Consider the following 55,788-nt stretch of genomic DNA (forward strand, 5'->3'; position numbering starts at 1 on the left):
CGGATCACCACGGAGGATCCGGCCAACGATTTCCGTCCTGATGTCGGGCGGATCTCTGCCTACCGCTCCGTCGGCGGCGCCGGTGTCCGACTCGACGGCGGCACCATCTACGCCGGCGCCGAGATCTCCCCGCACTTCGACTCCATGCTGGTCAAGCTCATCTGCCGCGGTCGGGACTATCCGACGGCGGTGCGCCGCACCCGGCGTGCCCTGGCGGAATTCCGCATCCGCGGCGTGGCGACCAACCTCCAGTTCCTCCAGGCTGTCGTGGCCGACCCGGAGTTTCTGGCGGGTAACGTCACCACCGATTTCATCGAGTCCCGTCCCGAGCTGCTGGAAGGTCAGGCGTCAGCCGACCGCGGCTCCAAGGCACTGACCTGGCTGGCTGAAGTGACCGTCAACAAACCCTACGGTCCAGCGGTGGAGGGCATCGATCCCCGCACCAAGTTGCCCCACTACCCCGGGGACAAGCGGGATGAACCGTTACGCTCTCCGTTCGACGGCCCCTCCGAGCACACCCCGCCGTCCGGGTGGCGGCAGGTGCTGATCGAGGAAGGACCGGACGGTTTCGCCACCAGGCTGCGCCAACAGCAGGCGGTGGCGGTGACCTCAACGACTTTCCGCGATGCACACCAGTCGCTTCTGGCCACCCGCGTACGCACCCGCGATCTGCTCGCCGCAGCGCCGGCCTATGCCCACAACCTCCCTCAGCTGCTGTCCATCGAGGCCTGGGGCGGGGCGACCTACGACGTCGCCCTGCGCTTCCTCGGTGAGGATCCGTGGGAGCGGCTGCGCCTGCTGCGCGAGGCCATGCCCAACATCCCCATCCAGATGCTGCTGCGCGGACGCAACACCGTCGGCTACACCCCTTACCCGGTGGAGGTGACTGAGGCCTTCGTCCGGGAGGCCGCGGCCACCGGCGTGGATATCTTCCGCATCTTCGACGCCTTGAATGACGTCGAGCAGATGCGTCCGGCCATCAAGGCGGTGCGCGACACCGGCACGGCAGTCGCGGAGGTCGCCCTGTGCTACACCGGTAACCTCACCGATCCGGACGAGGACCTCTACACCCTCGACTACTACCTTGACCTGGCACAGGAATGCGTCGACGCCGGCGCCCACATCCTGGCGATCAAGGACATGGCCGGTCTGCTGCGCCCCGCTGCCGCGAAGAAGCTGGTCACCGCGCTGCGGGAGCGCTTCGACCTGCCGGTGCACCTGCACACCCACGACACCGCCGGCGGCCAGCTGGCCACCCTGATGGCCGCCGTCGACGCCGGTGTGGACGCCGTCGACGTCGCTGACGCCTCCATGGCCGGAACCACCTCCCAGGTATCCGCCTCCGCGCTCGTCGCCGCCCTCGAAGACTCCGAACGCGACACCGGCCTTGACCTGGATGCCGTCTCCGCAATGGAGCCGTACTGGGAGGTCATCCGCACCATGTACAGACCCTTCGAGTCCGGACTCAGCGCCCCGACCGGACGTGTCTACCGTCACGAGATCCCCGGCGGACAGCTGTCGAACCTGCGGCAGCAGGCCATCGCACTCGGATTGGGGGAGCGCTTCGAAGCCATCGAGGACATGTACACCGCCGCCAACACCATCCTCGGACGGTTGATCAAGGTCACCCCCTCCTCCAAGGTCGTCGGTGACCTCGCCCTGGCAATGGTGGGCATGGGCGTGGACCCGGCCGACCTGGCGGCTGACCCCGGGAATTTCGACATCCCCGACTCCGTGGTCAACTTCCTGGCAGGGGAGCTGGGCACACCCCCCGGTGGCTGGCCGGAGCCCTTCCGCTCCCAGGCGCTCAAGGGACGCAATGTCCCCCTCACGCCCGCCGACATCAGTCCCGAGGACTCCGCAGCGCTGACAGCGGATTCCGCCACCCGACGAGCCACCCTGAACCGTCTTCTCTTTCCCGGCCCCACCAGGGATTACCTGGCCAGCCGAGCGAAATACGGCGATCTGTCCCTCCTGCACACCCGCGACTTCCTCTACGGACTCACCCAGGAACGCGAACACGTCATCTCGCTGGGCAAAGGTGTGCGTCTGCTGGTCACCCTGGAAGCCATTTCCGAGCCCGACGAGAAGGGAATGCGCACAGTGATGGTCGCCCTCAACGGCCAGCTGCGTTTGCTCGATGTCCGTGACAAGTCAGTCACCTCCGACATCCCCGAAATGACAAAAGCTGATCCTGCTGATCCCGGCCATATCGCCGCCCCGTTCGCCGGCGCTGTCACCGTCACCGTAGCTGAAGGCGATACCGTGGCACCGGGCGCCCAGGTAGCCACCATTGAGGCCATGAAGATGGAAGCCTCCATCACCACCCCGACCGGAGGCACGGTCACCCACATCCCGCTGACCAGCGTCACTCAAGTCACCGGAGGAGATCTCCTGCTGGTGGTCGATCCTGCCGCCGGGGAAGACAACTGAGAGGTGGTCGGTTGGGCGATGCCGGGACCACGTGGCTCCGGGGGGGGGAACCGTGACCCCGGTGACCACCTCGGGGGCCACCCACGGGTCCTGACGCTCCCGGGACGGGACCGCTGTCAGTCCTTCGTGGCCGGGTGCTCCGCCCGTGGGAACGGTGCTGCCCGCCAGGCGTCGAGAAGCTCGTGGCCGTCCGCGCCGAAGATGGTCGGGACCTCGTGGCGCGGACTGGGCTCCGAGCCCTCGAGGGGGGCGGCGGTGCCGTGGGAGAGGACGTGCTCGCCGGGGGAGAGCTGGCGGATGGCCACGCCGGCGATGCGGTCGGGATGCTCGAACACCGCTTCGCCGTAGATGAGCGGGTCATGCTGGCCGTCGTCGCCGACGAGGATCCAGTTGATCTCCGGGTACTCGATGATGAGGTTGCGCAGCTGGACCTTCTTGTGTTCCGCTCCGGAGCGGAACATGCCGGTGGGGGTGGGGCCCCAGTCGGTGAGCAGGAGCGGGCCGGTGGGCAGGTTGTGCTGCTTCAGGAAGGTGACCAGGGTGTCGTAGGTGTTCCAGGCCCCGGTGGACAGGTAGAACACGGGGGCGTCGGGATGCTCGCGCAGCATCTCGCGGTAGAACTCGGCCATGCCGGGCACCGGCCGGCGCTTGTCGGTGTGGCGGACCCAGGAGTTCCAGGCGGCGATGAGCGCGCGGGGCAGCCAGGTAACCAGGACAGTGTCGTCGATGTCGGAGATCAGACCGACCCGGGTGGCGGGTTCGACGATGAGCACGGAGGACTGGACCGGTTCCGCGCCGTCCGCCTCGATGGTCACCTCGTGCCAGCCCGGCGCCAGGCCGTGGTCCTCCACAAGCACGTCGATGTAGCCGTTGGCGTTCGTCCGGGAGTGTGCGACCTTCTCACCGATGCGCACCGCGACGGGCAGGTCCTTCACCTGGATGGTCAGGAACTGCCGCCAACCGCGCTCCGCCTGCTCCCGGAGGTTCTCCGGCCCCTCTTCCCGGTCCGCCGGGTCCTGCATGAGCACCCGCCCGAGCACGTGGACGCGACGCTCTGATCCGTAACCGGCGAAGCCGGTGATGGTGGGGCGCCAGCCGGCCGCAGCTTTCCGACGCGTGCCGACCCGGTTGATGGTCCGTTCCACCCTGCGTGCGATATCTGCAAGTGCCATGGAAGCGACAGTACTGGCGCAATCCCCGCCCTGCAGGGGAACCTCCGCTTACACTCGCGCACATGAGCACAGAGTTTGACGCGATCCCCGGCGTCCCGGCCCCCGCCCGAAGGGCTCTCACCGAGGCCGGTTACCCGGACCTCGAGGCGTTGGACGGCGCCGACTTCACTGCGCTGTTGGGGCTGCACGGCGTCGGAAAGCGGGGCCTGGAGCGGATGCAGGCCGCGCTGCTCGAGCGGGGGCTCTCGCTCGCCGATGCGCCTGCCGCGGAGGACCGCACAGCGACCTTCACCCTCGGTCACACCGGGGAGAACGCCGCCGACCTCCGGACACAGGCTACCGGGCAGTCCCCGGCGGAGTACGTCGAACAGCTGGACACCCCGCGCCGGGTGGAGCACGGGCGGCTGTTGCTGGAGATCTTCGGCCGCGCGACCGGCGCAGAGCCGGTGATGTGGGGGCCGTCCATGATCGGCTACGGGCAGATGCACTACCGCTACGCCACCGGCCGGGAGGGAGACACCTTCCGGGTGGGATTCAGCCCGCGCAAGACAAAGCTCACCCTCTACGGCCTGCCGCACGAGGAGCGGTTCCTCGACCGGCTGGGCAAGCACACCACGAGCGTGGCCTGCCTCTACGTGAACAAGCCGGAGGACATCGACCTGGCGGTGCTGGAGGAGATGATCCGCGAGGCGTGGAACTCCGGGACCTAGGGGGAGGGTTTCTGCAGAGATTGCAGGCCCGGAGCTCATGCCGGCGAGGATGGTGTCCACAACATTCTTCCAACACCGTGGAAAGAATGGGTCGTCTCTTAAACGTTCCCCGGTTCGACCGGAACGTACGGATCCCGGGGGTTTTCCGGCAGGGCGAAGGGAGGATTCCGGATCGCAGTAAATCGGTCGGAAGATTACTCCGAACAACTCCCATTTTCCCCTCTGAACTGGGCTTAAAGCTACTATTCGGAACATTCTCGCGGCGGAGTAATTTAGGAGTTGTTTGAAACAACTGACGTATCACACGCACGGAAAGTGTGCCGTTCCTGTCCGTGCCCGTCCGCGTGGGCCTGCTCTTCCCGGCCACGCACCGGGCCACCCGTAGGCTGGCAGGAAAAACTGACGCCCCGGAGGAGACCCCATGACAACCGAAACCTTCCTGTCGCCCGAGAGCCTCGAGGTCCTCCGGGGACTCACGGGCGCGCAGTTGCGCGCATACGGCACCGACCTGGAGCTGGACGACGGCGTCGGCGCCTTCGGCGCCTGGCTGGACACCGACCGGGGGGCGGTCGAGCTGGAGTTCGTGGAGCAGGTCCTCGACTTCCCGGAGGGGGAGCGGGTCGAGTCCGTGCTGGAGGCCCGCCCCGGTGGGGCGGAGGGCGACTCTTATGAGCTCACCGGCACCATCACACAGATCACGCGGATCCAGGACCGGATCGCGGAGATCAACAAGCTCGCGGAGGCCGTCGCATGGGAGTGGTGGCGGGACTCGGGCCTGCGGCTGAGCCTCGACTCGGGGCAGGAACTGCTCATCCACTGCGCATCGCCGGTGGTCATCGAGGTGAAGATGCAGGCCGGCCCGGCGGGTACCCTCCGGCCCGGCGTCCCCGGGCGCGTCTACCAGGAGGGTGAGCGGCGCCGGTACGAGTACACGAACCGGGAGGTCGCCCTCTGAACTCAGGCCCGGAAGCCGAGGGGGAAGCGGACCTCGCCGGTGGGGACGGCGTCGTCGGCGAGGGGGAGAGCCATGAAGTACTGCGGGTCATACTCCGGGTAGACCAGGTCCGGCACGTTGGCCAGGCCGAAACGTCCGTAGTAGTTCGGATCGCCGAGAGCGACGGCGCCGCCGGCACCGAGTTCACGCAGCTCCGCCAGGGCGCGCTCCATGAGCAGGGACCCGACTCCCTCGCCCTGGTGCTCCGGGGCCACGCTGATGGGGCCCACGAAGTACCAGTTCGGCGTTCCGTCGCTGATCTCCACGGGGGCGGCCCCGACGTGGCCGGCCACGTCGGGGCCCTTCACCACGATGAAGGAGAGGGTGAGGGCGTCGGCGTCGCGGAGCGACTCCACAATCTGCGCCTCACGCTGCTTCGAGTAGGGCTTGCCGACGAATGCGCGGGAGGTCAGCTCGCGGATCGCGGGGATGTCGGCCTCGGCCTCGCGGCGAATTGTCAGGGAATACATGACTGCATACTACGTTGCACCACGCTTCCGCACAGGGGCAGGCGGTGGGCGGGTGCGGGCCCCACCCGCCCACGGGGTGGGGATCAGACCGAGAGGAAACCGCCGTCGGCCACGATCTGGGAGCCGCTGACGAAGGAGGCCTTGTCGGAGAGCAGGAAGGCCACGACCTCGGCGATCTCCTCGGGCTGGCCGAGTCGCCCGATCGGGTGGAGCGCCTCCAGGGGTGCCAGTGCCACATCCGTCCACTGTGCGATAAGCGGGGTCATGATGTAGCCCGGGTGCACGGAGTTGATGCGGATGCCCTGCTTGCCGTACTCCCGGGCTGCGGTCTTGGTCAGACCGGCCACCGCGTGCTTGGACGCGGTGTAGTGGGACAGGTTCTCCACGGCGATGAATCCGGCGATGGAGGAGGTGTTGACGATCGCGCCGCCGCCCGAGGCCAGGATCTCGGGGATCTGGTATTTCAGGCCGTAGAAGACGCCGTTGAGGTTGATGTCGATGACCTTCTGCCAGTCGGCGATCTCCAGGTCCGCGACGTGCTTCTCCGCGCCGACGACGCCGGCGTTGTTGAAGGCCAGGTGCAGTCCGCCGTAGGTCTCCTTGGCGAAGGCGACGGACGCCTCTGCGTCCTCGGGGTCGGCGACATTCGCCTTGAAGGGAGTGGCCGTGCCGCCGGCCTGGGTGATCTCCTCGGCGATCTGCTGCGCGGCCTCGAGGTTGATGTCGGTCAGGACGACCGAGGCGCCGCCGCCGGCCAGGATCTTGGCGGTCGCGGCGCCGATGCCGGAACCCGCTCCGGATACGAGCGCGACCTTGTCCTTGAACTCCGTTGACATAATTGTTTCCTGTTCTCGTGCGGGGACGGTGGGCGCGCCGTGCGGACCGGGCCGCGGACAGGCTTTTCCGCGTGTTGTGGGTCACATCCTGGCGCTCACCTCATCCTGCCCGCACGGTGGAGACCGGAGGTGTCCCGCATCGGCACATCTCCGGCGGGCCCCACCCGCCGTCAGCCCGCCGTCCGCTCAGCGCCGCCGTGCCGCCGGCCCCCGCCGCGCCGACACCGTCCGGTCGCCGGGGATCCAGAAGCGCAGCGGGGCGTCCATGTTCTTCGAGATCCCCACCCGAGGTCCGCGGACGTGCTCCGGCACGATGTCGGGCAGGTCCAGGGGCACCGGCGTGCCGTTGTCCGCCAGGGACAGACCCAGGGTCTTGCCCAGGTTGCCGGGGCCGGAGGCCAGCTTCTCGAAGGGTACGTCCCCGCGCCGCTCCCTGGCCAGGTCGACGCCGGCCACCACCTCGCCGGCCCGCATGAGGCAGCCGTGGCCGGTGCCCTCCGGCGCGCAGACGATGTTGCCGGCCAGGTGGATGCCGTAGGACAGGTACACGTAGAGCCGCCCGGGCGGCCCGAACATTGCGGCGTTGCGCGGCGTCCGCCCGCGGAAGGTGTGGGCGGCCTCGTCCTCCGTGCCGAGATAGGCCTCCACCTCGGTGAGACGGACGGAGACGCCGCCCATGGTCACCACTGCGCCCAGGAGCAGGGGGGCCACGTGATCTGCGGGGGCGTTGAAGTCGATCATGCCGCCCCATTGTATTTACGTAGAGTGGTCGTATGAGTGCTCTGTTGTTCGATCTCTACGGGGTGTTGCTGAAGGAGCGGACCGACGCCGGGCGGCGTCGCGTTGAGCTGGCGGTCGGGGGCGACGCAGGCATCTGGCCGGTGTACGAGGATCTGCGGCCCGCCTACGATTCCGGCGACGTCGGAGACGAACGTTTCTGGCGGCAGCTGCAGGTCCGCGCGGGCGTGGCGCCCTTCGACATCGTGGAGGCGGTGGAGGCGGACTGGGCCACGTTGATGGCGGAGGATCCGGAGATGGTCGCCCTCGTGCTCTCGCTCATCGATGCCGGAGTATGCTGCGGCATCCTCTCCAACGTCCCGGCCGGCCTGGCCGGACGCGCCCGCAAGCAGCACGGGTGGTTCCAGCGCTTCGACGCGGTGACGATGTCCTGCGACATCGGCCTGATCAAACCCGACCCCCGCGCCTTCGCCGTCGCCCTGGACGCCATGGGTGCCACGGCCAAGGAGACGGTGTTCTTCGACGCCGATCCGGTGAACGTGAAAGCGGCGGAGGAGTTCGGCCTGCGGGCTGTCCTGTTCACCGGTCCCGCATCAGTCAGAGAGGCACTGAAATGATCATCGAGTTCGAGGGCAAGAAGCCGAAGATCCATCCCACCGCCTGGGTCGCGCCCACGGCGGTCATCATCGGCGACGTGGAGATCGGCCCCGACGCGTCCGTCTTCTACGGCTGTGTCCTCCGCGGGGACGTCAACGCCATCCGTATCGGCGCCCGCACCAACATCCAGGACAACTCCGTGCTGCACGTCGACGGGGACGCGCCCTGCATCCTCGGCGAGGACGTCACCATCGGGCACATGGCGCTGGTCCACGGCACGACGGTGGGCGACGGCACGCTGGTGGGGATGAAGTCGACGCTGCTCTCCCGCAGCGTCATTGGCGCAGGTGCGCTCATCGCAGCCGGCGCCGTGGTGCTCGAGGGCATGGAGATCCCGGACCGCGCCCTGGCCGCCGGCGTTCCCGCCAAGATCCGGCGGGAACTCAGCGAGGAGCAGTCCGCCGGTTTCATCCCGCACGCCGGGCGCTACGTCGAGTTGTCGAAGCGCCACAACGCTGCGCTGGGGGAGTAGCCGGGGTTAGGCTGAAGGCACCAGGAGCGCATCCCGAAGAAGGCAGGATCGGCATGTCCGGTACCCCGCAGCCATCAGCTACCCGGCGGTTCGGTTTCATCGCCGCCGTCACCACCACCGTCCTGACCGTGGTCACCTTCGCCCTCGCGTTGACGGCCCTGCCCGACGACGAGCCCTACCCTTTCGCCAACGCGACCATCGTCGCCCAGTGGCCGGGGGACTATCTCTGGATGGTCCCGGCGATGCTGTTGATGCTGTCGTTCGTGGCGCTGGTCGCCGCTGTGCACGAGCACGCGCCGCCGCACCGCCGAATCTTCAGCCTGGCCGGGCTGTGCGCCGCGGTCATGGCCGCCACGGTGCAGCTGGCCAACTACTTCCTCCAGTTCAGCGTCATGCAGCTGAACCTGGAGAAGAACCAGCTCGACGGCTGGGCCCTGCTCACCCAGTACAACCCCAACGGCGTCTTCATCGCCCTGGAGGAGCTCGCCTACCTGCTGATGAGCCTCGCGCTGCTGGCCCTCGCGCCCGTGTTCGGGGGAGGCGGCAGGGTGGAGAAGGCGCTGCGCTGGTTGCTGACGCTGAGTTTCGCCGGCGTCCTGGCGGCGCTGGTGCTGGTGTCGGCTCTGCTCGGGATGGACCGGGGGGACACCTTCGAGATCGCTGTGATCACCACCGTCTGGCTGACGCTCATGGCCGCGGGCCCGCTCATGGCCGCCGTTTTTCGTCGAGAAGCATAAGGAGAAGAAACCATGAAGGCACTCATCGTCTACGAATCAGCCTGGGGCAACACGAAGTCCGTAGCCGAGGCAATCCACGCAGGGCTGTCGGCGCAGGTGGAGGCGGAGATCGTCGCCGTGGACACGGCGCCGCCGCTGGCGCAGGTGGAGGCGGACCTGCTCGTGGTGGGTGCGCCCACGCACGCCTTCGGCCTCAGCCGGGCGGGGACGAGGGAGGACGCCCGCCGGCGCGGCGGCGACCTGATCGAATCCGGGGTGCGCGAATGGCTGGCGGAGGGGCCGGCGGACCTGGCGGCCGCCACCTTCGACACCCATGTCCGCCACCCGGATCTGCCCGGCCACGCGGGCAAGGCGGCGGCCAAGAAACTGCGGAAGCTGGGCTGCCGCCTGGTGGCCGATCCGGAGAGCTTCTACGTCGACGGCTACGAGGGGCCGGTGCTCCCCGGCGAGCTGGAGCGTGCCCGGGAATGGGGGGCTGAGCTGGCGCGACGGCTGCAATCCGGTCTTTGATCCAGGTCAAGGACGGGTCTGCCGGGTGGTCCTAGGCTGAGGGGCATCCCCAGAGATAAGGAGCTCGTCCCATGATCAACCAGAACCTCTCCCAGGCCGCCAGGCTCGCCCCGATCGTCGAGCGCGTGCACGGCGCCCACCACCCCGAGATGACCCGCGTCCGGGAGATCACGCAGGAGCTCGCGGACTCCGATGCCGCGCGCGCCGAAGGGCTCTTCCGGGAGCTGCGGGCCGTGACCGGCGGATACGCCGTCCCCGGCGACGTGTGCGAGGCCTTCGAGGCGACCTACCGGGCCCTGGAGCGCGCGGACGCGGAGATCGCGCAGGCCGCCTGACTAGGGTGGAGGCATGCACGAAGTGATCATCGTCGGCGCCGGCCAGTCCGGCCTGGCCACCGCCTACTACCTCCGGCGCGTCGGCATCACGCCCCTGCTTCTCGACGCCCAGCCCACCCCCGGCGGCGCATGGCTGCATGTGTGGCCGTCGATGACGTTGTTCTCCACTTCCGAGTTCTCCAACCTGCCCGGCCGACCCATGCCGGCCTACGAGGGTTTCCCGCCGGCCAGCCACGTGGTCGACTACCTCGCCGACTACGAGAAGCGCTACGACCTGGAGGTTATCCGGCCCGTGACGGTGGAGGAGGTCACCCACGACGGCGAGGTCTTCCATCTGCGCGCCGGCGACCGCGAGTGGCGGGCCAGGCAGGTGGTGGCGGCGACGGGCACCTGGTCCGCGCCTTTCGTCCCCGTGTACCCGGGCACCTTCGCGGGCCGCCAGTGGCATTCGGCGAATTACCCCGGGCCGGAACCCTTCCGGGGGACGAAGGTGGCGGTGGTCGGGGCCGCGAACTCGGGCGCGCAGATCGCCGCCGAACTCACGGATGTCGCGGACGTCACCTGGTACACCCGGCATGAACCGCGCTGGATGCCCGACGACGTCGACGGCCGCGTCCTCTTCCGCCGTAACAGCCTCCGCGCCCTGGCGATCCTGCGCGGGGAGGAGGACCCGGGGGCGGATTCGGAGCTCGGCGACATCGTCGTGCTGCCGGCGGTGAAGAAGGCCCGCGACGAGGGTCGCCTCGTGGCCACCCCCCTGTTCGCCAGCCTCGACGACATCGACGCCGACCACCTCATCTGGTGCACCGGCTTCCGTCCGGCGATCCGGCCGTTCCGGAAGCTCCTGGACCGGGGGCTGCCGCTCCACCTGGTCGGTTACGGCGACTGGGTGGGCCCCGGTTCGGCGACGATCACCGGGGTCGGGCCCTACGCTAAGAAAGCGGCGGAAGCAGTCGCGCGTTATCGATGAGCCGGGTGCCGCCGACGTGGATCGCGGCCACGGCCAGGGCCCCCGCCCCGACCTCGTCGACGGGCAGCAGGGTGGCGGCGTCGACGATCTCGAGGTGGTCCAGCTCCACGCCCGGCGCCCCGCGCAGCTGCGCGCGCGCCGACTCCAGCTCCAGCGGCCGGCCTGCGGCGGCGCGTTCCCGCAGCGCCGCCAGGGTGTGCGGGAGCACCAGGGCCTGTTCACGGGCCTCCGGTGTCAGGTGCTGGTTGCGGGATGACTCTGCCAGCCCGTCCTTCCCGCGGATGATGGGCACCGGCCGGATGGCCAGGGGGAAATTGAGGTCGGCGACCATGCGCTGGATGATGGCCAGCTGCTGAGCGTCCTTTTCCCCGAAGTAGGCGCGGTCGGGCTGGATGAGCTGGAAGAGCTTGGCCACCACGGTGGTCACTCCGTCGAAGTGGCCGGGGCGGGCCGCGCCCTCCAGGCGTTCGCCCATCTCGCCGGCGCGGACCCACACCTGGGGCACGCCGCCGGGATACATCTCTTCCTCGGAGGGGGCGAAGACGACATCCACGCCGAGACGTTCCACGCGGTCCAGGTCGGCCCGCAGATCGCGCGGGTAGTCGCGGAAGTCCGCGCAGTCGCCGAGGTCGGTGAACTGCAACGGGTTGACGAAGATGCTCACCACGACGGAGGTGTTCTCCGCGGCGGCCTTCGAGATCAGTTGGCCGTGCCCGTCGTGGAGGGCGCCCATGGTGGGCACCAGCCCGACGGATCCCTCCAGGGAGGCGACGGCGGAGCGCAGCTGCGCGATCGAGCGTGCCAGGACCGTCATCTCTCGTCCCGGAAGGACTCGTCCTCGTTGGGGAAGTCGCCGGAGCGCACGTCGGTGAGGTAGGAACGGGCGGCGTCGAGAAGCACATCGCCGACCTCGGCGTAGCGGCGAGCGAAACGGGGGGTGCGGCCGCGGGTGAGGCCGAAGGCGTCGGTCCACACGAGAATCTGGCCGTCGGTGCTGTTCCCGGCGCCGATGCCGACCGTCGGGATCTCGAGCTCCCGGGTGATCTCCCCGGCGATGCCGGCGGGCACCATCTCCAGGACCACGGAGAAAGCCCCGGCCTCCTGCACGGCGAGCGCGTCCGAGCGGAGCTTGGCCGCGCCTTCGCCGCGGCCCTGGACGACGTAGCCGCCGAGGGCGTGCTCGGACTGCGGGGTGTAACCGATGTGGGCCATGACGGGGATGCCGGCGTCGACGAGCGTGCGGATCGTCGGGGCGATCTCCACGCCGCCCTCGATCTTCACGGCCGAGATGCCCGTCCGCTTCATGAAGCGCACGGCCGTCTCCAGCGCCTGGGCCGGAGAGGCCTCGTAGGAGCCGAAGGGGAGGTCCGAGACGACGAAGGCGCGCTCGGTGGCGCGGGCGACCGCGGTGGCCATCGTCATCATCTCCTCGACGGTGATCGACAGGGTCGAATCCTGGCCGAGCACCACGTTGGCGGCGGAGTCACCGACGAGGAGAAGGTCAATGCCCGCCTCGTCGAAGATGGCGGCGGTGGGGGCATCGTAGGCGGTCAGGCAGGAAATTTTCCGGCCCTCGGCCTTGGCCTGGGCGAAGTGTCGGGTACGCATCCGGGAAACCATGGATCATGAGTATAGGGCCAACGGTTCCCGCAGCGCCTGATCGAGTGCCACCGCACGGGCGATGGCGCGCACGACCTCGCGGTGGGTGGGAATCAGGCGCATCTGCACCTCGGGCAGCCGGGTGCGCACCTGCGACGCGAAGAGCTTGGGGGCGGCGGAGTCGTCGATGAAGGCGGAACCGGCGACGACGATGGTGCTCGGCTGATGGCGCTGCGCCACGTCGACGGTGAGGTCGGCGAGGCGGCGGGCGCGGTCGTCGAGAAGCCCGCGGGCGGCGGGGTCGGCGGCCGCGGCCCGCACGTTGGGCCAGCGTTCCCGCAGGACCGCGGCGGTGGTCAGGTCGCGGGCGCGGCCGGGCAGGTCGATCTGGGCCACGCCCTGCTCGTCGGCCACCGCCGCGCCGATGGAGTCGTCGGCGAACAGCGCCATGGTGCCGGTGGGCAGGTCGGCGGACTGGATCTCGGAGCCGAGAATGGCGGGCACCGCAGCAGAAACGACGACGGGCACGGAGAACTGGTAGCGCAGCCGGCCGGCGAAGTCGACGCCGTGCCAGCCGAGGTTCGGCGCGTCCACGATGCCGTCCTCGGACACCCGGCCCGAGGTGGTCACGCCGACGGAGGCCAGGGGGCGCTCCAGGCCGGCGGTGAGCCGGTTGAGACCGGCCATGACGTGCTCGATGAAGTCGGATTCGGTGAGCTCGGCCACCGGCGTGGGGACGTCGGCGTCGCGGATGGTGCGGCCGCGGGTGTCGAAGAGCCCGATGTAGGTCGTGGACGTACCCACGGCGACGCCGGCGTGCAGCGCCGGGTGGTTGCTCAGCTCGATGGGGATCGTGGGGCGTCCGCGGCCCTGCGAGCGGGTCAGGTCGGTGCGTTCGTGCACCAGTCCGGCGCCGATCAGGGAGCTGACGGCCCGGGTGATCGTGGGCTGGGACAGGCCGGTCGCCTCGACGAGTTCGCCGCGGGTGACTATCTGGTTCAGCCGCACCAGGTGGAGAGACTTCGCCGCTGGCGTGCGGGGACGGGAGAAGACGGTGGCCATGCGGGCATACTAATCTATTCAGACAACGCTGTCTAATTTTTACTTATCTAAATAGACAGGTCAGTTTGTCGGGTCCTCTTCGTCGACGTGCCGCGGGGCGGGCCGGACGTAGCGGGTGAAGCCCGGGACCAGCACGGCGCACACGAGCGTGCCCACGATCACCAGGACGCCGCCCAGCAGCGTCGCCAACCCCACCCCGAAAGGCGCGGCCGCCCACCCGTGCAGCACGTCCGCCAGACGCGGACCGCCCACCACCACCACGATGTAGACGCCCTGGATGCGCCCCTGCACGTGCTCGGCCGCCGACTGCTGCAGGATCGCGGTCCGCAGGGAGGCGGAGAACATGTCCGCCGCCCCGCCGACCACGAGCATGAGGATGACCAGCCACGCCCACACCGTCACCGCGCCGGGGCTGACCATGACGGCGGCGCCCGCCACGATCACCGCCGCGCCCCACACGAGGATGCACACGATCACCGCCAGGCCCTGCCTCACCACCCGGGAGATCCAGCCCGAGACCAACCCGCCGACCACCGCGCCGACGGCCATGGAGGAGTAGAGCAGGGCGAGCATCATGCCGCCTTCGCCGTGCTCGCCGAAGTTCACCGCCGCGATCTCCGGGTACAGGGCCCGCGGCATGCCGAAGGTCATGGCGATGAGGTCCAGCAGCATCGCCACCATGAGGACCGGCTGAGTGCGCAGATACGCCAGGCCGTCAACGACGGAGCGGAAGCCGGCGCGCGCGGCCTTCCCCGCCGGCGGCAGGGCGGGTAGCGCGAGCACCGCACCCAAGGTGGGGATGAGCAGCGCCGCATCGAGCGCGTACAGCCACGAGTAGCCGATGAAGGGGATCAGCGCCCCCGCGACCAGCGGGCCGACGATGGCGCCGGCCTGCATGAGCATCATGTTCAGACTGGCTCCCGCCGGAAGTTGCTCCAGGGGCAGGATCGACCGGAACACCGCCGTGCGCGTCGGCTGGTTCACGGCGAAGAAGGCCTGCTGCAGCGAGAACGTCAGCAGCAGCCACCACACGTTGGTGTTGCCGGCGGCCGTGAGCCCCCAGAAAGCCAGCGCCGTGAGGATCATGCCCAGCGTGGAGGCGACGAGCACCTTCCGCTTGTCGAAGCCGTCCGCGATGGAACCGCCGTACAGCCCGAAAACCACCAGCGGCACCAGCCCGAAGAGCCCCGAGAGACCGACGTAGGCCGAGGAGCCGGTGATGGCGTAGATCTGCGCGGGGACCGCCACCACCGTGAGTTGCGCGCCGATGGTGGTGGCGATGTTCGCCGTCCACAGCCGCCGGTAGGCGGGCACCTGCAGCGGTCGGGTGTCGGCGAAGAAGTCACGGATGCTCACGGAGGGGAATGGTAGTCCCTGCCGCGGGGAGCCCCGCCCCGGAGCCTCAGAGGGTGAGACCGAGCACCAGCTCGGGCAGACCCTGCGCGGCGGTGCTGCGCCACGAGACATCGGCGGCGCGGCTCAGCTCCGTCTCCTCCGGGGAGATCTCCAGCACCCTCGCCCCGAACTGTTTCGCCAGGGCGGGCAGGCCCGCCGCCGGCTGGACCACACCGGAGGTGCCGACGACGACCACCAGGTCGGCCGCCAGCATCCGCGCCTCCGCCCGGTCCCATTCGTCCTGGGGGAGCGGCTCCCCGAACCATACGACGCCGGGGCGGATGAGGTTGCCGCACAGCGGGCAGGCGGGCGGGGCCTGCCGCGCCACCGGTTCCGCCGGGTAGTCCACCCCGCCGCGCCAGGGGCGGGAGCAGATGGTGCACCGGTAGTCGAAGAGCGAGCCGTGGAGGTGCACGACGTCGCGGGCGCCGCCCCGTTCGTGCAGGTCGTCGATGTTCTGCGTGGTCACCCCGAGGTGCGCCCCGTCGCGGGCGGCCCACCCGGCCCACTCCGCGATGGCCCGGTGCCCGGCGTTGGGTTCGGCGCCCCGGCACACGCTCGCGCGCCACAGGTACCAGGCCCACATGGGTTCGGGGTCGCGGGCCCAGGAATCGAGGGAGGCGAAGGCGACCGGGTCCACCTTCGTCCACAGGCCGGTGCGGGCGTCGCGGAAGGTGTCGAGCCCGGATTCGGCGGACATCCCCGCCCCGGTGAAGATCTCCACGCGCCCGGCGCCACGGGCGAGAGAGAGCGCATCTGCGAACTGGTCGGAGCTCATACCTGCCACGCTACCTGCGCTCTGCCCGGTGAAAATGGGACTAGTGGCGGCACCCCCGCTACACTGACGAGCCATGAGTTCCGATACCGCCGTGAATTCGACTTCCCGCCACCCTGGAAACGTCGGGCGATCGCCGTCGCTGCTCGACGCTTCCTGCGAGGGATTCGTCCACGACCTGGCGGCCTTGTCCCCCACCGACGCCACCGCCTGGGGAATCCCGGGCTTCGACGGCGAGCTGCAGGATTTCTCCCCCGAGTACTGGGGGGCGCTCGCCGACCGCACCCGCGAGATGATCGCGGACGTCGACGCCTTCGACGACGGCACCGATGATTCCGACGACGAGGACGACTTCGACGAGGTCGACCACGTCACCGCCGCCGTCCTGCGCGACCGCCTCTGCCTGGCCCTCGATCTCCACCACCACGGCGAGGACCTGGCCCAGCTCAACAACATCGCCTCCCCGGTACAGACGATCCGGGACACCCTCCTGATCATGCCCACGGACACGCCGGAGCAGATCGACGCCATCCGCTCCCGCCTGTCCAAGGTGCCGGCCGCGCTGGCGGGCTACCGGGAATCCCTCGCCGAGGCTGCCGGCCACGGCCACGTCGCCCCGGCCCGCCAGATCGACGAGGTCTACTCGCAGTGCCAGGACCTGGTGGAGTCGCCCTCCCTGCTGGAGAACCTCGGCGTGGTCAAGGACGCCCCCGAGATCGGGGCGGCCAAGGCAGCCTTCGCCGACATGGCGGACTGGCTCTCCGAGCAGCTGGCCAACCACGCCCCCCGGGAGGATGGCGTGGGCCGGGAGCGCTACCAGCGTTTCTCGCACCTGTTCGTCGGTGACTCCGTCGACCTGGACGAGGCTTATTGCTGGGGTCTGGAGCGGCTCCGCGAGATCGACGCCCAGCAGCAGGCCATCGCCCGCGAGCTCTACGGCACCGGGGACGTGCGGCAGGCGTACCGGAAACTCAACGAGGAGCCCCGCTACACCCTGCACGGCCAGGAAGAGCTCCTGTCGTGGATGCAGAAGACCGCCGACGACGCCGTCGCCGGCCTCCACGGCAGCGCCTTCGACATCCCCGAGCAGGTCCGCACGATCGAGGCGAAGATCGACCCGGCCGGCACCGGCGGCATCTTCTACACCCCGCCGAGCGACGACTTCTCCCGCCCGGGCCGCATGTGGTGGTCCGTCCCCGCGGGCCAGGCGAAGTTCCACACGTGGCAGGAGTTGTCGACCGTCTTCCACGAGGGCGTCCCGGGCCACCACCTGCAGATCGGCCAGACCCTCGTCGAGCGCGGCAACCTCAACCTGTGGCGCCGCGTCGCGTGCTGGAACTCCGGCCACGGCGAAGGCTGGGCGCTCTACGCCGAGCAGCTCATGGAGGAGCTCGGCTACCACGAAGATCCCGGCACCCGGATGGGGCTTCTCGACGCCCAGCGGCTCCGCGCCGCCCGCGTCGTCCTGGACATCGGCGTCCACCTGGGCAAGAAGGTCCCGGAAGGCACCATGGTGTGGGACGCCACCTACGCCAAGGCCTTCCTGCGGGAGAACACCGCCATGGACGAGGCGAACCTGCGTTTCGAGCTCAACCGCTATCTCGGCTGGCCGGGGCAGGCTCCGTCCTACGCGCTGGGGCAGCGCCTGTGGCAGCAGACGCGCGACGACGCCGTCGCGCAGGGCATGTCCGTGGCCGATTTCCACCGGGAGGCACTCTCACTGGGTTCCATCCCGATGTCCATCCTGCGGGAGCAGATCCTCGACTAGAGTTCCCGGTCCATCACCCACACCAGGATCTCGCCCTCGCCGTCGACGGTGAGCTCTCCCGCGTCGGTGGCGCGCAGGGTATCGCCCTCCGCGAGGCGTTCACCCGCCGCCGCGATGTGTCCGCGGATCACGTAGAGGTGCACGAAGGCGCCCGTCGGGACGACCACCTCCGGGGCGGGCCGTGCCGCGTAGAGTGCGGCGCCCGCGGTGCCCAGCGGGAGCGGCGAACCCGGCCCCGCGATCTGCACCAGGCCGCCCCCGGCGAGCGCCCCGTGGTAGTCGTGGGAGGCGTGGAACGGGGCGGTGTCCCGGTTGTCCGCCGGCAGCCAGGACTGCACGACGCGGACGCTGCTGCGGCTGGTGTAGCCCGCGGCGTTGACCTCCGAGTGCCGCACCCCGGCACCCGCGCTGATGTGCTGGGCGCACCCCGCCCCGAGTTCGGTGGACCCGGTGGAGCCGCTGTCGCGGTGGCGCAGGCTCCCGTCGACCACCCAGGTGAGGATCTCCACGTTGTCGTGCTGGTGCATGTCGAAGCCCTCGCCGGGTGCGACGACGTCGTCGTTGTGCACCATGAGCAGGCCGAAGGCGTTGGCCTCGAGGTCGAAGTTCCCGGTCGCGGGGAAGGACTGCCGGGACAGGATGTCCGGGCCGCGCCAGATGTCGCGCCCGGCGGAACGGATCACACGGATAGAGGACATGGCGCCTACGCTACCGTCCCCGCTACCGTCCCCGGGTGAGCAGACGGATCACCTGCGGGAGCCACCCGGCGATCGCCAGCACCGCCATCAGCCGGATCATCTGGACCGCCACCACCGCCGGTCCGGCGCCGCCCTCGCTCGACAGGGCGAGCACCGTCTCCAGGGCGCCGGGGCTGGTGGCCAGGTACGCCTCGAAGTAGGTGATGCCGAGCCACCCGGCCAGCGGCACCGCCGTGAGTGCGCATGCCCCGATGACCACCAGGATGAACGCCACCGTGGCGGGCAGCTGGCGGGCGAAGGCACGGAGGGCGGGGAAGGAGAGCGCGCCGCCGCACATCCAGCCGATGGTCAGGAACGCCAGGATGCGGAAGAGCTCCGGCGGCAGGAGGGTCAGGCCGTCGGGGAGCAGGAGTGAGACGACGACCGTGAGGATCAGCGGGCCCAGGACGCTGGGCACCGGCAACCGGACGAGCCGGCCGAGCGCCTCGCCGGCAAAAGCGACGAGCACCACCGCGAGGACCATGAACCAGATGACGGGCGGGTCGTCGGCGGGGGCGCCCCCGCCGGGCGTCGGAAAGAAAGCGGTGACCAACGGCAGGGAGACAGAGACCGCGAGCAGGCGGAGGTACTGGCCCAGGGCGACGAAGCGGAAGTCGGCGCCGAGCTCCTTCGCCAGCACGGGCATGATGGACGCGCCTCCCGCCAGCATCGAGAGGATGCCGGTCTCGGGGCTGACGGCCTTCTCCTTCGCGGCCAGCAGCAGGCCGCCGCCGACTCCGATCGCCAGCGTCACCACCGCCACGAACAGGCCCGGCAGCAGGTACCCGCCCAGCACCCCGAGCGGAACCCCGACCAGGGGGAGACCGGCGAGCATCCCGATGATGCCGCGGCCGAAGCGGAAGACCCCGGGGTTGAGCGGCAGCTCCCGGCCGGTGGACAGCGCCATGGCGCCGGAGGCGAGGATCGCCGCCAGGATCCACGCCGCCGGGACGTGCCAGTAACTGAAGAGCAGCCCCAGGCCGACGGAAACCGGAGCGACGATGAGCCAGCGCATCAACGGCCCTTGCTCAGGAGACGGAGGATCTGGGGCAGGTAACCGGCGATGAGCAGGACACCCAGCAGGCGGATGAGCTGGATCGTCACCACCGACGGGCCCGCGCCCCCCTCCGCGGACAACGCCAGAGCCGTCTCGATCGCGCCGGGACTGGTGGCCAGGTAGGCCTCGAAGTAGGTGATGCCCACCCAGTGCATGATCGGGATCGCCAGCAGCGCGCACGCGACGCTGAGCAGGATGATGAACAGGATCGTCGCCGGGAGCTGACGGGCGAAGAACTTCAGGGCCCGCATCGACAGCCCACCACCGCACATCCAGCCGATGGCAAGAAAAGCGTAGATGCGGAAGAACTCCGGTGGCTGCAGACTCCACTCCGCCGGCAGCAGGAGGCCGCCGAGGAGGGTGAGCAGCAGCGGACCGAACACGCCGGGGGACGGCAGCCGCAGGAACTTGGCCACGTGGAAGCCGAAGAAAGCGAGCAGGGCGATCACCGGGAACATCCACGGGTTGACCTCCGGGCCGGCGGGGTCGGCGCCGGTTCCGGCGGGCGTCGCAAAGAATACGGTGACCAGCGGCAACGTCATCGAGACCGCGAGCAGGCGCAGGTACTGGCTGAGCGCCACATAGCGGAAGTCGGCGCCGAGGTCGCGGGCCAGGGCGGGCATGACCGAGGAACCACCGGCGAGCATGGACAGAATTCCGGTCTCGCGGCTGATGGCGCGTTCCGCGCGCGAGAGCAGCAGTCCGCCGCCGACGCCGAACGCCCCGATGAACAGGGCCACGACGATGCCCGGCAGCGCGTAGTCCCCGAGTTCCACCAGCGAGACCCCGACCAGCGGAATACCGGCCAGGATACCGATGGTGCCCCGGCCGCCGCGTTCCACGATCCGGTTGAGCGGGAGTTCCTCGCCCGTGGACAGTGCCATGGCGCCGGCGGCGAGGATGCCGGCGAGGATCCAGCCGGCGGGGACGTTCAGCCAGTCAAAAAGTGCACCGAGGAGAAGGGAGGCGGGAAGGACGACCGCCCATCGCGCCGCCACTGATCTCATGATGCAGCACGATACTCGCCCGGCGGGTCCGTACTACGTTTCCCCCGTCAGGGGTGGATAATTGTCGTGTGGAACCTGAACTGTGGGCGGTGCTCATCGCCGGCGCCGCCGCAGCCGGCTGGGTCGACGCCGTCATCGGCGGCGGTGGGCTGGTCCTCATCCCGCTGCTGCTGGCGGTCGTGCCCGGGCTCGCCCCGGCGACCGCACTGGGCACCAACAAGCTGGTGGGCCTCTCCGGCACGGCTTCGGCGGCGTGGACGTTGGTCCGCCGGGTCCGGCCCCGCATCACGCCCTGGCACGTGGTGCTCGCGCTGGCCTGTTCCGGCGCCGGCGCCCTGTCGGCCTCTCTCATCGACGCCGCCGTCATGCGCCCCGTCATCATCGTCCTCCTGCTGGCGGTGGGCACCTTCGTGGCGCTGCGGCCCTCCTTCGGCACCGCTCCGGCCGCCGGTGGAGGGGAGGTCGGCCGGTGGCGGCGCTGGCTCGTGCTGCTCGCGGTCGGGGTGATCGCCTTCTACGACGGCATCTTCGGCCCCGGCACCGGCATGTTCCTCATCATGGCGTTCACCGCGCTCCTGTCGCAGGATTTCCTCAGGTCGGCCGCCATGGCGAAGGTGGTGAACGCCTCCACCAACCTCGGCGCGCTGCTGGTGTTCGCGTGGGGAGGGCACGTGTGGTGGCAGCTGGGGCTCGTCCTCGCCGTGGCGAACATCCTCGGCGCCCAGCTCGGTGCCCGGACCGTCCTGGGCGGCGGGGCGAAGCTGGTGCGGTTCGCACTGTTATCGGTGGTGATTGTCATGAGTTCTCTGCTCACCTGGCAGGAAATTTCCAGTTGAGATCTTTATTGTCGGGTCCATGAGTACCACAACCGTCATCAATCCCCTGCAGGTCCCCGCCCCGGACAACATCGCCGGAGACGGGAACGCGGCCCTCGACTTCCTCGCCGGGGAGTTCTTCCTGGCCAAGGTCTACGGCAACGAGGACCTGGAGGTGCTCGCCTCCGCGGAGTCGCTGCCCACCCTGGCCACCGCCGCGGCGGCCTTCGACTCCGACGACATGCCCGCCAACTTCCGGCTCGTGGAGCACCCGGCGGACAGCTAGGACCGCCTCTTGGTCCGCGCTGTCGCCGGTGCCGTCCACGGGTCCTCCGGCCACGGGTGCCTGGGGTAGCGGCCGCGCATCTCCGCCCGGACCTGGGCATAGGGGCCGGACCAGAAGCTGGCCAGGTCGTCGGTCACCGCCAGGGGGCGGCCTGCGGGGGAGAGCAGGTGGAAGAGCACCGGCATGCCCGCCAGCTCCGGTGAGGAGGCCAGACCGAAACACTCCTGCAGCTTCACACTGACCACGGGCCGGCCGGTGGAGTAGTCCACGCGGTGCCGGTTACCGCTGGGCACCTTCAGACGTTCGGGGGCGAGCTCGTCCAGGCGGGACGCCTCGGGCCAGGGGAGCAGCCGCTGCAACGCCGGGTGCATGTCCACCCGGCCGATCGGCGTGCCCCGGGCGATCCTGTCCAGCTCGGGGCCGAGCCACAGCATCGGATCGGCGGACTCGACGTCCGGCCACGGGGCACCCACCTGCTGGTGCAGGTAGGAGAGGCGGTCGCGGAGGTTCTGGGCGGCCTCGGAGAAGCGGAACATGCCCAGCCCCTCGCGGGCGACTGTGGCGGCGAGGGCCGCCGCGGCCTCCGCAGGCGGGACCTGCACCGGGGTGGAGCTGAGCTCGATGGCCCCGATGCGCACGACCCGGCGGCCGCGGACCCGCCCGCCCGCCACGGTGGCCAGGATCTCCGAGGTGTCGCCGACGGCCTCGCGGGCCTGCTCCTCCGTCAACCGGGCGGCCGCCCGGATCGTCGCGCCCGCCCGGCCTTCGCGCGACGTGCCGCCGCTGCGGGTCACCTCGGCGACGGCGAGCCACTCCGCTCCCGTCAGGCCCAGGTCGCCGGGCAGGACGGCGCGGGTGCCGCCGGCGAGCAGGTACTCGTCGCCGATCCGCCGGGCCACCCGGGAGGGGAAGGCCAGCGCCGTGACCACGCCCGGATCGGATTCCCCGGTCCCGCCCCGTACCAGGCGGCGCAGGCGCGCCACCTCCCGCTTCGGAGCCGTGGACCGGGCGATGTCACCGCGCGGAGAGTCCGCCAGCACGGCGACGACCCCGGCCGCCGCCGGGCCGCACTCCACCAGGGCGCGCCCCAGGCGGGGATCGACGGGCATCGCCGCGAGCTGGCGGCCGAGCTCGGTCGCCTCGCCGGAGTCCGATACCGCACCGATCCCGCGCAGCACCGTCTCGGCGGCGTCGAGGGCGGGGGAGGGAGGGGCGTCGGCGAGCGGGAGTCCGACGCCGCGGGGCGTGCCCCACACGGCGAGGGTCAGCGCCGCCTGCGTGAGGTCGCTGGTGGCGATCTCCGGGGTGATGTGCGGACGGAACTGCTGGTAGTCCGCCTGCGTGTAGGCGCGGATGACGGTGCCCGGACCCTCGCGCCCGGCGCGGCCTGCACGCTGGTCCACCGTCGACTGCGCCGCCGAGACGGTGACCAGGCCGGTCATGTCGCGGGTGGCGTCGCGGCGGGGCACACGCGAGAGCCCCGAGTCGACCACCACGCGCACGCCGGGGACGGTGAGGGAGGACTCGGCGATGGAGGTCGCCACGATCACCCGGGGGCGGTCAGTCGGCGTCAGCGCCGCGTCCTGCTCCGCCGCGCTCAGCGAACCGTGCAGGGGCAGTGCGCCCGGAATCCGGGACAGGACATGCTCGACCTCGCGCACGCCCGGCACGAACACCAGCACCGAATCGTCGTGGCCGACGGCCTGCGCCGCGAGGTGGTCGAGGAACTCCCGCGTGCCGCCCGCCCGCCCCGGATGCGGCGCGTACCGGATGGTCAGCGGGTGCGTCACCGCCGGCGTGTCCAGGACGGGGGCGTCCATGAGGGAGGAGAACTTCTCGACGTCGAGGGTCGCCGACATGGCCGCCACTGTCAGGTCCTCGCGCAGCTGCACCAGCTCCAGGAGCATGCCCAGCACCAGGTCGGTGTCCAGCTGCCGTTCATGGACCTCGTCCACGGCCACCGCCGCGACACCCGGGAGCTCCGGGTCGGACATGAGGCGGCGCAGCAGCACGCCGGGCGTCATGAACTCCACCAGGCTGCCCGGGTGGTGCTCGCCACGCACGGTGAAGCCGACGCGCTCGCCGAGCTGCGAGCCGTCGAGGTGGGCCAGACGCCGGGCCGCGGCCCGGACGGCCACCCGTCGTGGCGCGGTGACCAGCACCTTCCCGCCGGTATGGTTGTGCAGCGCCGGAGGAACCAGCGTCGTCTTGCCGGTGCCCGGCGGAGCCTGCACCACCAGGGTCCGGTGCCCGGCGAGCAGGCTGGGGAGCCGGTCGATGGTGTCCGCGACCGGCAGCCCTGCGCCGATGCGCCCCAGATCGAAGAGGTCAGGCATGGAGTCCGTCCACCGGGACGCACCACGTGCCCATGCGGAGGCGAACCGGGGTGGAGTAGGTTTCCGGGTTGAAGCTCATGGGTCCCATTGTGTCAGGAGGCACCCGTTGTCCATGCTTTTCGACGCCCCCCTGCCCCGCCCGCCCCGCGAGGTCCGCGCCGGGGTGGCTCACCTGCCCGGCTTCCTGACCCTGGAGCAGCAGGCGGAGATGGTCGGGCTGGCCCGCGGCATCGCGCGTGCGGCGGCGGGCACCCCCGCGGCCATGCGGCGTGTGCCGGTCGGGCACGGGGACGGCATGACCAGCGCGTACCTGATGGCGCTCGGCCAGGCCTACCTCTCGCAGCCCTTCCGTTACGTCCCCCGCGGCGCCGGCGGGGTCGAGGCGCCCGATGTTCCCGCGGAGTGGCGGGAACTCGCCCGCCGCGCGCTACTCGACGCCGTCCGGATCAGCCCGGATCTCGTCCCCTGGGCCGCCGCCTACCGCGCAGACGTCGCCCTGGTGAACTACTACCCGCCGGGGGCGTCGATGGGACTGCACGTCGACGCGATGGAGGAATCGCCCGCGCCGGTGGTTTCCCTGTCCATCGGCGACGAGGCGCTGTTCCGGATGGGCGGCACGGAGGGCCGGTCCAAGCCCTGGGACGACGTCCTGCTCATGTCGGGCGACCTGCTCGTCTTCGGCGGACCCGCCCGCCGGGCCTATCACGGGGTGCCCCGGATCCACCCGGGCACGGCGCCCGCCGGGTGCGGGGTGACGGAGGGGCGGTTGAACATCACGATCCGGCAGGTCGACCACTTGGCAGCCCACCCCACCGGGGAGCTGTGCAAAATCGTACATACCTACATTCGGCGAACAGGGCCGATGCACGAATGTGAACGGTGTTCAGGTGAGATTTTGCAATCGGACCACCACGGGGATCACTGATCGAGCACACGCGACCCCATCAGGGAACCTTCTGACCCCGCGCGCAGTCGAATAGAGGGACAACAACACCAGCGCCTTCACAGGGGGGAGACATGCGCTACCGGGGAACGCGCGTCGACGAGATCGTCGCGGCGGGATCGGGACGGGTCCACATCCGGGACGGGGCCTCGCTCGACGCCCGCATCACGACTCTGCCCACACCGTTGCACGAGGTTCGGCTGCGCTCCGCGGCGTATCTCAACGTCGCACCCGAGGAACCGGTCGTCATGACCGAGCTCCTGCAGCATTATCACAGGGTCTCCCGCCACCACGTGGTCCCGCGGAACGTACTGCGTCCGCCAGGCCTGGCCGTGTACACCGCCAGGTACCATCCGCGGCGGCTGCGCTACGACGCCGACGCCTGCACCCGCGTTGTCGCGCACCTTATCGAACGTCCCCGGGCCGTCGCCGCCCAGTTCAGTGCCGCCGCCCTGCTGGGGATCACCGATTTCGCGGACTCGGCCGATACAGCATTGCTCGGCCCGTTCAACCGCCGGATCACGGATGACGTCACGGTGCCGTCGGTGCGTCGTGAAGCGGCCGATCTGCCGACCTGGACCCTTCGCCTGGGCGAGCGGACGCTGCGCACCACCCCGCCGATGCTCACTCTCGCGCACTGCCTCCGCGCGGTGCTCGACTCTGAGCACGCCTGGTCGACACCGGCCGGGCTGCCCCCGCACCCCGCCACGATCCGCGGGGTGCAGCTCATCGACCGGTTCCGCCGCGAGTTCGGCCTCACCGCCGACCACATCGCCGAGGCCCTCCACGGCCTCATCGCCCAGCGCACCCTCACGCGCCTGCTTGCCCTGTCGGATGCGGGCGCGGACTCCCCGCCCGAGACCGTCATGCGCCTGGTTGCCCGCGAGGCCGCCCCGCACCTGGAGTGGTGCCCGCAGGTGCCGGTGTACACGGACGGGTCCGTCGGCGCGCCGGGCACCCGTGATCCCGGCCGGACCCTGCTCACCGTTCTCGACCTTGCGGCGACTGCGTGCCGACGTTTCCTCTATTACGACGGCGATCACCACCTCGACCGCAGTCAGCGCGACATGGATTCGGCGATCTTGGCGCAGCTGACCGTCTGGAACTGGACGGGGTTGCGGGTCACGGCCGGCATGCTCGCGGATGTTCGGCATCTGAACGCCCTCATCAGGGCCCTCGCATACCCCCGGGTTCTGTCGGCGTGACCCGCACCACGATGTGAACCGATCTACACTGACGGTCATGAGTGACAAGAAGATTGCAGTCATCACCGGCGGCGGTTCCGGCATCGGCGCCGCCGCAGCCGAGGCCCTCGCCGGCGACGGGTACCACGTCGTCGTGGCGGGGCGCCGCGTCGAGAAGCTCGCGGAGGTTGCCGAGCGGACCGGCGGCACCGCGGTGGAACTGGACGTGACCTCCGACGAATCGGTGGCCGCCTTCGCCGCCGAGGTGGCGGCGTTCGGCCGCGTCGACGTGCTGGTCAACAACGCCGGCGGAGCCCACGGCCTGGACACCCTGCGCGAGGCGGACCTCGGCGACTGGCAGGTCATGTACGACACCAACGTCCTCGGCGTCGTGCGGGTCACCCGCGCGCTGCTCCCGCTCATCGACGCCGCCGAAGGGCTGATCATCAACATCGGCTCCATGGCCGCCTTCACCGCCTACCCGGGCGGCTCCGGATACAACGCCGCGAAGTTCGGCCTGCGCGCGCTGACCCGCGCCTTCCGCATGGAGGAGGCCGGCAACCCGATCCGCATCACCGAGATCGACCCGGGCCGCGTGGCCACGGATTTCTCCCTCGTCCGCTTCAAGGGCGACGCCTCGAAGGCCGACGCCGTCTATGCCGACAAGCTCAATCTCACCGCCGGGGACATCGCGGAGGCGATCCGCTGGGTGGCGTCGCTGCCGAAGCACGTGAACATCGACACCATGAACATCATGCCGAGGGACCAGGCCTGAATTCCGGGCTTTAAATTCACGGGCCTAGACTGCGGGGCGTGACCCCCTCTCTCTTCCTGTCGCTGCTGACCGTGTGGGTGGCGGCGATCGTTTCACCTGGCCCCGATGTCGCCCAGGTCATCCGCCTCGGGGTGCGTTCGCGCGCCGCCGGCGTCTGGACAGGGCTGGGCATCATGACCGGCACCGCGGTGTGGATCTCCGCGTCCATGCTCGGGCTCTCGGCGCTGGTCAACACCCGTCCGGAACTGCTGGCCGTGCTGCAGTTGGCCGGCGGCGCCTACCTGCTGTGGATGGGGGCGGGGGCGCTGCGCTCCGGCTTTTCCGGGCACGGGGAGCCGCTGGGCGGGGAGGGATCCGCCGGGGAGGGGAGCGAGGGGGAGGTCTACTCCCCGGCCCGCGCGTGGCGCATCGGCACGGCGACCAACCTGTCGAACCCGAAGGCGCTGCTCTTCTTCGGTGCGGTGTTCGCGCAGTTCATCCGGCCGGGGACGGGTTGGGAGTGGAACCTGCTCATCATGACGGTGCTCATGGCGACGGGTGTCGCGTGGTTCATGATCCTGGCCTTCGCGGTCCACAGCCTCTCGGAGCGTCTGCTGCGTAACGCGCGGGCCATCGACGTCCTCACGGGCCTCGTGTTCGTGGGGCTCGCGCTGTACATGCTCTTCGAGGGCGCGACCAGCCTGGGGTGATCCCCGTGGCCGTGCGCGGGGTCCGGCCCGCCCCGGCTAGACTTGGCCACCATGCACGCCCATGATGTCGCGATCCGTGACGAGTCGATCAAGCTCGGCCAGTTCATCAAGCTCGCCAGCCTGGTCGCCACCGGCGGCGAGGCGAAGGAAGCCATCGCCGAGGGGCAGGTGACGGTCAACGGTGAGGTGGATACCCGCCGGGGCCGGACACTGCGCCACGGAGATCTCGTGTGCGTCGCGGACGCGTGCGCGCGTGTGACGTCGGCGGCCGAGGACGAGGACGACTACTTCGACGAGGCCACCGCCGACGATGATTTTGACCCTGAGAAGTGGAGAAACCTCTAGATGCCAGCTTTCGAGGCCGTCGGCGGTATGCCGTACTGGATCGACCTGACCACCTCCGACGTGCGGAAGTCCGCCCGTTTCTACTCCGAGCTCCTCGGTTGGGAGATTTCCGGGGAGGACTACCGCATCGCGCGGGTCCAGGGCCTGCCTGTCGCGGGTTTCATCCCGCAGCCCGAGGGCGGGGGAGGGTTCCCCGACACCTGGGTCACCTATTTCCTGGCCGACGACATCGAGGGGCAGGTCGAGCAGGTCAAGAGCCTGGGCGGCCGTGTGCTCGCCGGGCCGACCGAGGTCGATCTCGGCCGGATGGCCGTGCTTGTCGACGCCGCCGGTGCGCTCTTCGGCCTCATCGAACCCGCCGGCGAGGACGCCTTCATCGCGGCCGGTGAACCGGGCACCCCGGTGTGGCACGAACTCACCGCCACCGCCGGCTTCGAGCGGGCCGTCGACTTCTACCACGGACTGCTCGACTGGGAGCTCGTGGCCATGGAGGCCGGCGAGGACTTCACCTACACCACCGCCATGGTCGAGGGCGCCCCCTTCGCGGGCATCTGGAAGGCGGAGGGGGTGTTCCCGCCGCAGGTCCCCAGCTTCTGGCAGTCCTACCTGGGCGTCCTTGACATCGACGCCGCGGTGGCGAAGGTGCCCGAGCTTGGCGGCGACATCATCCGCGAGCCCTGGGACTCCGAGTTCGGCCGTATGTGCATCATCGCCGACTCCACCGGCGCGACCGTCACCCTCTGCGAGGTCGACGAGCCCGCCGAGGAGGACATCCGCGAGTCCGATCCGCTGGAGGGCTTCTCCCTCTGAGCGGGGAAATCGAACTCGACGATGTGACGGACCGGGTGCTCGGGACGGTGGACCTGATCCCCGCGGGCCGGGTCGCCTCCTACGGGGACATCGCCGCACTCGCGGCCACCGGCCCCCGGCAGGTCGGCCGGATCATGTCCCGCCACGGTCACCTGACCTGCTGGTGGCGGGTTGTCCGCGCAGACGGAACCTCGGCCGTGGCCGACCGCGCCGCCGCGCACTGGGACGCGGAGGGGATCTGGCACCGCGAAGGCCGCGTCGACATGCGGGCCTGCCGGTGGAACAACTAGCCTGGCCCCATGACTGAATTGACCGTCCGTGCCTGGGGCACCACCGGCTTCGCGCAGCCGCTGGAACCCGTGACCATCACCCGCCGCGAACTGCGCGACGACGACGTCCGCATCCGCATCGAATTCGTCGGTATCTGCCATTCCGACATCCACACCATGCGCGGCGACTGGGGCGAGCGCAGCTACCCGCTGGTCCCGGGGCACGAGATCGTCGGCATCGTCGAGGAGACCGGGCCGGCGGTCACCGCCTACCGTGAAGGCGACCGGGTCGGCGTGGGCTGCTTCGTCAACTCCTGCGGCACCTGCGACGCGTGCCTCCAGGGCGAGATCTCCTACTGCGACGAAGGACCCACCCCCACCTACGGCGGCTACGACGGCGACGAGCTCACCCAGGGCGGGTACTCGCAGGCCATCGTGGTGCGGGAGTCCTTCGTCGTCCGCATCCCCGGGGGGCTGGATCCGGCGGCCGCCGCCCCGCTGCTGTGCGCCGGCATCACCACCTACTCCCCGCTCAACCACTGGGGCGCCGGCCCGGGCAAGCGGGTGGGCATCATCGGCATGGGCGGCCTGGGCCATGTCGGCGTGAAGATCGCCGCCGCCATGGGAGCCGAGGTCACCGTCTTCTCCCATTCCGCGGCCAAGCGGGAGGATGCCCTGAACTTCGGCGCCGTCCGCCACGTCTCCACCGCAGACGGTCTGCCCGAGGATCTGCGCCGGCACTTCGACATCATCCTCAACACGGTCTCCGTGGATCTGGACACCGCCGCCTACCTCGGTCTGCTGCGTTTCGACGGGGCCCTCGTCCAGCTCGGCCTGCCCGCCGAGCCGCTGCAGGCCCCGGCCCGCATGTTCACCCAGCAGCGCCGATCTCTCTCCGGCTCCCTGGTCGGCGGGATCCGCGAGACCCAGGAGATGCTCGACTTCTGCGCCGCCCACGGCGTCACCGCCGAAATCGAGCTCATTCCGGCCGAACTCATCAACGAGGCCTACGACCGCACCATCGCCTCCGACGTCCGCTACCGCTTCGTCATCGACGCGGCGAGCTTCTAGCCCGGTGCCCCTCCCCCGGCTCAGACACCACGGCTGGCGGTTCGTCGCCGGCCGTGCGGTCCGCGAATTCTGGCTGGGCGGAGGACTGGACAAGGCGGCCATGCTCACCTTCTTCACGCTGTTGACCTTCGTCCCCACGAGCCTGGCGGTCTACTCCATCGCCACCCTGGTGCTGGCGAACAACGCGGAGCTGGTCTCGGAGCTGTCGGCCGACTTCATCGGCACCTACGTCCCGTCCGCATACCGGGAGGCGGTCGGCGACGTCGTGGGCATGGTCGTCGACTCCTCGGCCGGCGGCGTCGTCGGCCTGACGGTCGGCGCCGCCGTCGCGCTATGGTCCGCCTCGGCGTACGTGCAGGCGTTCTCGCGCTGCGCCAACCTGGTCTACGGCCAGGCGGAGGGGCGGCGTTTCCTCCCCAAGGTCGCGGCCATGCTCGCCACCACCCTCTTCCTGCTGGTCGGGATAGTCGCGGTGCTGGTGTCGGTCATGCTCAACGCGACGGTGGTCAATGCCACTCTGGGGCCGCTCGCCGAACCTCTGGGTCTCTCGGGTGTACTCGAGTACCTGCTCGGCGGCTTCCTGCCGGTGTGGGTGTGGCTGAAATGGCCCCTGATCGTGGCGTTGGTCGTCGTCCTCATCGCGGTGCTCTACTACGCCACCCCCAATGTGCGGCAGGTGCGCTTCCGGTGGCTGAGTGTCGGCGCGCTCGTCGCGTTGATGGGGCTCGCGCTGGTCAGCGTGCTCTTCTACCTCTACCTGAGGTTCTTCGCGTCGTTGAGTCCCTACGGTGCGATCGGCACCCTCGTCGCGCTGATGTTCGCCCTGTGGGCGGCGAATGCGGTGCTCGTGCTCGGGGTGCACGTCGACGCGGAGACCGAGCGCGCCCGCCAACTCAAGTCGGGGGTGGAGGCGGAACGCGAACTCAAGCTCCCGCCCCGCTCCACCCGGCGGCCGGACCGGAGGGATGAGGTCCGGGACCGCATGGCGGAACGCGGCCGGGACCTGCGGATGCGCTACCTCGAGGACTGAACGCGGAGGAACTCCGCCACGTCGGAGATCTTCTGCCGCGCCACCGCCGGGGTGGACACCCGGTGGCGGGAAACATACTCACGGACCTCGTGCCCCTCGACGCCGGTGGGTCGGCCCGCGACCTCGTCCTGCGAGGCCACCTGCACCAGCGTCCGCGGCCAGGTGGAGGGATCCGGCACCGACTGGCCGGCCCGGATCTCCTCGGGGAGGCCGGCGACGCTGCCGAGGTCGGGGAAGGTGAGCACGAGGGCGTCGAAAAGCGGGGCGTTCATCGCCGCGAGGGCGGCGCCGGAGGAGTAACCCCAGCCGGTGAGCGACGTCGCGTTGTGGTGCTGCGCGATTCCCGCGGCCTTCCGCACCAGTTCGTTGATCTCGGCCAGGGTGTTCTGCGGCGCGAGCGGGTAATCCAGGTCCAGGATGATGGTGCCGGACCTCTGCGCGGCGGCGGCGACCTCTGGACGCCACGACATCTCCAGGGCGTTGCCCGAACCGCGCCACCACCCGCCGGAATGGAAGCTGAGTGCCCAGGCGCCGGTCGGCTCGCTGGGGGTGAACATCCGGCCGCCTACCTCGGGGACCTCCTCGATCTCGATGCCCTCCGCCCACACCACGCCCGGCATCGAATGATCGAGTCCGGAGCCGAGCATGAGCATCGCTGTGTGGGTGATCCGGTCCGGCAGGCGGGCGATGTAGTTGTCCGCGGGGTCCGGATCGCCCGCCCCGCCCTTCCACGGCGGGGTGAAATCGGGGGTCTCGTAGTGCGCGTCGAGGTAGGAGTAGAGCTGCTCCAGCTGGTCTTCCGCGGGCATGTCCCGGTCGACGCCGCCGACCTGGAACTCGGCGCGGAACTGCTCTTCCTTCAGCTGCTCGGGGGTGGGGCTGTTCTGGTCGGGAGTGTCGGTCATGGCGACCAGCCTAGTTGCCTCGGCCCGGACACGTTCCCGGTTCAATCGGGCTACTCTAGGGGCAAACACGGACACCTCAGGCAGGAGCATAACCATGAGCGGCGAAGCACTCATCTACGATGCGGAACTCAGCCCGAAGAAAGAGGATATCGCGGGCCGGTACGCGGGGATCGTGACCCTCTTCGGTTCCTACCGGCTGGTGGACCCGGACGATGTCGTCGGTATTGAGGTGCTCGTGGGCTCAGATCTGGACGGGCGCACCGTCCAGCTCCCCCTGACCTACCGGCCGGAGGAGATCGACCCCGAGTGCACCCTCACTGACATGGAGCACAGCGTGCTCGGCCGCCGTTGGGTGTCCAACGCCCTGGGCGACCCGGTAGCCGTGGCCCAGTTCATCCGCACCATCCTGGAGGGCGACGACGGCGCGACCCGCTCCGACGGCGTCCCGGCCGCACTGGACATCCGCGGGTCCGGTTCCGAGGGCAAGGTGGATGTCCGGGACGTCGAGCTTTTCGAGGTCACCCGCCAGCGTGCCGTCGGCACAGTCAATATCGACGGTAATGTCCGTTCCTTCCAGCTGATTCTTCCGCACCTGTTGCGGCGCCTGAACAGCACGGGCGTCGACGCCAACACCGCGCGCCTCCACCTCATCGGCTGGCTCCCGTCCATGCCCGAGAAGCAGCGCGTTCTGGCTGAACTGAGCCTGCGGACCTAACCCGCCGCCCGGTCATGCCGGTGCCGGTTCCTTGTCCGGTCTGTTTCCGGTTCTTGCTTCGGCGGGCCGGTTTTGGGCGTGGGTGCCGTTGAACCGCAGCGGTTCACCCTGACCCGCGTGATGCGGCGGGCGCACCGGCATCCGGTTGACCAGGTCCTCCGGCCCCCTACCTCAACACATCCACCAGGTTCAGCGTGTCGCCGGTGTGAACGGGAAACCTCGATCCCGCCGACCACGACTCCACGTCCTGCGCCGTGACGCGCGACAGCACCGACCCCACCCCCGCAGCGGGTGGCGGCCCGCTGGGATAACTTCCTGATATCCCGCCCGTCCGGCTTCGGCCCGGGACCGCTCGGCCAGCCACGCGAAGGAGTCGGCGACATCCCCGAAAGCCGGGCGGGAAGAGGTGGCCGTCATCTCAGCCGGGCCGCCCTGCCAACCCCCTGCATCAGAACAACTTTGCTACCAGATGGTCACCCGGTCCTCCGGCTTGATCCACATGGGGGAGTTTTCCGTGATGTCGGGGAACGCCCCGTAGAATTCGTCGACGTTCGCGGCGATGACGTTGCAGCGGAACTCGGCGGGGGAGTGGGGGTCGATCGCCAGGTACTGCTGCGCCTGCTCCGGGCGGATGGCGGTGCGCCACACCCGGGCCCACGAGAGGAAGAGGCGCTGCAGCCCGGTGAACTCACGTTCCGCGAGCGCGGGCTCCGCGCCTTCCGCCTCGAAGGGCAGTATCGGGGAGGTTTCGAAGCTCATGCCGAGGTCCTCGAGGTACTTCCGGTAGGCGACCACCGCGATGCCGAGTCCGCCGAGGTCGCCGATGTTCTCGCCCAGGGTGAATTCGCCGTTGACGCCTTCGGATTCGATGTCGGCGTCACGGAGCACGGAGGGGATGAGGCCGTTGAACTGGGCGACGAGGTTGTCGGTCAGACGGGTGAAGGCGGCGCGGTCCTCGTCGGTCCACCAGGACTGCAGGTTGCCGTGGCCGTCGTACTGCGAGCCCTGATCGTCGAAGCCGTGGCCGATCTCGTGGCCGATGACGGCGCCGATGGCGCCGAAGTTCTCGGCGGCGTCCATCTCGGGGGAGTAGAAGGGCGGGCGGAGGATGGCGGCGGGGAAGGTGATGTCGTTGACCACGGGGTTGTAGAAGGCGTTGACGGTCTGCGGGGTGGTGAACCACTCCTCCCGGTCCGCCGGCTTGCCGATCTTCTTCAGCTCGTAGTCCTGGAGGAAGGCGGAGCCGACGCGCACGTTGTCCAGGAGCGAGGCACCGTCGGCGCCGAAGGAGAGACCCTCGTAGGAGCGCCACACGTCGGGGTAGCCGATCTTCGCCTTGAACTGGCCCAGTTTCTCCAGGGCGCGGCCGCGGGTCGCCTCGGTCATCCACGGCAGGTCGGTGATCCGCTCGCGGTACGCCTCCACCAGGTAGGCGACGAGTTCGAGCATCTCTTCCTTCGACGACGCGGGGAAGTGCCGGTCCACGAAGACCTTCCCCACCTCCTGGCCGACCAGGGACTCGACCAGGCCGACACCACGCTTCCACCGGTCGCGCTGCTGGGTGGCGCCGGAGAGCCGGGTGCCGTAGAACTCGAAGTTCTTCGCCCCGACCTCCTCGGGCAGCACGCCGGCGCGGGAGCGGAGGATGTGCCAGGTGGCCCAGAGCTGCCAGTCGGCGAGACGGTCGTCGGTGAGCAGGCCGGTGAGGTGGTCGACGTACGGGGGCATCATGGAGACGACCCGCCGGGTGGGCAGGCCGGTGGCGGTGAGCAGGGTCCGGATGATGCCGGGCAGGGCGGGGAACTCGGTCGGGTTGTAGGTCTTCACGGCGTCGCGGGTGGTCACCACGTCCCAGTGGCCGGCGGCGATCTCGGTCTCCAGGGCAACGATGCGCTCGGCGGCGATCTCGGGGGTCAGACCGAAGAGGCGGGCGGGGTCGAGGAACTGGAGCATGTCGGCGACGTGGCGTCGATAAGCGGTGACGGTGGAGGCGTGCTGCGCTTCGCGGTAGTAGGCCTCGTCGGGCAGGCCGAGGCCGGACTGGATGAGGTAGGCGACGGCGTCCTCCGAGTCGGAGTCCTTCTCCACCCAGAAGGTGAGCGGGGCGGCGACGCCGAGGCGCTCGAGCTCGCCGAGCCGGGCTGCGAACTCCTCGACGTCGCGGACGCTGAGCAGATCGAGGTCGGCGTCGAGGGGGCCCATGCCGGCGGCGTTGACGCCGTCGACGTCCATGAAGGAGGAGAACAGGGTTCCTGCCCGGCCGGTGTCGGTCTCGACGATGTCGTGGACGTCGGCTTCGGCGTCGTCGCGCAGCTTGTGGAAGGTGCCGTCGACGCCGCGATCCTCGGGGATCACGTGGGTGGCGAGCCAGGGGCCGTTGACGTAGGCGTAGAGGTCATTCATGCACCCAACTCTAGGCGAGCACATCCCCGATAGTCTGTGAGCCATGAGTTCCTATCGCCTCCAGCCGGCCACGGACCGCCGATGGTGGTGGTCGCTGTTCGGGGTGACCGCCGTTGTCCTGCTGTTGCCCGCCGCGCTGCTGCCGCTCGTGCCGACGAGGGCCGTCTCCTCCGACGTCCGCCTCGGCATGACCGGCTACAGCTGGTCGATCCCGCTGGATCTGTCGTGCAGCCCCGGCTCGGACCTGCTGGTGGAGGGGTGGACCTGCGGCTCCGTCTCCCTGCAGACGATGATCGTCGAAGGCGGGGCCGATCCGGACCGCACGCTGCGGCGCATGATGCGGGCGGCATCCTCCGGCCTCGCGCCGACGGGCGCCGAGATCCTCCGTGAGGGTGACGCGCGCATGCTCATCGACGCCCCGACGGCCTCCGTCGGCATGTCCCTGGAAGGCTCGGGGGAGCAGGAGGGCCTCACGATGATCGCGGTGCTCACCGGCCCCGGGGAGCAGGTGGTCCCCCTCGCCGACCTGGTGTGGGAGAAGTTCACGGGGCAGGGTCTGCCGGAGATTGTCCGGGAGGCGATCGTCACCCCCACCTTCGAGGGGGACGGGTGGATCCCCATCCCCTTCGAGCCCCTCGAGATGACGAAGGTGAGTGTCTGATGAGCCGCCTCTTCCGTGTGAGCCTGGTGCTGTGTCTGATCCTGGGCGCCCCCGTCCTCCTGTATTTCTCCGGCGTCAACTTCCTGGTGTCCTGGGTGGGCGCCTCGTTGGGTGTGCTGTTCTCGGTGCTCTACGTCGCCTTCGTGCTGTGGCTGTTGAGCCGTTCGCCCATGTGGCCTGAGCGCGGCGGCGCCGGGTGGCGGTGGGTGGCGGCCTCGCTGTTGTGGGGCGGCGGGGTCAGCTTCCTGCTGGTGATGCTCGGCGGCCTCCCCGTCCTGGCGATCACCGACCGGCTGGGCCTGCGGCTGATCTCGGCGTCGCTGGGCGGGGCGTACCCGGAGGAGATCGCCAAGGTGCTGGGCGTGGGCGTGATCCTCTTCAGCTTCCGTGCGCTCAACCGGCCGTGGCACGGTCTGGTGACGGGCGCGGTGGTCGGCCTCGGCTTCGAGGTCGTCGAAAACGCCATGTACGGCAGTTTCGGGGCCATCCTCGACCCGAACACGGACGTCGCCGGCACCCTGGAGATGTGGGGGGCCCGCATCTTCGCCGGTCCGGGGCTGCACATCGTCTTCTCCGCGGTCGCGGGCTGGGGTCTGGGCCTGGCGGTGTTCGCGGCCGCACGTTCCACGGCCTGGCGCCTGCGCACCGCCGCCGGCTGGCTGTTCGTGGCCTTCGCCCTGCACTTCGCGTGGAACCTGCTCTACCCGGAGGGCTGGATGATGATCGCCAACTACATCGTGGTCTCCCTCGTGATGTACCCCGTGTTCATCGTCGTCTGGATCCGCGCGCACAGGGCCTGCCGGGCGGACCGGTCCTACGCTTTCACGCCGGTGCCGGTGACGTCGGTGCGCCAGGTGGCAGACGCATGAGCGGAGACGGCGTGGAGCGCACGGACGACGGCCGCTACATCGTTGTCAAAGGCCGGCGGTGGCGCGCGTCCGATCCCTCGATCCCCGAGGCGCTGCGCGCCGAGCTGGTCTCCGCACTGATGACCGGGCGGCGGATGGTCCGCACGCACCAGGACGCCGCCCGCGTGATGGTGCACGATGCGAAGGTGGCCCTCGGCGAGCGCGGCGACCCGTGGTGGGAGCCCACCGCGGAGGGGCGCAGGGACCGGATCGCGGCGGCGGTGAGAACTTTCGCGCGGGCCCGCGGGGAAGGCTCCTTCTGCCCCAGCGAGGTCGCCCGGGCGGTCGGGGGAGAGCAGTGGCGGGATCTCATGCCGGCCGTGCGGGAGGTCACCGTGGAGTTGCGGGAAAAGGGGGTGGTCCACATCCGGCAGAAGGGCGCGGATGTGGAGGGCGCGGACTTCGCCGGTCCGGTCCGGATCGTCGCGGCGGAAGGTCTGGAGTTCCAGCCGAACCTGCCGGACTGACGCCGCGCCGGCGCTCAGGCGGCGGCCGCCTTCGGTTCCTTCTGCCAGGGCCAGCGGCCGGTGATCTCCAGCTCCAGGGAGAAGCTGAGGAAGGTCCGGATGACCACGATCAGGCCCAGGACCCCCACGGACTGGAAAGTGGGGGTGATGGCCACGGTGCGGATGATGTCGGCGGCGACGAGCAGTTCCAGGCCGAGGAGGATGGAGCGCCCCAGCCGCTGGCGGTAGCGGTGGTAGATGTCCTGGTCTCGCCGCCTGCGCAGCATCGCTCCGGCGGCGATGAGGCTCGCCGCGAGGATGCCTACGACGATGGCCGCGACCCCGGCGACATCGACGATCTTGCCGGTGGTCTCCATTGCTTCCTGAAAAGACATTCCGCTTCCTTTCCCGGTGGCCGGCACCTGGCGCAGGGGGAGCGTGGGGCTGGGCCGTCCAGGTCAATCGTAGCCCCCGGGACGCAGTGAAATCTCTCACTCGACCCTATTACCTATTGCGCGACAGGCTTAGATGTAGTTTTCTGTAGATCGACAGACAGATAACTGCGAGGAGTCAACCATGCACCGAGAAGGGCTCTACAACCCGGCCCACGAACACGACGCCTGCGGCGTCGGCTTCGTCGCTGATCTGCACGGGCGGGCGTCGAGAAGCATCGTCGACCAGGGCCTGCAGATCCTGGCCAACATCGACCACCGCGGAGCCGCGGGCGCCGAGGCCGACACCGGCGACGGCACCGGCATCCTGCTGCAGATCCCGGACGGCTTCTACCGCGGGGTCGTCGACTTCGAGCTGCCCGCGCCGGGCGCCTACGCCACCGGCATCGCCTTCCTGCCCGCCGCCCGCATGGCCTGGCTGGACGCCCGGCGCGAGATCGAGGCCATCGCCGTGGGGGAGGGCGCGACCGTCCTCGGCTGGCGCGAAGTCCCCGTCGACCCCGCCGGGCTGGGCTCCATGGCGCTGGCCGCCATGCCCTCCTTCCACCAGATCTTCCTCACCGCCGACGGCCGGGAGGGCATTGACCTGGACCGGGCGATGTTCTTCGTGCGCAAGCGCTGCGAGCGTGAGCTGGGCTCCAGGAACGGCGCGGACACCGTCTACTTCCCCTCGCTGAGCGCCCGGACCATCATCTACAAGGGCATGCTCACCACCCCGCAGCTCTCCACCTTCTACACCGACCTGCGTGACCCGCGCCTTGAATCGGCCATGGCTCTGGTGCACTCGCGTTTCTCCACCAACACCTTCCCCTCCTGGCCGCTGGCGCACCCCTACCGGCTGGTCGCCCACAACGGCGAGATCAACACCGTCACCGGCAACGAGAACTGGATGCGCGCCCGCGAGGCGCTCATCGACTCCGCGGAGCTGGGCAGCCTCGAGCGGGTCCTGCCCGTCTGCACCCCCACGGGTTCGGACACGGGGCGCTTCGACGAGGCCCTCGAGCTCCTCCACCTCGGCGGCTACTCCCTCCCGCACGCCGTGGCCATGATGATCCCGCAGGCCTGGGAGCAGAACCCCACCATCGACCCTGAGCTGCGCGACTTCTACGAGTACCACTCCTGCCTCATGGAGCCCTGGGACGGCCCGGCGGCGGTCGCCTTCACCGACGGCACGCTCATCGGCGCCGTCCTGGACCGCAACGGCCTGCGCCCGGGCCGCGTGTGGATCACCGCCGACGACACCGTCATCATGGCCTCCGAGGCCGGCGTCGTGGCGGTCGAACCCGCCGACGTGATCAAGCGGACCCGTGTGCAGCCGGGGAAGATGTTCCTCGTCGACACCGCCGAGGGCCGGATCGTCGAGGACGCGGAGATCAAGGAGCGCCTGGCCTCCACCGCCCCCTACGGCGAGTGGATCAGCGGGAACTTCGTCCCGCTCGACGGCCTGCCGCAGACCCGCTACGAGTACATGCCCCATGAGCGGGCGGTGCTGCGCCAGCGCGTCTTCGGCATCACCGAGGAGGACGTCGAGCTCATCATCGCCCCGATGGCGCGCAACTCGGCCGAGGCCATCGGTTCCATGGGCTCCGACACCCCCATCGCCGCGCTGTCCGCCCGCCCGCGCATGCTCTACGACTTCTTCTCCCAGCGCTTCGCCCAGGTGACCAACCCGCCGCTCGACGCCATCCGCGAGAAGCCCGTCACCTCCATGGTCACCCTGCTGGGCGCCCAGTCCGACGTGCTCAACCCGACGGCCGAGGCCGCGCGCCGCATCCGCATCGACTCCCCGGTCATCGACAACCACCACCTGGCCACCCTCGTCCACGCCGACGACCAGGGCGAATGGCCGGGCTTCCACGCGGAGGTCATCTCCGGCCTGTACCCGGTCGCCCACCACGGCGCCGGCATGCGCGAGGCGATCACCCGGGTCTTGCGCGAGGTGCGCGCGGCCGTCAAGGCCGGGGCGAGCATCATCGTGCTCTCCGACCGCGACTCCGACGAACGCTTCGCCCCGATCCCCTCCCTCCTGCTCACCTCGGCCGTGCACCAGCACCTGGTGGCCGAGCGGACCCGCACGCGGGCCTCGCTGATCATCGAGTCCGGCGACGCCCGCGAGGTCCACCACCTGGCCATGCTCGTGGCCTTCGGCGCCGACGCCATCAACCCGTACATGGCCTTCGAGACCATCGACGAACTGCGCACCGCCGGCCAGCTCGAGGAGATGAGCCTGGACGAGGCCTGCACCAACTACGTCGCTGCCGCCGCTTCCGGCGTGCTCAAGGTGATGTCGAAGATGGGCATCTCCACCGTGGCCTCCTACCGCGGCGCGCAGCTCGCCGATGTCACCGGCCTGTCCCGCGACCTGCTGGACACCTACTTCGGCGGCGTCGCCTCGCCGATCTCCGGCGTGGGGCTGGAGGAGCTGGCCGCCGACGTCGAGGCTCGGCACCGCTCCGCGTTCCTGCCCCGGCCCGAGGAACTCGCCCACCGCAAGCTCGACCTGGGCGGCGAGTACAAGTGGCGCCGCGAAGGCGAGTACCACCTGTTCAACCCGGAGACCATCTTCAAGCTGCAGCACGCCACCCGTACCGGGCAGTACGCCATCTTCCGCGACTACACCCGCTCCGTGGACGAGCAGTCGGAACGCCTGGCCACCCTGCGCGGCATGCTCGAGTTCACCCCCGACCGCCCGCCCGTGCCGCTTGAGGAGGTCGAGCCGGTGAGCGCCATCGTCAAGCGCTTCTCGACGGGAGCGATGTCCTACGGCTCCATCTCGGCCGAGGCGCACGAGACTCTGGCCGTCGCCATGAACCGTCTCGGCGGCATGTCCAACTCCGGCGAGGGCGGCGAGGACCCGGCCCGCTTCGAACCCGGCCCTGACGGCGACTGGAAGCGCTCCGCCATCAAGCAGGTCGCCTCCGGCCGCTTCGGCGTGACCAGCCACTACCTCAACAACTGCACCGACATCCAGATCAAGATGGCCCAGGGCGCCAAGCCCGGCGAGGGCGGGCAGCTGCCGCCGGAGAAGGTCTACCCCTGGATCGCCGAGGTCCGCATCACCACGCCCGGCGTCGGGCTCATCTCCCCGCCGCCGCACCACGACATCTACTCCATCGAGGACCTCGCCCAGCTCATCTTCGACCTGCGCAACGCCAACCCGGACGCCCGGATCCACGTGAAACTGGTCGCCGAGCAGGGCGTGGGCACGGTCGCCGCGGGCGTGGCCAAGGCGCACGCCGACGTCATCCTCATCTCCGGCCACGACGGTGGCACCGGCGCCTCCCCGCTGACCAGCCTCAAGCACGCCGGCGGCCCCTGGGAGCTCGGGCTCGCGGAGACCCAGCAGACGCTGCTGCTCAACGGCCTGCGCGACCGCGTCCGCGTGCAGTGCGACGGCCAGCTCAAAACCGGCCGCGACGTCGTCGTCGCCGCCCTCCTCGGCGCGGAGGAGTTCGGGTTCGCCACCGCCCCGCTGGTCGTCGAGGGCTGCATCATGATGCGCGTCTGCCACCTGGACACCTGCCCCGTGGGCATCGCCACCCAGAACCCGGACCTGCGGGCCAAGTTCACCGGGCGGGCCGAGCACGTGGTCAACTTCTTCACGTTCCTCGCCGAGGAGATCCGGGAGTACCTCGCCGAGTTGGGCTTCCGCAGCATCGACGAGGCCGTCGGCCAGTCCCAGGTCCTGCGCCAGCGCACCGACGACGCCTTCACCGCCACCCACCCCCGCGCCGCCCGGCTCGACCTCTCCCCGCTCCTGCACACCCCGGAGTCCCCCTTCTTCCCCGGCCAGTCCCCGCGCTGCACCACCCGGCAGGAGACCGGGCTCGCGGGGGTCCTCGACGAGCGGCTGCTCGCCGACGCCGCCGCCACCATTGAATCGGCGGCCGCCGGAGCCCGCTCCCGCATTGACCTCGCCTACCCGATCCGCAACGTCGACCGGACCGTGGGCACCCTCACCGGTTCCCGCATCACCCGCCTGACCGGCGGCGCCGGCCTGCCCGGGGATACCGTCCGCGTCACACTCACCGGTTCCGCCGGCAACTCCGCCGGTGCCTTCCTCCCCGCCGGGCTCACCCTCGACCTCGTCGGCGACGCCAACGACTTCGTGGCCAAGGGCCTGTCCGGCGGCCGGGTCGTCCTCCGCCCCCACCCGGAGGCCCCGCCCCAGCTCACCGGCGAGAACCCCGACATCATCGCCGGCAACGTCATCGGTTTCGGCGCCACCAGCGGCGAGATCTTCATCCGCGGCGGCGTGGGCGAGCGCTTCTGCGTGCGCAACTCCGGCGCCACCGCCGTCGTCGAGGGCATCGGCAACCACGGCTGCGAGTACATGACCGGCGGCCGCGTCGTCGTCCTCGGCGAGGTCGGCGACAACTTCGGCGCCGGAATGTCCGGCGGCATCGCCTACCTCGCCCCCGTCGGCGACCTCGACCGCAGGATCAACCCGGGCCTGGTGGACGTCGAGAAGCTCGACGGCAACGACGTCGCCTTCCTCGAGGAGATCATCGACCGCCACCGCCGGCTCACCGGTTCCACCACCCCCTGGCAGGCCCTCGACCTGGTCAAGGTCATGCCGCGCGACTACAAGCGCGTTCTCATCCACACCAAGGAGGTTGCCCACCATGGCTGACCCGCACGGCTTCCGCACCCACAGCCGCACCGAACCCGCCCACCGGCCCGTCCCGCTGCGCCTGCTCGACTGGCGCGAGGTGCACGACCACGCCGCCCCCGGGCAGCACACCGCGCAGTCCACCCGCTGCATGGACTGCGGCGTGCCTTTCTGCCACGCCGGCTGCCCGCTCGGCAACATCATCCCCGAATGGAACGACCTCGTCCGCCAGGACCGGTGGAAGGAGGCGTGGGACCGCCTCCACGCCACCAACAACTTCCCCGAGTTCACCGGCCGCGTGTGCCCCGCCCCCTGCGAGGGCGCCTGCGTGCTCGGCATCAACGACGACGCCGTGGCCATCAAGGACATCGAGCTCGCCATCGCCGAACGCGGCTTCGAGGAGGGCTGGGACGTCCCGACCGTGCCCAGCTTCAGCACCGGCATGTCCGTCGCCGTCGTCGGTTCCGGCCCCGCCGGCCTGGCCGCCGCGCAGCAGCTCACGCGCGCCGGACACGCGGTCACCGTCTTCGAACGCGACGAGCGGCCCGGCGGCCTCATGCGCTACGGCGTCCCCGAGTACAAGATGGAGTCCCGCTTCATCGACCGCCGCCTCGACCAGATGCGCGCCGAGGGAACCGTCTTCCGCACGGGCGCGTCGCCCACCGCCGCCGACCTCTCGCTTTTCGACGCCGTCGTCCTCGCCACCGGCACCCCCGTCCCCCGCGAGCTGCCCGTCCCGGGCCGCGAGCTGGCGGGCATCCACCAGGCCATGGAGTACCTCCCCCTGGCCTCCTCGGACACCCCGCCCATCGATGCCCGCGGCAAGCGTGTCGTGATCATCGGCGGCGGCGACACCGGCACCGACTGCTTCGGCACCGCCTTGCGGCAGGGAGCGGCCAGCGTCACCCAGTTCGACATCCGCCCCCGCGCCCCCCGCCAGCGCGCGGCCTCCACCCCCTGGCCGATGAACCCGCTGATGTGGCGGCAGGCCACCGCGCACGAGGAGGGCGAGTACATCATCACGGGCGACGAGTCCGCCGACGAGATCGTCGCCCTCGGGTTGGCCTCCCGGGGCGTGGGCTCCACGCTGGGCGACCGGATGTTCTCCGTCAACACCGTCGCCTTCTCCGGCGGGGACGGCCGCGTCACCATGATCCACGGCAACGAGGTCAAAGTCATCGACGGCCGCCGCGTCCCCGTGAAGGGCACCGATTTCGAGGTCGAGGCCGACCTGGTCCTCATCGCCCTGGGCTTCGTCGGCGCGTCCCGCGACGGCCTCCACGCCGAACTGGGCGTGGAGATCGACGACCGCGGGCGCATCGTGCGCGACCAGTCCTACCGCTCCACCGTCCCCGGCGTCTACGTCGCCGGCGACAACGGACGGGGGCAGTCGCTCATCGTCTGGGCCATCGCCGAAGGCCGCGCCGCCGCCGCAGCCGTGGACGCCGACCTCATGGGCGAGACCGCGCTTCCCGCCGCGGTGACCCCCTCGGACCGGCCGCTGGGGGTCTGAGACTTCTGAGGTGGAAGGCTCGAACCCCCTCAAGGACCGGCGGGAAGTGATTCCCGGGCTTTGAGGGGGTTCGAACTGTCTGCACCTCGTTCGGGGAATTACCCGCCCGTGTTGATGTTCATCTCCGAGGGCTTCCACCAGCCCGAACGCTGGATGAGCTCGTAGTCGATCTCGGCGTTGTCCGGGGATGCCCCGGCGGAGTTGGTGCGCGGCTGGTAGATCTCGATGGATCCCCAGTCGCGGTGCCAGTCCTGGCGGGTGTAGCTGGGCAGCTCGTAGGAGAAGTTCACTGCCTCGGCGGTGCCCATGACGCCGCCGCCGTCGTAGTCCTGGAAGGGCGTGAGCGTCGACTTGCCCGGGTGGTCGGGGGAGATGCGGAACTCGGGGATCTCCGCGACGCCGGCGAAGTGGTCGAAGGTGCGCTGGCAGGGGAACTGCAGCGCCACCGACCAGTCGAGCAGCCCAGGCTGCTCCGACCCGATGACATTGTGCAGCGAGTCGAGAGCGGGCACGCGCGGCGGGGTGAAGGCGAGCCACTGCTCGGGGTCGAGGCTGAGGTCGGTCGCGGTGATGCGGATGACGTCGGCCTCCTCGGGCAGGGCCTCGACGGGCAGTCGGAGGTTGCGCCAGGAGGGCTGGGGGCCGATGTCCAGCAGTTCTGTCTCGCCGACGTTGCCCACCTCCCCGTCCGCGCCGAGGGTGCCGTACTCGAGGGTCAGATCCTGGCCGTCGTGGAGGACGCCGTTGATGTCGTGGTGCTCGATGCGGCCCGCGGCGGAGACGACGATGAGGGGGGCCTCCTCGCTGCGCTCGGGCAGTTCGTACCAGCTGGTGGTGATGCTGGCGGGGTACTGCGGGCCCGAGGTCCAGGAGCCGACGACCGGGACCTGCGTGTAGTCGAGGTCGAAGGGCAGGCGGGCGCTGGAGCCGTTGACCCCGACGTCGGCGCGCACGCCGCCGGTGTTGCCGGTCTCCTGGCCGGTGGCCTCCTCGGAGCCGCCGGCGTTGTCGGAGTCGGCGATGGCGCCGACCGACGCGGTGGAGACGGCGTCCTGGCTGATCGACGGCGGGACGTTGTTGGCCTCGAAGCCGCGGTTGTCCTCGGATTCGAGGGAATCGCCCAGTTCCACGCCGCCGACGGGGGAGAGGAAGGAGTCGTTGGAGTTGGTCTCCACGAGGGCGTCGTTGGCCAGGCTGCAGGTGTCTCCGGTCAGGGAGCGCAGGTTGCCCATGCCGATGGAGTAGGCCGGCGCCTGGGAGACGAAGGCCTTGGCGAAGGACGCCATGGAGAACAGCACGATCAGGGCGCTGGCCACGGCGATGGGGGCGGAGGCGACGCCGACCCAACGGGATCGTTTGCGGGCCTCCTCAGCCTCGAGTTCGTCGAGGGTGCCCTGTTGTTCGGCGCGGGCGGTGCGCACGTCGCCGACGAAGGACTGGAGAGTGCCCAGGAGCAGGACCGCCAGGGCGATGAACAGCACGAGGGTGGAGGCCTCGAAGCCGCGGAACTGCACGGTCTTGTCGAACCACGGGATGCCGAAACTGGAGATGTACCACCAGCCGTTGATGCCGGACAGGGAGATCGCCAGGAGGAAGATCACCGCGCCGATCATGAGGGTGCGGGCGCGGGTCGAGCGCAGCGCCAGGTGGCTCAGCGACACCGCAGCCAAGGCCGCGAGGGCTCCGGCGATGCCGGCGTAGACACCGAAGTGGTGGGTCCACTTGGTCGGCGTGAACATCATGAAGAACATGGTGCCGAAGATGATCAGCACCAGACGCATGGACGGGTCCTTCGCGGCGCCCGGCACCCGCCCCTGCCGCAGGATGGCGGCGATGACGATGGCCAGGCAGAGGAACAGCATCAGCACGACGAAGCGGCGGGTGAGCGAACCGTCGACGGTCTGCTCCATGAGCGTCTGGTAGCGCGCCCACTCCTCGTACCAGTTCATGGCCGGACCCTTGGCGGAGCGCACCCGGATGGACTCCATCACGGAGGCCAGAGTCTGGTCGCCGAAAACGCCGATGAGGATGGCGGTGCCGGAGGCGAGGAAGGGGGCGACCATCGCGGCCACGGCCTTGAAGATCGTGCTTCTCGACGCCCCCGCGCCCGCACCCAGCAGCGGCAGCCGCCGGTTGACGATGCGGATGAGACTGGACAGCGAGGCCAGCAGGGCGGCCACGGCCATGAGGCCGGTGGGGCCGGCGCCGAGGGCCAGCGTGGCGATGATCACGCCGATGGCGGCGGGCAGCAGACGGGAGGTGGCGATGGAGCGTTCGAAGGATGCCCAGGTGAGCAGCGCGGCCATGGCGATGATCGGCTCGGGGCGGGTGCCGTTGTTGTAGGGCAGCCAGAAGGCGAGGAACACCATGGCGGCGGTCCAGTGGGCGACCTTGCGGCCGTCGATACGCGCGCCGAGGCGGGGGATGATCTCCCGCGAGAGGACGAACCAGATGATGAGCCCGGAGAGCAGCGCCGGCACGCGCATCCACACCGAGGCGGTGGACACCTGGGTGAACAGGGCCAGCATGTCGTAGAACGGGGAACCGAAGGGTGACTCGGGCACGCCGAACCAGCGGTAGTAGTTCGCCATGTAGCCCGCGTTTTCGGAGACCCGCGCCATGGTGAGGATGAAACCGTCGTCGGAGGTGTTGGCGCCGAAGATGTGCCAGTAGACCAGGACGAAGCTGACGATGCCGTCGAGGGGGCGCAGCCGCCACCAGCCGGCGGGCAGGAAGCGCCGCGACGTCCGCCCGTCCAGGCGGTCCATCCGGTGCAGCGCCCACAGTGCCACCAGGAGGGCGGCCAGGCCGCCGAACATGGCGGTGTACTTCAGGGCGGAGGGGGCGGAGGTGAAGCGGGAGTTGATCTCGACGTCGGCGCTCAGACCGGCGTCGGTGAGCGAGGCGAGGTTGCCGTCAGTGTCCTCGATCTCGGTGTAAATGCCGGTGACCTGGGGGCGGACGTCCTCGTCGATCACGCCCCTGAGCTCCTCGCCCTCGGCGTCGCGCTCGCCCGGGATCTCGGCGACCGTCTCGTCCCCGGTGGAGGAGACGGTGAGCACGGCGTCGTCGGGAAGCTCCGCGACCTCATCCGCGGTGAGCTCGAGGGGGACCTGGTCGCGGACGACCACGTCCAGGCCGCCGTCGAAGGAGCGGACGAACATGCCGCGGGAGGTGGCGTCGGTGGAGTCGGCGGGCAGCGTCGACAGCAGGAGGGACTGACCGCCCCGCAGGCCGTCGACGGCTTCGGCGACGGGGAGCTCGACGTCGATGCGCTCGGGGGCGTAGGACACCAGCGGCGCGTTGACCGAGTTGAGGCTGTCACCCTGCGGCCACGAAAAGGACGACTGGGTCTGGTTGACCGGCAGGAATGGCGTCAGCAGGAAGAGCACGAACCCGAGCAGGCCGGAGATGATCGCGACGTTCTTCAGCCATTCCGGGGCGGTGTCCCGGCCACGGGGGGCGGCTGGGGACGTCTCACGGTTAGACACGGCAGTTTCAGACACAGAAGGGAAGTCTACGTCAGGCCGGGTTCTTTACCCGGGTTGCCACCACGAAGGGGCCGATCTGGGAGGTATTCCACATATCCGACCGGAACACCTCCGGGTTGAAGTCGATGATGCGGTAGCGGACGTTCGGGTTGTTCGGGTAGATGTCTTCGGCGAGGTGGGACTTCCACCCCGATTTCTGGTCCTCGTCTGCGATTGCGTCCACTTCGCCGCGGAGGAGGAACACGTCCGGGCCGCGCCACGGGGTGCCCGTCAGCGCGTCGTCGAAGTCCTCCGGGTCGGACAGGTCGTCCCAGGACCCGGTGGCCCAGTCGTCGATGGTGTCGTTGCGCGCCGTGAACTCGCCCAGGGGGTTGGCGTAGTGGCTGGTGAACGCCTGAAACCCGAAGTAGGGGTGGAAGGCGAGGAAGTTGAGTTCGTCGGTGTACACGACGGTGTCCGAGGGCTCGTGGCCGTGGGAGCGGATCTCAGCGTCGATCTCCCCGTAGTACCGGCTGACGTCGGCGGTGAAGCGGTCGGCGCGTTCGCCGTACCCGTCGGTGTCGGAGTACGCGTGGTCGATGGCGCGCTGGTTCTCCACCGGGATCTGCTGGGCGTAGAGCAGGCCGCCGCCGCTGAGGATGATGACCATGAGCACCGTGACGTAGCGGCGGCTGCGTGCGTTGAGGCGGTCGGGATACAGAGACTCCACCCCGATCAGGCGCAGTTCCGCGAGCGCGAGCACACCGGCGGTGGCCAACTGGAGGACGATGAGGACCTCGATGCGGAAGCCCAGCAGCGTCGTCCCGGCCAGCGTGAACACCATGGACGCGACCGCCCACAGGTAGAACCCCGCCAGTGCCAGACCCATGCTGCGGGCGTCCAGGTCGGTGGCGCGGACCACCAGCCAGATCAGTCCGGCCAGACACAGCAGCCCCACCACCGACAGCGAGAGGAACGGCACAGGGATCTGCGTGCCTTCCACGGGCAGGAAGTTCGGTGCGGTGCTGCCCTCCGTCGGGTGCCCCGTGACGGTCAACCACAGGTACGGCCCCCAGGTGGTCAACGCGATGAGGATCGATCCGGTGCCGATGACCACCAGATGGAGCAGCGGACGCCAGGTCCGGTAGATGAGGCCCGCGAAGAGGGCTGCGACAGCGACCACGGACAGCGCCACCACACCCGTGTACAGGGTGTAGAACGTGGCGGAAATGCCCAGGTACAGCACCATCGCCGCGGTGGCGTACCAGGAGCCCAGCAGCGCCCGCCCGACGACGACAGTGGCCGCGGGGACACCCATCGCGACGATCGCGCCGTAGGGCTCCTCCGGGGCCATCACCAGCGTGACGCACAACGTGACCAGTGCGATTCCCACCGCGACGGGCAGGGAACCGGTCAGACGCTGCCACACCGGGACGAGCATGCAGCCGACCACCGCGAAGGAGATCAGCGCCCACGGTTGGTAGACCTCCCACCCCGGGATACCGAGGAGATCGGCGAGCCGTCCGCCGCCCCAGAACCACCCCAGCGGGTAGTAGCTGGGCAGGTCGATGTAGTTCATGTCCTGGTTCGCCCACGTGGTGGCCATCCTGGTGAGGAACTGCGTGCGGAACTGCTGGTCGACCTGCATGCCGTCCAGGTAGAGGCGTGTCGCTGACAGCGGGATCGCAGTGGTGGAGATGACCAGTGCCGCGGGGGAGAGATAGGAGACGAGGTAGGTGAGGATCACCCGCCACCGGGGCCGACTGATCCCGGCGCTGCCGCCCGCTTCCCGACGCCGCGCCAGCTTCTGCTCGTCGAGCAACCACGCGACGGTGAGGGCGCCTACCGCCGCGAGCGTGACGACAGTCGCGGCGGTCGACAGCGCGTACGTCATGTTCGACGTGTTGAACGCCGGCCAGCTGGTCATCCGGAGGACCAGCCAGACGGCGAGGGTGACCACCGCTCCCGCAGCCCCGGCGGCGGCGACGCCCACCAGGGTCCCGCGCCGGCTCAACTGGTCAGTGGTGTAGTCCTCGGTGGTGGTCGTTGGCATGCCTAAAAGGGTAGCCTGCGGAAGATCTTTCGCGGGATCACGTTGAACACTGCGGCGACGGCCTCGAACGCCGGGTGGACGAAGATGATGTCCCTGCCCTTCATGACGCCGTCGACGGTGGCCTCTGCGACCTCGGTGACGTCGACGGTCAGCGGGGCCTCCTTGCCGCCGGAGGACATCCGGGTGCGGACCTGTCCCGGGCGGACCACGAGCACGTTCGCGCCGGTGCCGCGAAGCGCCTCGCCGAGCTGGGTGTAGAAGCCGTCGAGGCCCGCCTTGGAGGCGCCGTAGACGAAGTTGGAGCGGCGCACGCGCACCCCGGCGACGGAGGACAGGGCGACGATCGTGCCGTGGCCCTGTTCCTTGAAACGCTGTCCCAGCAGCACGCCCACCGACACGGGGCCGGTGTAGTTGGTCTGGGCGGAGGCGACGGCGGCGGTCTGGTCCTGCCACAGCGCCTCCTGGTCGCCCAGGGTGCCGAACGCCACAATGGCGACGTCGACGTCCCCGTGGGAGAAGGCGGCGTCGATGACTGCCGGGTGGGATTCGAAGTCGGTGGCGTCGAAGTCGACGACGTCGACCTCGGAGGCGCCGGCGTCGATGATCTGGTCCGTGGCTGCGGTGATCCGCGGGGAATCCTTGCGTGCCGCCAGCGTGACGCGGGCGGGGCCGCGCTTGAGGAACTCGGCGACGATGCCGAGGCCGATCTCGGAGGTGCCGCCGAGCAGCAGAATGTTCTGGGCCTGGCCCACTGCGTTGAGCATTGTTTCTGTGACTCCTGTGCTAGTTCAGTTCGAGGCGGCGGGACATGTCGGAGGCGAAGACGCCGGTGGGGTCGATCTCGTTGCGGGTCTTCAACCAGCCCGCCATTCCCGGGTACATCTTGTGGAAGTTCTCGGCGGAGGTGCGCGACTCCTTGGCCAGGTACAGGCGGCCGCCGAACTCCATGACGCGGCGGTCCAGGTCGTCGAGGAACGCGCCCAGCCCCTTCTTGATGGGGAAGTCGACGCAGACGTTCCAGCCCGGCATGGGGTAGGACAGCGGGGCGCGGTTGCCCTCGCCGAAGAGCTTGAACACGTTCAGCGCGGAGTAGTGCCCCGAGCCCTGGATGTCGCGGATGATCTCCTTGAACGGCTCGGTGGCCTCGCGCGGGACCACGAACTGGTACTGCAGGAAACCACGGGAACCGTAGCCGCGGTTCCACTCGCCGATGAGGTCCAGCGGCTGGTAGAACTGCGTGAGGTTCTGCACCTGGTTCTGATACTCGCCGGACTTCAGCCACCACAGCTCGCCGATGGCCATCATGGACAGCTTGTTCATGGTGAAGGAGGGGAAGATGTCCGGCACGGTCACCAGCTGCGGCGCGTTGAACTTCAACGGATCCTTCGCCAGCTTCGGCGACAGCTCCTTGAGCTGGTCCAGCGTGGCCAGGGAACCACGGGAGATGGCCGCGCGGCCGAGCTTGGGTTCCGGGGAGATCGCGTCGAACCAGGCGGAGGAGTAGGTGTAGTTCTTCTCCGAACCGTCCGCGTGGAACTCGATGGTCTCCTCGAGGTTCTGCGTCAGGTCGCCGTCCGCGATGAAGTACGCGGTCTCCGTCTTGGTCATGCGGATGCGGGCGCGCAGGATGATGCCGGTCAGGCCCATGCCGCCCACGGTCGCCCAGAACAGGGTGCCGGCCGGGTCGTCGGCCGAGCCTTCCGGTTCGAGGTGGAGCACACGGCCGTCGGCGACCAGTAGTTCCATGGAAGTCACGTGGTCACCGAAGGAGCCGGCGGAGTGGTGGTTCTTGCCGTGGATGTCCGGGCCGATCGCGCCGCCGATGGTCACCTGGCGGGTGCCCGGCAGCACCGGGACCCACAGGCCGTAGGGCAGCGCGGCTTTCATCAGCTGGTCGAGGGTCACGCCGCCGTCCACGTCCACGATCGCCGAATCCGGGTCGATGGAGTGGATCTTGTTCAGCGGCTGCATATCGACGACGAGCCCGCCGGCGTTCTGCGCCGGGTCGCCGTAGGAGCGTCCCATGCCGCGGGCGATGACGCCGCGACGCAGGTGGATGGGCTTGTCCGCGTTGTCGTCGGCGACCTGCGTCACGGCCGCGATGATCTTCTCGACATCCGGCGTCGCCAGGACGTGCGCCGTCGACGGGGCGGTGCGGCCCCATCCGGTGAGGGACTGGGTGGTGGTCTGAAGTTCCATCTTTCGAATTCTTCTTTCGACAGAAATGATGAGCGGAACCCAGCGTACTGGTGGTCCCCGACATGGGCGTTCCCCATCCGGGGGTTTCGCGGTGGATGGGGCGTCTTTCACAGGTGAGAAGCAGACGCCGTTGAGCGAAAAGGGGTGGTCGGTGTGGAGGAACGCTAATCCCGACAGAACCCCTCCGGACCAGAACCGCATGGGAACAATCCCTGATGGGGTACCAGAATGTCTCGTGGGTAGAGACCTTTTGCGGAAGAATCTCCACGTTTCTTTGGACGGTGTGTAACAACGGACGGTTGATTTTCGATTGATTCTCGCCTATTCTTTACCTGTATGTAGTTTAAAATTCAATATGCGCGCGCCGGGGGACTGCAGTGGTTGGTCGTGTAGTGCATGCTTCAACCCCAGATTGGGGTGCTCGTCGCGGGGGGGTTTCTGTCGAACCCGTTTGTCGAGGGGGGCAAATAGTTGCAGGTCAAGCGGGCGGAGGCTCTATTCTTTTTCTGGTTGAGTAAATTTTCTTTTATGTGTCGCCCGCCTCCTGTTGCTGGCTCGATCGGGATTTGCAATGATGGTTGCAGGAACAAGCCAAACGGTTTGTTCGACAACACCGACCGAAAGGCATTAACATGCTGAACGACCTCTTCAACTTCATCCAGCTGTCCTTCTACTTCCTCACCGAGCTCGTGCAGGACGGCTTCGGCGGCCTGTCCTCCGTCTTCTTCTAAGCAAGACGATGGCCTGGTGAGGCCAAACTGAAACCTCGGACTTCGGTCCGGGGTTTTTCTTATTGGTGCTCGCGGTGGATTCTAGGGCCCGTCCTTCCGGGTGAGGGCTATCGGAAACCTTCGCCCTAGTGAGGGAAGTTTCCTCTGACCTTGCCGGGGTCACGATCTTTTGGCACGGTGGGGTACTGGAACCCGTCGCATAGTGGGTTCCCTGAGCTCCCCTACGAAAGGATCTGCACATGACCTCCAGCATCATCGATTCCCTGTCCAACCTCGTCTCGGGTGTATTCGACGTCGCTGCCGGCTCCGCCACGGGCCTGTGGGCTGAGCTGACTGCCTTCGTCGAGGGCCTGCTCTCCTCCTAACATCTGGAGCAGACAACCCGCCTTCTACAGGGTGGTATGCGCCAACCCCGGACTGCGGTCCGGGGTTGAGTTGATTCAGGGCCAGGTGTCAGAGATCCAGGATCTCCCGGATCCCCGCCGGAAGTTCGTCCTGGTTGGTGATGACTTTTCCGCCGGAGGCGGAGTACTGGCGTAGCAGGCGGTAGACCTCGGTGCGTTCACGGCTGTCGAGGAGGGGCAGCTCCTGGGCGAGCAGACGGGTCATGAAGTCATTGAGCGGGAGGTTCGTCTGCTCCGCGGCGACGAATCTCCCCTCGCGCAGGTCCTTCTCTTCGTCATAGCCGTCCCTGGTCTTCTTCTTTCCGAACATGTCCTCAGCGTAGACACCCCGGGTCATGTCGGAGCAACGGGATAGGGTTGGGACCATGACCGACTACTACAGTCTCGATGACACCCTGGCGGGCAGAATCGCGCAGGCGGGGATGGTGGGAACCGCCGTCGCGCTGCCCGACTACTTCTCCTCCCGGCCGCTGCGGGCGCTGGTCACGGCGGCCATCGGCCTCGGCGGCGCGGGGTTGGTGGCCGTGCTCAACTCCTTCGACGATGACCTGGGCAATGATCCGGCGGTGATGGCTGAACAGCTGCGCACCTCCATCGGTGGAATAGGTTCCGTCCCCGGCCCGGACTCGGACACTCCTCCCGGGGATTTCTCCACGGCCTCGCCGGCGCAGACCTGGACGGTCATCATCGGCGCGCTCGTGGTCATCGTGGCCCTCGTGCTTGTCGACGCCGCACTCCAACGTCGCCTCGTCGCCTGGCTGAGACGCCGGGGCGTGTCTCGTCCCAACACCTGGCTGGGTGGTGTGGCCTCGGCCGCGGTGTTCGCCGTGGCCGAGATCGCCCACCAGCGGAGGGGCGGACGCGCATGAGTGAGCCCCGGGTGATCGCGGTCGTCGACAAGCAGGGTGAGATGACCGTCGTATGGCACGTGCACACCTCCGCAGACGCACCCGCAGCGGCCGGACTGCTGTCCGGTGCGTGGTTGCTGGGCCCCGGGGAGGTTGACCCCGACCGGCTCGCAGACCTCACCGCCGAGGCACATGTCCTGCCCACGGACGGGGACGGGTTGCGGGTGATCCTGGAGGGCGTCGAGAAGCGTCTCGCCGGTTACCAGGCAGCGGCGAAGGACGCCGTCGAGGCGAACCCGCAGCTCAAGCCCGTGCGTTTCGACGCCCCCGAGGCTCCCGACCTCGAGCAGCTCGCCGCAGCATACCGCGGTGAACCGGCAGGTCAGCGTGCCTGGGCGCATGCGACGGCCGCGGCGGAGCTGGTGGCGGCGTGGCACACCATCGAGAGTCAACGGCGCTCGCGGAAATACCTGCAGGAGAAGTTCGGCCCGGATACGTTGCCGCTGCCACTGGGGTGAGGAAAATCGCTACCCTGGGTGGCATGCCAACCGAGGGAGCGCGCAGAGCAGGCCGGGTCGTCGACCTGACGGCCGCGCGCGCCCGCCGGCAGCGGCAGCTGCGCACCGTGATCATCCGGTCGGCGAACGTGCGTGCCGACGCCGAGGTGCACCGCCACATCGGCGTCAACGACGCCCTCCACCTCGCCGACCTCCACGACGTCCTGGTGACCTCCTTCGGTTTCCAGGAGGAACGCGGCGCCACCCCCTGGCATTTCTCCGCCCTCGACGACCGTGAGCACCGCCTCGACGCCGCCGACGAGCTCCACCTCCACCTCAGCGAGGAGGGCGACTCGATCGCCTACCACTTCGGCCTGTGGGACATCATCATCACCACGGTGGAGTCCTACCCCCGCGATTCCGGCACCCCGCGCGCTCTGTGCGTCGGCGGATCAGGCGCCTTTGGCGAGGCCGACTTCGACCTCGCGGCCATCAACGCCGAACTGACCGGCACCTCCACCATCCGCGAGGTACTCGCCGCCACCACGCCGGCGGTCCGCGGGATCATCGACCGTTCCGGCATCTTCGACTTCGTGCCGCTGCTCCAGGCGCTCGACCTCATGCGCGACGTCGAACTGCCGCGCGAGGTCGCCGAGGTTCTCGCGGGCCTGCCCGTGGAGACCGACCCTCCGGCCCGCGACGCCTTCTGGTCCGTGGTTCTGGGACTGGCCTGCATGAGCGACGACCTGCTCGGCGACCACGTCCTGGAAACCACCATGGCGGCGCTGGGTTGGGAGGACGACGACGGCACCCCCCTCACCAGCACCCGGGTCCGGGAGTTGTGCGGCCGCTCCCTGACCCGGCTCGCCGACGTCGGCGGATACGGCCCCGAGGCACTGTCCCCCGTCGACCGGTTGGACCTCTACCGCGGACTCCTACGGGGATAGGCGACTTTCCGGGGTAGGGTAATGCCTCGTGGTAACAGAGGTACAACCCAAGGAAAAGGGCCTGCGCATTCAGGCCATCCGGTTCATCATCTCCGGCGGCGTCTCGGCGATCGTCGACCTCGGGCTGACGTTCATCCTCCAGGTGCTCCTGGGCGTCGGCCCGGTCCTGGCGCGGTCCGTCGGATTCATTTTCGGCACCACCACCGCCTACCTGATCAACCGGCGCTGGACCTTCCAGGCAGAGCCCTCCCTGCGCCGATTCCTGCAGGTGGCGGGGCTGTACAGCATTACGTACTTCGTCAACGTCGGCCTGCACGCCGTCTTCTACCGGCTGTTCACCGACTGGGACTGGCACAACTCCGTGGCCGTGGTGGTCGCTTTCCTCATCGCGCAGGGCACCGCCACGGTGATCAACTTCATCGTCCAGCGGGCCTTCATCTTCCGCTAGCTCGGCCGCGTGAAACGCTCGTTGCGCCCCTGACGGTGCAGCCGCAGCCACTCCCGGAATCCTGCCGGATCACGGCGCTGCACCAGGAAGAACCAGCTGAAGCGGGCGTACTCCTGCGGCAGCAGCTTCCGCATGCCCGGCTGGCTCATGACGTAGCCGCGGTTGCGGTAGGTGAAGTAGCGCTTGGACTCGTTGTCCGGGTACTGGGTGTGCATCCGCCCGCCCAGGATCGGCTTGAATTCATCGGAACCGTCCGGGTGCAGGTAAGCGGTGCTCAGGGCGGTGCCGAAGGCCAACCCTGAACGCACCAGCCGGCGGTGGTACTCCACCTCGTCGCCGCGGATGAACAGGCGGTAGTCGGGCACGCCGATGATCTCCATCGCCTGCGCGCTGATCAGCGCGCCGTTGAACAGGCTCGCGATACCGGGGAGGAACTCCCCCTCCAGCTCGTCGCGGCGCCGCTTCCAGGTCAGCCCCTGGCGCAACGGGAACGCGAGCCGGCCGGGGTCGTCGATGTTGCACACGACGGGGGAAACCTCGTGGAGACGGTGACGCTCGGCGACGTCGAAAAGCAACGCCAGCACGTGCT

54 protein-coding genes (2 of these 54 running past the window's edge) are annotated in these 55,788 nt (G+C 69.4%); 32 read left to right on the forward strand and 22 right to left on the reverse strand.

Annotation, left to right across the window (positions count from 1 at the left end):
- Positions 1-2,433, forward strand: partial view of a pyruvate carboxylase gene (locus B840_RS00555; protein ID WP_042620505.1) — the 3' portion only. Its footprint begins 1,032 nt before the window's first position; 2,433 of the gene's 3,465 nt are visible here — the last part of the coding sequence; its start codon lies off the left edge, out of view; it ends in the stop codon at positions 2,431-2,433.
- A gap of 116 nt (positions 2,434-2,549) precedes the next feature.
- On the opposite strand, the gene B840_RS00560 is transcribed toward B840_RS00555, so the two are convergent.
- Positions 2,550-3,605, reverse strand: coding sequence for an App1 family protein phosphatidate phosphatase (locus tag B840_RS00560; protein WP_042620506.1), 1,056 nt, complete (start codon positions 3,603-3,605; stop codon positions 2,550-2,552).
- 62 nt (positions 3,606-3,667) lie between these two features.
- On the opposite strand from B840_RS00560, the gene B840_RS00565 reads away from it, so the two are divergent.
- Together B840_RS00565 and B840_RS00570 are read left to right on the forward strand one after the other, a co-directional pair.
- Positions 3,668-4,315, forward strand: a complete 648-nt coding sequence (locus B840_RS00565; protein WP_042620507.1) for a DUF1801 domain-containing protein — start codon at positions 3,668-3,670, stop codon at positions 4,313-4,315.
- A 421-nt stretch (positions 4,316-4,736) separates the two neighbouring features.
- On the forward strand, positions 4,737-5,270 hold the full coding sequence (locus tag B840_RS00570; RefSeq protein WP_042620508.1) for a hypothetical protein: 534 nt from the start codon (positions 4,737-4,739) through the stop codon (positions 5,268-5,270).
- A gap of 2 nt (positions 5,271-5,272) precedes the next feature.
- Here the strand turns inward: B840_RS00570 and B840_RS00575 are convergent, their stop codons facing one another.
- From B840_RS00575 to B840_RS00585, 3 genes are all read right to left on the reverse strand, one after another.
- A complete protein-coding gene (locus B840_RS00575; protein ID WP_042620509.1) occupies positions 5,273-5,779 on the reverse strand; it encodes a GNAT family N-acetyltransferase in 507 nt (168 codons plus the stop codon).
- Between the two features lie 83 nt (positions 5,780-5,862).
- Entirely contained in the window at positions 5,863-6,615 is a 753-nt protein-coding gene (locus B840_RS00580; RefSeq protein WP_042620510.1) for an SDR family NAD(P)-dependent oxidoreductase, read from the reverse strand.
- 186 nt (positions 6,616-6,801) lie between these two features.
- The gene (locus tag B840_RS00585; protein ID WP_042620511.1) at positions 6,802-7,356 is read right to left on the reverse strand and encodes a DNA-3-methyladenine glycosylase; all 555 of its coding nucleotides are present in this window, start codon (positions 7,354-7,356) and stop codon (positions 6,802-6,804) included.
- Positions 7,357-7,388: 32 nt separating this feature from the next.
- Between B840_RS00585 and B840_RS00590 the strand changes: the two genes are divergently transcribed.
- From B840_RS00590 to B840_RS00615, 6 genes are all read left to right on the forward strand, one after another.
- Positions 7,389-7,970: an HAD family hydrolase gene (locus B840_RS00590; protein ID WP_042620512.1), complete on the forward strand. Its 582-nt coding sequence runs from the start codon at positions 7,389-7,391 to the stop codon at positions 7,968-7,970.
- Positions 7,967-8,482: a gamma carbonic anhydrase family protein gene (locus tag B840_RS00595; protein WP_042620513.1), complete on the forward strand. Its 516-nt coding sequence runs from the start codon at positions 7,967-7,969 to the stop codon at positions 8,480-8,482. The genes B840_RS00590 and B840_RS00595 overlap by 4 nt, the downstream gene beginning before the upstream one ends.
- Positions 8,483-8,535: 53 nt before the next feature.
- Positions 8,536-9,219 carry a hypothetical protein gene (locus B840_RS00600; RefSeq protein WP_042620514.1) on the forward strand — a complete coding sequence of 228 codons (684 nt, stop codon included), beginning with the start codon at positions 8,536-8,538 and terminating at the stop codon, positions 9,217-9,219.
- Between the two features lie 12 nt (positions 9,220-9,231).
- Positions 9,232-9,729: a flavodoxin family protein gene (locus B840_RS00605; RefSeq protein WP_042620515.1), complete on the forward strand. Its 498-nt coding sequence runs from the start codon at positions 9,232-9,234 to the stop codon at positions 9,727-9,729.
- A gap of 71 nt (positions 9,730-9,800) precedes the next feature.
- On the forward strand, positions 9,801-10,064 hold the full coding sequence (locus B840_RS00610; RefSeq protein ID WP_042620516.1) for a hypothetical protein: 264 nt from the start codon (positions 9,801-9,803) through the stop codon (positions 10,062-10,064).
- A 13-nt stretch (positions 10,065-10,077) separates the two neighbouring features.
- Positions 10,078-11,034: an NAD(P)-binding domain-containing protein gene (locus B840_RS00615; protein WP_042620517.1), complete on the forward strand. Its 957-nt coding sequence runs from the start codon at positions 10,078-10,080 to the stop codon at positions 11,032-11,034.
- Here the strand turns inward: B840_RS00615 and panC are convergent.
- Genes panC through B840_RS00640 form a run of 5 tightly spaced genes read right to left on the reverse strand, consistent with a single transcriptional unit; the run spans position 10,997 to position 15,868 of the window.
- A complete protein-coding gene (panC, locus tag B840_RS00620; protein WP_042620518.1) occupies positions 10,997-11,848 on the reverse strand; it encodes a pantoate--beta-alanine ligase in 852 nt (283 codons plus the stop codon). The genes B840_RS00615 and panC overlap by 38 nt on opposite strands.
- Complete coding sequence (panB, locus tag B840_RS00625) at positions 11,845-12,654, reverse strand: 3-methyl-2-oxobutanoate hydroxymethyltransferase (RefSeq protein WP_042620519.1); 810 nt, start codon at positions 12,652-12,654, stop codon at positions 11,845-11,847. The genes panC and panB overlap by 4 nt, the downstream gene beginning before the upstream one ends.
- A gap of 3 nt (positions 12,655-12,657) precedes the next feature.
- The gene (locus B840_RS00630) at positions 12,658-13,695 is read right to left on the reverse strand and encodes an ROK family transcriptional regulator (RefSeq protein WP_042620520.1); all 1,038 of its coding nucleotides are present in this window, start codon (positions 13,693-13,695) and stop codon (positions 12,658-12,660) included.
- A 60-nt stretch (positions 13,696-13,755) separates the two neighbouring features.
- The gene (locus tag B840_RS00635; RefSeq protein ID WP_042620521.1) at positions 13,756-15,051 is read right to left on the reverse strand and encodes an MFS transporter; all 1,296 of its coding nucleotides are present in this window, start codon (positions 15,049-15,051) and stop codon (positions 13,756-13,758) included.
- 46 nt (positions 15,052-15,097) lie between these two features.
- On the reverse strand, positions 15,098-15,868 hold the full coding sequence (locus B840_RS00640) for an NAD-dependent deacylase (RefSeq protein ID WP_042620522.1): 771 nt from the start codon (positions 15,866-15,868) through the stop codon (positions 15,098-15,100).
- 73 nt (positions 15,869-15,941) lie between these two features.
- On the opposite strand from B840_RS00640, the gene B840_RS00645 reads away from it, so the two are divergent.
- On the forward strand, positions 15,942-17,633 hold the full coding sequence (locus tag B840_RS00645) for a DUF885 domain-containing protein (protein WP_042620523.1): 1,692 nt from the start codon (positions 15,942-15,944) through the stop codon (positions 17,631-17,633).
- Here B840_RS00645 and B840_RS00650 read toward each other — a convergent pair.
- Genes B840_RS00650 through B840_RS00660 form a run of 3 tightly spaced genes read right to left on the reverse strand, consistent with a single transcriptional unit; the run spans position 17,630 to position 20,434 of the window.
- Positions 17,630-18,331, reverse strand: coding sequence for a pirin family protein (locus B840_RS00650; RefSeq protein ID WP_042620524.1), 702 nt, complete (start codon positions 18,329-18,331; stop codon positions 17,630-17,632). The genes B840_RS00645 and B840_RS00650 overlap by 4 nt on opposite strands.
- 22 nt (positions 18,332-18,353) lie before the next feature.
- A complete protein-coding gene (locus B840_RS00655) occupies positions 18,354-19,385 on the reverse strand; it encodes an AbrB family transcriptional regulator (protein WP_042620525.1) in 1,032 nt (343 codons plus the stop codon).
- A complete protein-coding gene (locus B840_RS00660) occupies positions 19,385-20,434 on the reverse strand; it encodes an AbrB family transcriptional regulator (RefSeq protein WP_042620526.1) in 1,050 nt (349 codons plus the stop codon). Before B840_RS00660 ends, B840_RS00655 begins: the two co-directional genes overlap by 1 nt.
- A 68-nt stretch (positions 20,435-20,502) precedes the next feature.
- Here B840_RS00660 and B840_RS00665 point away from each other — a divergent pair, with 68 nt between their 5' ends.
- Positions 20,503-21,270, forward strand: a complete 768-nt coding sequence (locus B840_RS00665) for a TSUP family transporter (RefSeq protein ID WP_042620527.1) — start codon at positions 20,503-20,505, stop codon at positions 21,268-21,270.
- 19 nt (positions 21,271-21,289) lie between these two features.
- The gene (locus B840_RS00670; RefSeq protein ID WP_042620528.1) at positions 21,290-21,535 is read left to right on the forward strand and encodes a hypothetical protein; all 246 of its coding nucleotides are present in this window, start codon (positions 21,290-21,292) and stop codon (positions 21,533-21,535) included.
- On the opposite strand, the gene hrpB is transcribed toward B840_RS00670, so the two are convergent.
- Complete coding sequence (gene hrpB / locus B840_RS00675; protein WP_042620529.1) at positions 21,532-23,871, reverse strand: ATP-dependent helicase HrpB; 2,340 nt, start codon at positions 23,869-23,871, stop codon at positions 21,532-21,534. The two genes, B840_RS00670 and hrpB, sit on opposite strands and share 4 nt — an antisense overlap.
- A 112-nt stretch (positions 23,872-23,983) precedes the next feature.
- On the opposite strand from hrpB, the gene B840_RS00680 reads away from it, so the two are divergent.
- The 9 genes from B840_RS00680 to B840_RS00720 all read left to right on the forward strand — a co-directional run bounded on the left by B840_RS00680 (position 23,984) and on the right by B840_RS00720 (position 30,987).
- Complete coding sequence (locus tag B840_RS00680; RefSeq protein WP_084602688.1) at positions 23,984-24,796, forward strand: alpha-ketoglutarate-dependent dioxygenase AlkB; 813 nt, start codon at positions 23,984-23,986, stop codon at positions 24,794-24,796.
- A gap of 92 nt (positions 24,797-24,888) precedes the next feature.
- On the forward strand, positions 24,889-26,019 hold the full coding sequence (locus B840_RS00685; RefSeq protein ID WP_042620530.1) for a hypothetical protein: 1,131 nt from the start codon (positions 24,889-24,891) through the stop codon (positions 26,017-26,019).
- Positions 26,020-26,056: 37 nt separating this feature from the next.
- The gene (locus B840_RS00690) at positions 26,057-26,773 is read left to right on the forward strand and encodes an SDR family NAD(P)-dependent oxidoreductase (protein ID WP_052491031.1); all 717 of its coding nucleotides are present in this window, start codon (positions 26,057-26,059) and stop codon (positions 26,771-26,773) included.
- A 38-nt stretch (positions 26,774-26,811) separates the two neighbouring features.
- A complete protein-coding gene (locus tag B840_RS00695) occupies positions 26,812-27,462 on the forward strand; it encodes a LysE family translocator (RefSeq protein ID WP_042620532.1) in 651 nt (216 codons plus the stop codon).
- 51 nt (positions 27,463-27,513) lie between these two features.
- Positions 27,514-27,807 (forward strand): RNA-binding S4 domain-containing protein, encoded by a 294-nt coding sequence (locus B840_RS00700; RefSeq protein ID WP_042622401.1) that lies wholly within the window; start codon positions 27,514-27,516, stop codon positions 27,805-27,807.
- Entirely contained in the window at positions 27,808-28,617 is an 810-nt protein-coding gene (locus tag B840_RS00705) for a VOC family protein (RefSeq protein ID WP_042620533.1), read from the forward strand.
- On the forward strand, positions 28,614-28,907 hold the full coding sequence (locus tag B840_RS00710) for an MGMT family protein (RefSeq protein ID WP_156971925.1): 294 nt from the start codon (positions 28,614-28,616) through the stop codon (positions 28,905-28,907). Before B840_RS00705 ends, B840_RS00710 begins: the two co-directional genes overlap by 4 nt.
- 9 nt (positions 28,908-28,916) lie before the next feature.
- A complete protein-coding gene (locus B840_RS00715) occupies positions 28,917-29,957 on the forward strand; it encodes an NAD(P)-dependent alcohol dehydrogenase (protein WP_042620534.1) in 1,041 nt (346 codons plus the stop codon).
- Positions 29,958-29,961: 4 nt separating this feature from the next.
- A complete protein-coding gene (locus B840_RS00720) occupies positions 29,962-30,987 on the forward strand; it encodes a YihY/virulence factor BrkB family protein (RefSeq protein ID WP_042620535.1) in 1,026 nt (341 codons plus the stop codon).
- Here B840_RS00720 and B840_RS00725 read toward each other — a convergent pair.
- Positions 30,972-31,892 (reverse strand): alpha/beta hydrolase family protein, encoded by a 921-nt coding sequence (locus tag B840_RS00725; protein WP_042620536.1) that lies wholly within the window; start codon positions 31,890-31,892, stop codon positions 30,972-30,974. The genes B840_RS00720 and B840_RS00725 overlap by 16 nt on opposite strands.
- Before the next feature lie 94 nt (positions 31,893-31,986).
- Here B840_RS00725 and B840_RS00730 point away from each other — a divergent pair, with 94 nt between their 5' ends.
- Positions 31,987-32,607: a CG0192 family protein gene (locus B840_RS00730; RefSeq protein ID WP_042620537.1), complete on the forward strand. Its 621-nt coding sequence runs from the start codon at positions 31,987-31,989 to the stop codon at positions 32,605-32,607.
- 462 nt (positions 32,608-33,069) lie between these two features.
- On the opposite strand, the gene B840_RS00735 is transcribed toward B840_RS00730, so the two are convergent.
- Positions 33,070-35,010 (reverse strand): M13 family metallopeptidase, encoded by a 1,941-nt coding sequence (locus B840_RS00735; RefSeq protein ID WP_042620538.1) that lies wholly within the window; start codon positions 35,008-35,010, stop codon positions 33,070-33,072.
- 43 nt (positions 35,011-35,053) lie between these two features.
- On the opposite strand from B840_RS00735, the gene B840_RS00740 reads away from it, so the two are divergent.
- Genes B840_RS00740 through B840_RS00750 form a run of 3 tightly spaced genes read left to right on the forward strand, consistent with a single transcriptional unit; the run spans position 35,054 to position 37,046 of the window.
- Positions 35,054-35,671 (forward strand): hypothetical protein, encoded by a 618-nt coding sequence (locus tag B840_RS00740; protein WP_156971805.1) that lies wholly within the window; start codon positions 35,054-35,056, stop codon positions 35,669-35,671.
- Entirely contained in the window at positions 35,671-36,540 is an 870-nt protein-coding gene (locus B840_RS00745) for a PrsW family intramembrane metalloprotease (protein WP_042620540.1), read from the forward strand. The genes B840_RS00740 and B840_RS00745 overlap by 1 nt, the downstream gene beginning before the upstream one ends.
- Positions 36,537-37,046 carry a DUF3253 domain-containing protein gene (locus B840_RS00750; protein WP_042620541.1) on the forward strand — a complete coding sequence of 170 codons (510 nt, stop codon included), beginning with the start codon at positions 36,537-36,539 and terminating at the stop codon, positions 37,044-37,046. The genes B840_RS00745 and B840_RS00750 overlap by 4 nt, the downstream gene beginning before the upstream one ends.
- Positions 37,047-37,060: 14 nt before the next feature.
- Here B840_RS00750 and B840_RS00755 read toward each other — a convergent pair whose 3' ends face one another.
- Positions 37,061-37,420 (reverse strand): DUF1622 domain-containing protein, encoded by a 360-nt coding sequence (locus tag B840_RS00755; protein WP_042620542.1) that lies wholly within the window; start codon positions 37,418-37,420, stop codon positions 37,061-37,063.
- Between the two features lie 181 nt (positions 37,421-37,601).
- On the opposite strand from B840_RS00755, the gene gltB reads away from it, so the two are divergent.
- Together gltB and B840_RS00765 are read left to right on the forward strand one after the other, a co-directional pair.
- Positions 37,602-42,110: a glutamate synthase large subunit gene (gene gltB, locus B840_RS00760; protein ID WP_042620543.1), complete on the forward strand. Its 4,509-nt coding sequence runs from the start codon at positions 37,602-37,604 to the stop codon at positions 42,108-42,110.
- Positions 42,103-43,602: a glutamate synthase subunit beta gene (locus B840_RS00765; RefSeq protein ID WP_042620544.1), complete on the forward strand. Its 1,500-nt coding sequence runs from the start codon at positions 42,103-42,105 to the stop codon at positions 43,600-43,602. Before gltB ends, B840_RS00765 begins: the two co-directional genes overlap by 8 nt.
- 98 nt (positions 43,603-43,700) lie before the next feature.
- Here B840_RS00765 and B840_RS00770 read toward each other — a convergent pair whose 3' ends face one another.
- Genes B840_RS00770 through dprE1 form a run of 4 tightly spaced genes read right to left on the reverse strand, consistent with a single transcriptional unit; the run spans position 43,701 to position 51,324 of the window.
- Positions 43,701-47,108, reverse strand: a complete 3,408-nt coding sequence (locus tag B840_RS00770) for an arabinosyltransferase domain-containing protein (protein WP_042620545.1) — start codon at positions 47,106-47,108, stop codon at positions 43,701-43,703.
- A 16-nt stretch (positions 47,109-47,124) separates the two neighbouring features.
- A complete protein-coding gene (locus B840_RS00775; protein WP_042620546.1) occupies positions 47,125-49,125 on the reverse strand; it encodes a galactan 5-O-arabinofuranosyltransferase in 2,001 nt (666 codons plus the stop codon).
- 2 nt (positions 49,126-49,127) lie between these two features.
- Positions 49,128-49,889 (reverse strand): decaprenylphospho-beta-D-erythro-pentofuranosid-2-ulose 2-reductase, encoded by a 762-nt coding sequence (gene dprE2, locus B840_RS00780; protein ID WP_042620547.1) that lies wholly within the window; start codon positions 49,887-49,889, stop codon positions 49,128-49,130.
- Positions 49,890-49,908: 19 nt separating this feature from the next.
- Positions 49,909-51,324, reverse strand: a complete 1,416-nt coding sequence (gene dprE1 / locus B840_RS00785; RefSeq protein ID WP_042620548.1) for a decaprenylphosphoryl-beta-D-ribose oxidase — start codon at positions 51,322-51,324, stop codon at positions 49,909-49,911.
- Between the two features lie 970 nt (positions 51,325-52,294).
- Here dprE1 and B840_RS13930 point away from each other — a divergent pair.
- Entirely contained in the window at positions 52,295-52,420 is a 126-nt protein-coding gene (locus B840_RS13930) for a hypothetical protein (protein WP_268236849.1), read from the forward strand.
- Positions 52,421-52,508: 88 nt separating this feature from the next.
- Here the strand turns inward: B840_RS13930 and B840_RS00790 are convergent, their stop codons facing one another.
- On the reverse strand, positions 52,509-52,769 hold the full coding sequence (locus B840_RS00790) for a hypothetical protein (protein ID WP_042622403.1): 261 nt from the start codon (positions 52,767-52,769) through the stop codon (positions 52,509-52,511).
- A 55-nt stretch (positions 52,770-52,824) separates the two neighbouring features.
- Here B840_RS00790 and B840_RS00795 point away from each other — a divergent pair, with 55 nt between their 5' ends.
- Genes B840_RS00795 through B840_RS00810 form a run of 4 tightly spaced genes read left to right on the forward strand, consistent with a single transcriptional unit; the run spans position 52,825 to position 55,199 of the window.
- Positions 52,825-53,328 carry a hypothetical protein gene (locus B840_RS00795; protein ID WP_042620549.1) on the forward strand — a complete coding sequence of 168 codons (504 nt, stop codon included), beginning with the start codon at positions 52,825-52,827 and terminating at the stop codon, positions 53,326-53,328.
- Positions 53,325-53,825 carry a hypothetical protein gene (locus B840_RS00800; RefSeq protein ID WP_156971806.1) on the forward strand — a complete coding sequence of 167 codons (501 nt, stop codon included), beginning with the start codon at positions 53,325-53,327 and terminating at the stop codon, positions 53,823-53,825. The genes B840_RS00795 and B840_RS00800 overlap by 4 nt, the downstream gene beginning before the upstream one ends.
- A gap of 23 nt (positions 53,826-53,848) precedes the next feature.
- Positions 53,849-54,751 carry a plasmid pRiA4b ORF-3 family protein gene (locus B840_RS00805; protein WP_042620551.1) on the forward strand — a complete coding sequence of 301 codons (903 nt, stop codon included), beginning with the start codon at positions 53,849-53,851 and terminating at the stop codon, positions 54,749-54,751.
- A 28-nt stretch (positions 54,752-54,779) separates the two neighbouring features.
- Positions 54,780-55,199: a GtrA family protein gene (locus B840_RS00810; RefSeq protein ID WP_042620552.1), complete on the forward strand. Its 420-nt coding sequence runs from the start codon at positions 54,780-54,782 to the stop codon at positions 55,197-55,199.
- Here the strand turns inward: B840_RS00810 and glfT1 are convergent.
- On the reverse strand, positions 55,196-55,788 hold the 3' portion of the coding sequence (gene glfT1 / locus B840_RS00815; protein WP_156971807.1) for a galactofuranosyltransferase GlfT1. Its footprint extends 328 nt past the window's final position; only the last 593 of its 921 coding nucleotides appear in the window; its start codon lies beyond the right edge, outside the window; its stop codon occupies positions 55,196-55,198. The two genes, B840_RS00810 and glfT1, sit on opposite strands and share 4 nt — an antisense overlap.

Source organism: Corynebacterium marinum DSM 44953 (assembly GCF_000835165.1).
Classification (GTDB): Bacteria; Actinomycetota; Actinomycetes; order Mycobacteriales; family Mycobacteriaceae; genus Corynebacterium; species Corynebacterium marinum.

What these genes read in the sequence shown, in the direction of transcription:
- B840_RS00560 (WP_042620506.1), bottom strand. Translation starts at nt 3,605, where the DNA reads ATGGCACTTGCAGATATCGCACGCAGGGTGGAACGGACCATCAACCGG.
- B840_RS00565 (WP_042620507.1), top strand. Translation starts at nt 3,668, where the DNA reads ATGAGCACAGAGTTTGACGCGATCCCCGGCGTCCCGGCCCCCGCCCGA.
- B840_RS00570 (WP_042620508.1), top strand. Translation starts at nt 4,737, where the DNA reads ATGACAACCGAAACCTTCCTGTCGCCCGAGAGCCTCGAGGTCCTCCGG.
- B840_RS00575 (WP_042620509.1), bottom strand. Translation starts at nt 5,779, where the DNA reads ATGTATTCCCTGACAATTCGCCGCGAGGCCGAGGCCGACATCCCCGCG.
- B840_RS00580 (WP_042620510.1), bottom strand. Translation starts at nt 6,615, where the DNA reads ATGTCAACGGAGTTCAAGGACAAGGTCGCGCTCGTATCCGGAGCGGGT.
- B840_RS00585 (WP_042620511.1), bottom strand. Translation starts at nt 7,356, where the DNA reads ATGATCGACTTCAACGCCCCCGCAGATCACGTGGCCCCCCTGCTCCTG.
- B840_RS00590 (WP_042620512.1), top strand. Translation starts at nt 7,389, where the DNA reads ATGAGTGCTCTGTTGTTCGATCTCTACGGGGTGTTGCTGAAGGAGCGG.
- B840_RS00595 (WP_042620513.1), top strand. Translation starts at nt 7,967, where the DNA reads ATGATCATCGAGTTCGAGGGCAAGAAGCCGAAGATCCATCCCACCGCC.
- B840_RS00600 (WP_042620514.1), top strand. Translation starts at nt 8,536, where the DNA reads ATGTCCGGTACCCCGCAGCCATCAGCTACCCGGCGGTTCGGTTTCATC.
- B840_RS00605 (WP_042620515.1), top strand. Translation starts at nt 9,232, where the DNA reads ATGAAGGCACTCATCGTCTACGAATCAGCCTGGGGCAACACGAAGTCC.
- B840_RS00610 (WP_042620516.1), top strand. Translation starts at nt 9,801, where the DNA reads ATGATCAACCAGAACCTCTCCCAGGCCGCCAGGCTCGCCCCGATCGTC.
- B840_RS00615 (WP_042620517.1), top strand. Translation starts at nt 10,078, where the DNA reads ATGCACGAAGTGATCATCGTCGGCGCCGGCCAGTCCGGCCTGGCCACC.
- panC (WP_042620518.1), bottom strand. Translation starts at nt 11,848, where the DNA reads ATGACGGTCCTGGCACGCTCGATCGCGCAGCTGCGCTCCGCCGTCGCC.
- panB (WP_042620519.1), bottom strand. Translation starts at nt 12,654, where the DNA reads ATGGTTTCCCGGATGCGTACCCGACACTTCGCCCAGGCCAAGGCCGAG.
- B840_RS00630 (WP_042620520.1), bottom strand. Translation starts at nt 13,695, where the DNA reads ATGGCCACCGTCTTCTCCCGTCCCCGCACGCCAGCGGCGAAGTCTCTC.
- B840_RS00640 (WP_042620522.1), bottom strand. Translation starts at nt 15,868, where the DNA reads ATGAGCTCCGACCAGTTCGCAGATGCGCTCTCTCTCGCCCGTGGCGCC.
- B840_RS00645 (WP_042620523.1), top strand. Translation starts at nt 15,942, where the DNA reads ATGAGTTCCGATACCGCCGTGAATTCGACTTCCCGCCACCCTGGAAAC.
- B840_RS00650 (WP_042620524.1), bottom strand. Translation starts at nt 18,331, where the DNA reads ATGTCCTCTATCCGTGTGATCCGTTCCGCCGGGCGCGACATCTGGCGC.
- B840_RS00655 (WP_042620525.1), bottom strand. Translation starts at nt 19,385, where the DNA reads ATGCGCTGGCTCATCGTCGCTCCGGTTTCCGTCGGCCTGGGGCTGCTC.
- B840_RS00660 (WP_042620526.1), bottom strand. Translation starts at nt 20,434, where the DNA reads ATGAGATCAGTGGCGGCGCGATGGGCGGTCGTCCTTCCCGCCTCCCTT.
- B840_RS00670 (WP_042620528.1), top strand. Translation starts at nt 21,290, where the DNA reads ATGAGTACCACAACCGTCATCAATCCCCTGCAGGTCCCCGCCCCGGAC.
- hrpB (WP_042620529.1), bottom strand. Translation starts at nt 23,871, where the DNA reads ATGCCTGACCTCTTCGATCTGGGGCGCATCGGCGCAGGGCTGCCGGTC.
- B840_RS00680 (WP_084602688.1), top strand. Translation starts at nt 23,984, where the DNA reads ATGCTTTTCGACGCCCCCCTGCCCCGCCCGCCCCGCGAGGTCCGCGCC.
- B840_RS00685 (WP_042620530.1), top strand. Translation starts at nt 24,889, where the DNA reads ATGCGCTACCGGGGAACGCGCGTCGACGAGATCGTCGCGGCGGGATCG.
- B840_RS00690 (WP_052491031.1), top strand. Translation starts at nt 26,057, where the DNA reads ATGAGTGACAAGAAGATTGCAGTCATCACCGGCGGCGGTTCCGGCATC.
- B840_RS00700 (WP_042622401.1), top strand. Translation starts at nt 27,514, where the DNA reads ATGCACGCCCATGATGTCGCGATCCGTGACGAGTCGATCAAGCTCGGC.
- B840_RS00705 (WP_042620533.1), top strand. Translation starts at nt 27,808, where the DNA reads ATGCCAGCTTTCGAGGCCGTCGGCGGTATGCCGTACTGGATCGACCTG.
- B840_RS00715 (WP_042620534.1), top strand. Translation starts at nt 28,917, where the DNA reads ATGACTGAATTGACCGTCCGTGCCTGGGGCACCACCGGCTTCGCGCAG.
- B840_RS00725 (WP_042620536.1), bottom strand. Translation starts at nt 31,892, where the DNA reads ATGACCGACACTCCCGACCAGAACAGCCCCACCCCCGAGCAGCTGAAG.
- B840_RS00730 (WP_042620537.1), top strand. Translation starts at nt 31,987, where the DNA reads ATGAGCGGCGAAGCACTCATCTACGATGCGGAACTCAGCCCGAAGAAA.
- B840_RS00735 (WP_042620538.1), bottom strand. Translation starts at nt 35,010, where the DNA reads ATGAATGACCTCTACGCCTACGTCAACGGCCCCTGGCTCGCCACCCAC.
- B840_RS00740 (WP_156971805.1), top strand. Translation starts at nt 35,054, where the DNA reads ATGAGTTCCTATCGCCTCCAGCCGGCCACGGACCGCCGATGGTGGTGG.
- B840_RS00745 (WP_042620540.1), top strand. Translation starts at nt 35,671, where the DNA reads ATGAGCCGCCTCTTCCGTGTGAGCCTGGTGCTGTGTCTGATCCTGGGC.
- B840_RS00750 (WP_042620541.1), top strand. Translation starts at nt 36,537, where the DNA reads ATGAGCGGAGACGGCGTGGAGCGCACGGACGACGGCCGCTACATCGTT.
- B840_RS00755 (WP_042620542.1), bottom strand. Translation starts at nt 37,420, where the DNA reads ATGTCTTTTCAGGAAGCAATGGAGACCACCGGCAAGATCGTCGATGTC.
- gltB (WP_042620543.1), top strand. Translation starts at nt 37,602, where the DNA reads ATGCACCGAGAAGGGCTCTACAACCCGGCCCACGAACACGACGCCTGC.
- B840_RS00765 (WP_042620544.1), top strand. Translation starts at nt 42,103, where the DNA reads ATGGCTGACCCGCACGGCTTCCGCACCCACAGCCGCACCGAACCCGCC.
- B840_RS00775 (WP_042620546.1), bottom strand. Translation starts at nt 49,125, where the DNA reads ATGCCAACGACCACCACCGAGGACTACACCACTGACCAGTTGAGCCGG.
- dprE2 (WP_042620547.1), bottom strand. Translation starts at nt 49,889, where the DNA reads ATGCTCAACGCAGTGGGCCAGGCCCAGAACATTCTGCTGCTCGGCGGC.
- dprE1 (WP_042620548.1), bottom strand. Translation starts at nt 51,324, where the DNA reads ATGGAACTTCAGACCACCACCCAGTCCCTCACCGGATGGGGCCGCACC.
- B840_RS13930 (WP_268236849.1), top strand. Translation starts at nt 52,295, where the DNA reads ATGACCTCCAGCATCATCGATTCCCTGTCCAACCTCGTCTCGGGTGTA.
- B840_RS00790 (WP_042622403.1), bottom strand. Translation starts at nt 52,769, where the DNA reads ATGTTCGGAAAGAAGAAGACCAGGGACGGCTATGACGAAGAGAAGGAC.
- B840_RS00795 (WP_042620549.1), top strand. Translation starts at nt 52,825, where the DNA reads ATGACCGACTACTACAGTCTCGATGACACCCTGGCGGGCAGAATCGCG.
- B840_RS00800 (WP_156971806.1), top strand. Translation starts at nt 53,325, where the DNA reads ATGAGTGAGCCCCGGGTGATCGCGGTCGTCGACAAGCAGGGTGAGATG.
- B840_RS00805 (WP_042620551.1), top strand. Translation starts at nt 53,849, where the DNA reads ATGCCAACCGAGGGAGCGCGCAGAGCAGGCCGGGTCGTCGACCTGACG.